A 57,419-nucleotide genomic window follows, 5' to 3' on the forward strand; every position below is an offset into this window, starting at 1 on the left:
GGAGTCGACGCGGAGCGTCGGCGACCGACGAGAACGCGGCAGATGTGCGTGCCAGGCCCCGCGTCTGCGGCGTGATCCAAACGACAGGCCCTAGTCCGGGGGTCAGCCGCGCGTCGTACCGTCCGGCCGCGCGCGTACGTCGTCCAGCGCCTGCGACCGATGGACCTGCTGCTCCCGTACGCCGCCTCCGTCGCCGCCGAGTCCCCGCGCCGGACCCTGACAGCCCTGCACCAGGGCGATGCCGATCGCCACCAGCAGCGTGACCACGACGAACACGAACAGCCGCTGCCGCAGCAACCGTGGATTGGCGGGCCGCAGCCCGGTCCCCGTCCTGGACGGCCGCCCGGTACCACTGTGCGGGGCGGGGCGGTTGCCGCTGCCCGACCGGGTCCCGTTGCGCCCGGTGGGTGTCGGCCGCGCCCCGGACCGCGCCGACGCGCCGCGTCCGCGCGCCGGAGTCCTGCCGCGGTTGGCGCCACCCGCCGACCGGTTCCCGCTCCCGTTGCCGGAGGGCCGGCCACCGCCCCGGGCGCCGGCTCCGCTCTGGGAAGCCGTACCGTCCGCGGACGGTACGCCGTCCCGGGAGGGGGCGGAACCCCGCGGTGGGGGAGTGCCCCGGCCCCGCTGCACGCCTGACGGGCCCGCGCCCTGCTGTCCTTGCGGACGCCGGGCCCGCTCGGGGTAGGTGTCGACGGGCCGGTCCGTCTCTGCGCCGCGCGGCGCGGGCGGCCGCACCCCGGCGAGGTCCTGCGCCTCCCGGGCCGCGATCTCCTTGAGCCGCAGCGACAGTTGGAGCGTGCTCGGCCGCTCCTCGGGGTCCTTCGCCAGGCACGCCCGGACGAGCGGAGCCAGCGCGTCGGGCACGCCGTGCAGCTGCGCCTCCTCGTGCACGACGCGGTACAGCATCACCTCGGAACTGCCGTGCCCGAACGGCGAGTCGCCCATCGAGGAGTACGCGAGCGTGGCCCCCAGCGAGAAAACGTCCGTGGCCGGGGTGACGGCTGCCCCGCGCACCTGCTCAGGGGCGAGGAAGCCCGGCGAGCCGACCGCGGTGCCGACGTGGGTGAGCGTCGAGGCGCCGGTGGCCCAGGCGATGCCGAAGTCGATGATCCGCGGCCCCTTCGGGGACAGCAGGATGTTGGACGGCTTCAGGTCCCGGTGCACGACCCCCGCCTCGTGGACGGCGACCAGGCCCTCGGACAGAGCCGCCCCGACGGCCGCGACGTCGGCGGCGCCGAGCGGTCCCTCGGCGGCGATCTTGTCGTGCAGGGAGGGTCCCGGTACGTACTGTGTGGCGAACCAGGGCCGGTCCGCTTCCAGGTCCGCGGCCACGAGCCGGGCCGTGCAGCCGCCGCGGATCCGCCGGGCCGCCGAGACCTCACGCGCGAAGCGTGAGCGGAACTCCTGATCCTCCGCCAGGTCGGGCCGGATGACCTTGAGCGCGACCCGTTGCCCCTTCTTGTCGGAGCCCAGGTAGACCACGCCCATCCCGCCCGCGCCGAGCCGTCTGTGAAGCCTGAACGAGCCGACGACGCGCGGGTCCTCGCGCCTCAGGCGCATCATCGCCATGTTCATCCCCGCTGCCCGGTCCTGTGACGAGCCACAGCTTACGTTTCCACGGCCGCCCACGCGCAGAGGCCGCGCCCTCTCGGGCCGATGGATTGTCAGTGGTGGGTGGGAGACTTGAAGTGTGGTCAGGGGGCGTGCGGACAGGCCGTGTTCGCGCGGGGGTCGAGCCCAACCACCTGCCACGGAAGGGGGATTGGACCCGTGAAGGGTGACCGTGTGGAAATAGTCGTGGACGCCGGTGACACGACACGCACATACGAGGTGGTGGCGAGCAGGGCGGGCCGCAAGGTGGAGACGGCGGTACGTCGAGGTGTCGTGGAAGTGAGCGAAGTCACCCGAAGTGGGGCAGTGGTGCGTACGGCCCGCTTCATGGCGAACCGGGTGCTGGCGCTGGTGGAACAGCCGGTTCCGCGGGAGGAAAGCTCGGACAAAGCGGTGTGAGCCGGGCATCCCTTCGGGGAAGACCCTGAGAGCCGGCTCTCCGTCTCCACCCAGGGGAGTACATCGCAGGTAGCGGCTCATCCTCCGGGAGGCCCGGCAATCGGTACGAGGGCATGACGCCCGGGGAGGGCCGGACGCCTAGATTTGAGGTCAAGCGGCGGGTGCAGCACTCGTCCCCCGAGGTCAGACGCCCGCCGCTGCCAACGACAACTGAGAACGGTCAGGAGAGGGACCATGGCCCACACGGCACCGCGGACGCTGGTCCGCACGCGGGAGCGCGGTACGGGCCGCCGCCACCCCTTGGTGGCGACGGTGATGGCCCTTCCCCTGGCGGTCCTGCTCCTCCTCGTCTTCGACGGGTGGGAGACAGTGGCCACACAGGCGTCGTCCGTGGGAGAGATGCTGGGGCGCTGAGCGGCGACCCCAGGCCCGGAAGAGCGGTCCGGGCGGGGACATCCACCCATGAAACCCCGTGGGGACGGGGGTACGGCGGACGGCAAAAAATGCCGGCGCAGCTGGGGAGCTGCGCCGGCATTGCTCTTTCTCAGGCTCAGCTGCGGGCATGCGTGCCGCCCGAGCTGCGGGCATGCGTGCCGCTGGGGGCGGCACGGGTGGGCGGTGGGGGTCCCCCCCCGCTCGAGCGAAGCCGAGAGTGGGGGAGGCACCCCGCTCCGCCGGGCTGCGGACCCACCCGCCCCGGGCACCAACGCCGAGCACCTGAAGCCGACAGCCCTCTACGGCCCTGCCCCCACCTGCCCGTACCCTCACCCCGTGACCCCCGCCCCCCTGCTGGCCGACCTCACCGCCAAGGCCCGAGCGACCGCCCACGCCCGCTCGTCGTCCTGCCCCTGCGGAACCGCCACCCTTGCGGACCGCCCCGACGCGACGGTCGTCCGCCACGCCGGCCTCGTCGCGAAGGCCCACCCCCCGGAGTCCGACCCCACCGAACTGACCAGCCGCCTCACGGTGGCCACCCGCCACCCCGAGATCCTCCTGGCACCGCTCACTCCCACACCGGCCGACCTGCACGGCAGACTCGTGACGTGCTGGCCGTACGGAACCCCGGTGGATCCGGACGACCCGGACGCCGCGCCCTGGGAAGCGGCCGCCACCCTCCTCGCCCGCCTCCACCGCACCCCCGCCCCCGACGCCCTCCCCGCCATGCGGGGCCCCGCCAAGGCGGCCCGGGCCATCGAGAAGCTCCGGAACGCCACCCCGCATCCCGCCGCCGCTCCTGTCCTGCGGGCCTGGGACACCCTTCCCGCGTGGGCCCGTGCCGAGGCGCCGATGCCGCACACTCGCACCCTCTGCCACGGCGACCTCCACCTCGGTCAGCTCATACGCCACCCCGCCCCCGAAGGCCCCTGGCTGCTGATAGACGTCGACGACCTCGGTGTCGGCGTCCCGGCCTGGGATCTCGCCCGCCCTGCGGCCTGGTACGCCTGCGGGCTGCTACTGCCTGATGAGTGGGGCCGCTTCCTCGCCGCCTACCGGGAGGCCGGCGGCCCGGCCGTACCCGCCGACGGCGACCCCTGGCCCGCTCTCGACGTCCCCGCCCGCGCCCTCACCGTGCAGACCGCGGCCAGGGTCGTCGCCAAGGCGGCCGCCGCCGGCCGTGACCCGGACGAGGTCGAGCAGTTGGTCGTGGACGCCTGTGACCGAATGGCTGCCCTCCCGCCGCAGTTGGCGCAGGAGCACGCGAAGTAGGGTGCAACCGACCACAGCGGGACAGAGTCTGTCCTGGCGAGACACGAAGCAGGATCGACCGGCGAGGAGTTGAACCACCATGCAGTGTCCGAAGTGCCGTGCGCCCATGCACACGTACAACCGCAACGGTGTCCAGATCGAGCAGTGCAGCGGCTGCCGCGGGATCTTTCTCGACTACGGCGAGCTGGAGTCGCTGACCCGCCTGGAGTCCCAGTGGTCCCAGGGCGCGCCGCCGCCCCCGCCCGCTCCGCAGGCCTACCCCGCCCCTCCGGCTCCCGCCTGGGGCGCCCCGCACGGCGGCCACGGTCATCACGGCGGCCACGGCCACCACGGTCACCACCGCAACAAGGGCTTCGGGCACATGCTGTTCTCGTCGTGACGCGACACGACAAGAGCCCCCGGCCGCGAACGGCCGGGGGCTCCGGTGTGGTGTGGACGATACTGGGATTGAACCAGTGACCTCTTCCGTGTCAGGGAAGCGCTCTCCCGCTGAGCTAATCGTCCTCGGGGCCATGGCCACTCCGTGGAGCGGATCATGGGCACTGCGTGCGCGATACTGGGATTGAACCAGTGACCTCTTCCGTGTCAGGGAAGCGCTCTCCCGCTGAGCTAATCGCGCGGGTTCGGATCTTGGAGCAGATCCAGTGGACGATACTGGGATTGAACCAGTGACCTCTTCCGTGTCAGGGAAGCGCTCTCCCGCTGAGCTAATCGTCCTTGGAGGTGGAGACGGGATTTGAACCCGTGTAGACGGCTTTGCAGGCCGTTGCCTCGCCTCTCGGCCACTCCACCAGGAGTGTAGGGGACCGGGAGCCCCCTGTTCCTGCGAGCGGACGACCAGGTTCGAACTGGCGACCTCAACCTTGGCAAGGTTGCGCTCTACCAACTGAGCTACGTCCGCTTGTCGTTTCCAACCCGCTCTCGCGGCCCGGCGACGTGTTGAACTCTAGCGGATTCCGGGGCCAGTACAAAAACGCGTTTGTGCAGCGTGCTGCGCTTACCCTGCTCAGGGAGGTCGCGGAACCCCCGGAAGGGACATCCTCCGGTCACTCTCAGGACACCGCCATAGACTCGACTGCGTGTCCGACCTCCCTCCTCTGGCCCGCTTCGGCGACCGCGTCGCCACCGGGCTCCTCGATGTCACCGACGATCCCGAAGCCCTGGAATCCAGCGGCTTCTGGGCCGTCTGCGCCGACTTCGAGGGCCGTCTGACCTGCGCCCGCTTCAGGGACGTGGGGGAGCAGCCCGTGCCCGCCCCGGTGCCCGGCGCGTGGCGGGCACCGGCGGCGGACGACTGGACGTCCTCGCTCGACCACGCCGCGTACACAGCGGCCGTCCGGCGGATCCGCGAGCACATCGCGGCGGGCGAGGTCTACCAGGCGAATCTGTGCCGGGTTCTGTCCGCGCCCGTCGCGCCGGGCGCGGACGTGGACGCCCTCACCGCGCTGCTGGCCCGCGGCAACCCGGCACCGTATGCGGGAACGATCCGCCTGCCCGGTCACGGTGTGGAGATCGCCACCGCGTCACCCGAACTGTTCCTGCGGCGTGACGGACGGGTCGTCGAGTCCGGGCCGATCAAGGGCACCGGCCGCACCGAGGCGGACCTGCTGGAGAAGGACTTCGCCGAGAACGTGATGATCGTGGACCTGGTCCGCAACGACATCGGACGGGTCTGTGCCACGGGCAGTGTGACGGTGCCCGATCTGTGTGCCGTCGAGAAGCACCCGGGGCTGGTCCATCTCGTGTCGACTGTCCGCGGTGAGCTGGGAACCGGGGCCGGCTGGGCCGGACTGCTCGGCGCCGCCTTTCCGCCCGGTTCGGTCACCGGCGCGCCCAAGTCGAGCGCCCTGCGGATCATCGAGGCGCTGGAGACGGCGCCCCGAGGGCCGTACTGCGGCGGGATCGGCTGGGTCGACGCCGACCGGCGTGTCGGTGAGCTGGCCGTCGGCATCCGTACGTTCTGGATCGACCGGGCCGACGGCGTGCTGCGTTTCGGTACCGGCGCGGGGATCACCTGGGGCTCGGATCCCGAGGGGGAGTGGCGGGAGACCGAGCTGAAGGCGTCCCGGCTGCTCGCGATAGCGTCGGGAGGGTACGAGGTGAGTGGAGAGGACCTGACGTGAAGATCTGGCTCGACGGCGGGCTGCAGGACAGCGAGTCCGCCCGCGTCTCCGTCTTCGATCACGGGCTGACCGTGGGCGACGGCATCTTCGAGACGGTGAAGGCCGTGGACGGCAGGCCGTTCGCGCTCACCCGGCACCTCGACCGGCTGACCCGGTCGGCGCGCGGCCTCGGTCTGCCCGACCCGGACCACGACGAGGTGCGCCGCGCCTGTGCCGCCGTCATCGAGGCCAACCCCGCGCCGCTCGGTCGCCTCCGGATCACCTACACCGGCGGACACGGCCCGCTCGGGTCCGACCGCGGCGAGCACGGCCCGACCCTCCTCGTCGCCCTCGGCGCGACCAGCCGCCGCCCCGACTCCACCGCCGTGATCACGGTCCCCTGGACTCGCAACGAGCGCGGCGCGCTCACCGGCCTGAAGACCACCTCGTACGCCGAGAACGTCGTGGCCCTCGCCCGTGCCCGCGAACAGGGCGCGTCCGAGGCCCTGTTCGGCAACACGGCGGGACAGCTCTGCGAGGGCACCGGGTCCAACGTCTTCGTCGTCCTCGACGGCGAGATCCACACTCCGCCGCTCGCTTCGGGCTGCCTCGCGGGCATCACGCGCGCTTTGGCGATCGCATGGACCGGTGCCCGGGAGACCGATCTGCCGCTGGACGCGCTGGAGCGGGCCGACGAGGTCTTCCTGACGTCCACGCTGCGGGACGTGCAGGCCGTGCACCGCGTCGACGACCGTGAGCTGCCGGGCGCGCCGGGCCCGGTGACCGCCAAGGCCATGCGGATCTTCGACGAGCGCTCCGGGCACGACCTCGATCCCTGACAGCCCCCCATATTCGGCTGCCCCGGGGTCCGGTTGCGGGTAGAACACCCCTGATGACCACGACCCTGCGGCCGACCGAGCCGCTTCAGCAGAACGCCGACGGGACGCGCTCACGCCGATTCCAGGTGTGTGTGAACAGCCGTCCCGTAGGGGCGATACACCTCGGCACACATCCCGTGTTCGGCCGCGCGGTGGCCCGGATCACGGAGCTGCGCATCGAGGAACCGGACCGCGGACGCGGCCGGGGCACGGTGGCCGCGCTCGCCGCCGAGGAGGTGGCGCGCGGCTGGGGGTGCCGGCGCATCGAGGCGGCGGTGCCCGCCGACGCCGGGCCCGCGTTCCGGCTCGCCACCGCGCTCGGCTACGTCGTGCGCAACCGCGGAATGGAGAAGTCGCTCGGTGACACCCCGCCGCAACTGCCGCAGGGCAGTCGTGCCCGGCCCATGACCGAGGCGGAGTTCGGCCCCTGGCTGGAGAAGGGCCACGAGGACTACGCGCAGAGCTGGATCGCGCGGGGCGTGCCGGAGGCCGAGGCCCGGGCCAAGTCGGAGCGGGACCACGCCGCCCTGCTGCCCGAGGGCCTGGCCACACCGGGCACGTTCATCAGCGTCGTCGAACACGAGGGGACACCGGTGGGCGATCTGTGGCTCGCGGTGCGTCAGGACGATGCCTTCGTCTTCGTCGTCGAGACCCACGCCGCCCACCGGGGCCGGGGACACGGCCGCACCCTCATGCTGCTGGCCGAGGCCCAAACGATCGCCGAGGGCAGGCGGACCATCGGCCTCAACGTCTTCGCCGGCAACGACCCGGCCGAACGGCTCTATGAGTCACTCGGCTACGAGACGAAGCTGTACGTCATGTACAAGCCACTGTTGTAAGGGTCCGGCGGGGCCGGGTCAGCCCTGCTCCTGCTCCGCCAGCAGCCGGTCCGCGATCTCCTCGATCCGCTCGCGCAGCCCCTCCTGGCTCTTGCCGCCGTCGAGCCGCTCGCCGTCGATGACGTAGGTCGGGGTGCCGGTCACGCCGATCGCCTTGCCCTCGGCCTGGTCGGCGTCCACGATCAGGATGTGCCGGCCGTCGATCAGCGCGGTGTCGAACTCCTCGGCGTCCAGGCCCAGTTCGCCGGCCACCTCGACCAGGAAGGGTTCTCCCTTACGGGACAGCTCCTCCACCCGTCCCAGCAGGGCCTCGGCGTACGGCCATCCCCGGCCCTGCTCCCACGCCTCCTCCGCGGCCTGGGCGGCGGCGAAGGCGTGCTTGTTCTTCTCCAGGGGGAAGTGCCGCAGCCGCAGCTCCAGACGCTCGCCGTAGCGGGCGCGCAGCGATCGGAGGTCGTCCAGCGCGGTGCGGCAGTCCGGGCACTGGAGGTCGCACCAGATCTCGAGGACGGGGGCGGTGGACGGGGCAGGGGAGGAGTCGCTCATGCCGACAGTCTTCCAGCCCGTGCACCCGCACCGGCACCCGCGGAGGAGGCGACCCGGAGATCTCCCTGATGGACCCGGAGATCTCCCTGATGTAGGGGCGAGGCATGGCCCGCCGGGGTGCGGCGGGTGCAGGATGGAAGGGACGAAGTGCCCCTGCCCGACCGTGCCACGCCTGGAGGACCGGATGATTGCCGAGACCGTCTGTTCCGCCGTGTCCGCGGCAGGCCTGGGCATCGCGGCCATCACGGCGTACCGCAAGCGTTTCCTCGCCGCGGCCCGTATCACGGCGTACTCGCTCGTGCCGATCGGCCTGGTGATGACGGGAGTCGTCGAATGGCTGGCCGACACGGCGTTCAGCCCGACCGCCTGGGCCGGTTTCGGGGTGCTCGGGCTCGCGTGGGCGCTGTTCGCGACCACCCGCGTCGTGGAGCGCCGCCGCGGCGGCACCCGCAAGGAGCGCAGGGCGGCCCGGACGGCGGGGCGGCCCGAGGCGGTGGCCCCGGCGGCCTCGGCGCCCTCCCTGGGGCAGGGCGGGCAGGGCTCCCGCTCCGCCTCCCGGCCCGCGGCGGCGTCCCGCGGAGAGGACGATTTCAGCGACATCGAGGCCATCCTCAAGAAGCACGGCATATGACGGCCATGCCGCGCGCCGGACTGAATCGTCACAGTGGGTCCGAGGACGCGCCAAAGTGATCACAACCTGAACCGGACCTCACGCAATCGGCGCACCCCCGGACGGAAGTAGGGCGCTGATCGCGCCTGGCGGGGCGGCTGCGCCATCATCACCGCGAGATGCTGGACACGACGAGACAGAGCGACCCCGCGCCGCCGCAGGACGAGCCACGTGGTTGTCTCTTCGCCCTTTCCCAGCCACCGCTGATGATCTTCCTTGCGGTGATCGGGTGTCTGCTGCTCATGGCCTCGTTGCACGATCTGCTGTGGCTGTGAGCCGTACCCGCGGTACCCGGCGCCACCCGCCGGGGCCGCGTCGGCATCGATGGCCTTCTGAGCCTCGGGTCCTCCGAAGGCGGCTGTCAGCCCGCCGCCTCCCTGCGGCGCGCCCGGTACGCGGCCACGTGCAGGCGATTGCCGCAGGTGCGGCTGTCGCAGTACCGCCGGGAGCGGTTCCGAGAGAGATCGACGAAGGCGCGGCGGCAGTCGGGCGCCTCGCAGCGCCGCAGCCGCTCCTGCTCTCCGGCGACCACGAAGAACGCCAGTGCCATCCCGCAGTCCGCCGCCAGGTGGTCGGCGACGGAGGCACCCGGTGCGAAGTAGTGCACATGCCAGTCGTAGCCGTCGTGGTCCGTGAGCCGGGGTGTGGTGCCGGCGGCCGCGACCAGCTCGTTGATCAGTCCGGCGGCGGCCCGGGCGTCGGGGGCGGCGAAGACCGCGGCGAACCGCCCCCGGATCTTCCGCACCGCGGAGAGGTCGAACTCCGAGAGCGCTCCGACGTCGCTGATCTCGTGGTTGCTCACGAAGTCCGTGAGCGTCGCCACGTCCGGCAGCCCGTCCGCTGCCGTGTCGTCCTCCGGTGCGGTGTTCACCAGATCGACCACGGTGTCGAGGGCGCACCGGGTGTCGTGGGTGATCAGCACGATTCGCTCCCTGGCCTGGGGGTCGGGCAGGTGCCCGCCGATGCTGGCCGATGGTAATGGCTCCGGACCCACCGGACGGCCCTCATGCCCGCACATGGCTTCGAATAGAACGCCGCCGGGCCCGCCATGGTTCCCGCCTACCGACAGTGACGACGATCGTTCCCGTTCTCTCCCGTTGTCCCCGGGTCTCCCCGTCGGCGCACGCGAACCGGCGCCGGCTCCGCGTGATCCGCGGTGTCGGCGCCGGTGTATCCCGTATGCGGTTGTCCGAGCCCGAGCCGTCTCCCCGAGTCGACGGCGCCGGGCGGCTTTGTGAGGGCCTCGCCCTAGCTTTCCGCCAGGATGTGCGAGAGCTCCTGATCGAGGTCGAAGTGCCGGTGCTCCGTGCCGGGCGGCACGGCGGCGTCGGTCCGCTTCAGGAAGGACTCCAGGGCCCGTGCCGGGGCCTCGAGCAGGGCCTCGCCCTCCGGTGAGCTCAGGGCGATGCACACGACGCCCTGGCCGTGACTGCGCGACGGCCAGACGCGGACGTCGCCGGTGCCGGTAGGGCGGTGAAGTCCCTCGGCGAGGAGGTCGCGGGCGAACACCCACTCGACGGTCTCCTCGGCTCCGGTGTGGAAGGTGGCGTGCACGGCGTAGGGGTCGGCCGTGTCGTACCGCAGGCCTGCGGGGACAGGCAGGGAGGACTCGCTCGACACAACGAGGCGCAGGTGCAGCTCGCAGCTGACCGTGGTGTTCATAAGCGCCAGGGCCTTTCGCTCAGTGTGCGCTCGGGGATTCGCACGTCGGCGAAATCGACATGCCACCTACGGTGCCGTTGTAAACCCCTCTGAGTGTTTTGCGTGCCTTTACGTAACTCTTCCGGCCCTAAGATCGTTCGCGCCGTGCGTCCATTCCGGTGACTGGTTTCGCTCGGGTAGTGTTTGGCCGTATGAATACGGGGAGTAACGAGCCGGGCGAGGTGGCCGTGGCATCGGACGAGACGGGGACGGACGAGGTGCGCAGCGAGCAAGAGCGGGGGCTTGGCTCGCGAGCACCGGAATTCATCAAAGCGCGCCGGGTGCTGCATGTGAGCTGGCAGGTCGGTGTCTTCATCATCGGGCTCGCGGTCGTCGTGGCCGGCATCATCATGCTGCCCCTTCCCGGGCCGGGATGGGTCGTTATTTTCGGCGGCATGGCGATCTGGGCGACCGAGTTCGTCTGGGCCCAGCTGGTGCTCCGCTGGACCAAGCGGAAGGTCACCGAGGCGGCGCAGCGTGCCCTTGACCCCAAGGTGCGGCGGCGGAACATCATCCTGACGACCATCGGGCTGGTGATCGTGGGCGTACTGGTCGGTTTCTACGTGTGGAAGTTCGGCATAGTCATGCCGTGGAAGATCAAGGACCAGTGAGCCGCGCCGGGGTGCCGGTGCAGGCCCCGCGCTGGTCACAGGCACTCCCTGACATGGGGTAATGTTCTTCCTGCGTCCGGGCGATTAGCTCAGTGGGAGAGCACTTCGTTCACACCGAAGGGGTCACTGGTTCGAACCCAGTATCGCCCACCTGGATCAGCGGCCCACCTGCGGAGAGCGGGTGGGCCGCTGTCGTGTCGCTCTCTTCGGGCGTGCGTTGCGCCTGACGCCGGGTGGTGGGTCGGGGCCGTGTCGGGGGGTGTCCGTCCTCGGAACGTCGCGATGGGGTCGGATACCGACTCGCTGTTCGTTGACGCGACAACCGCTGCGGGCGGACACCCCCCGACACGGCCCCTTGCGTAGTCCGGCGGGTGCGGGCTCCCCCCGCTGCGGGCATGCGTGCCGCTAAGGGCGGCACGGGTGGGCGGTGGGGGTCCCCCCGCTCCGCCGGGCTGCGCACCACCCGCCCCCAGCGCCCACGCCGAGTACTCCGCATCCGGCTCAGACCCCTCGCCCCGGCCACCTCATGGCCGGATCCAGCCCCTGCTCTTCTCTCCGCCCCACCGTCGGCTTTCGGTCGCCCCCGAAACCCGCACGACCGGCCCACCCTCGTTCGCCCCCTCGGTCGCACGCGCCTCACCAGCAACGTCCTCCTGTCCGGCCCTCGACCCCGCCTCCCGGCCCCGCTCCGCCCCCGACCCGCTCGGTAAGAAATTCTTGTCCGAATCATTGACGCACCTTCAGCCCCTCCGTACCTTGTGCCAGCAAGCGCTTACTTGAAACGATTCATGCGAGCGGGACGATGCGCGGGGAGGTCCAACCGTGGTGAACGGCAGGAATGTTGAGAGACGTACGGTCCTGAAGGCGGCCGGGGCCACGGCGGCCACGCTGGGGCTGGCCGCGACGACCGGCTGCGGTGGTGACGGAGGGACCTCCGCCGACGGGACGGTGACGATTCGTTATGCGTGGTGGGGAGCGGAGGACCGCGCCCAGAGAATCAACAAGACCATCGCGCTCTTCGAGAAGAAGTACCCGAAGATCAAGGTCAAGACGGACTTCCAGCCCTATCTCGACTTCTGGAAGAAGTTCAACACCCAGGCCTCCGGTGGAAATCCGCCGGACGTCTTCCAGAATGCCATCGGCTTCCTCCGCAAATACGACGCGAAGAACGTGCTGCTCGATCTCAGCGAGCAGGCCAAGGCGGGCAACCTCCGGATGGAGGGATTCCGGGCCGGTCTGGAGAAGTTCGGCGAGATCGACGGCAAGCTCCTGGGCGTTCCGGTCGGTTCCAACTCGATGTCTCTGGTCATAGACAAGCCCGTCTACACCCGGGCCGGCGTCAAGCCCGAGCAGGGCTGGACCTGGGACGAATTCGACGCGGCGATGAAGAAGATCCGCGACAAGACGGGCCGCGCCGGGGACAGCGGCTTGTACGGCGTCATGTACCTCTACGACCTGTACCTGCGTCAGAACGGCAAGGCGTTCTTCACCGAGGACGGACTCGGCTTCACCGAGGCGGACCTGACGGACTGGTGGACGAAGGCCAAGAAGGGCGTGGAGGAGGGCATCTACGCCGATGCCAAGAAGGTCGTCCAGAACAAGCCCAAGTCGGCGGTCGCCGCCGAGCTGGCCGGAGGCGAGTTCACCTGGGACAACTTCACCGTCCGCTACACCAGCGAGGGCAAGAGCGAGTACGGCCTGGCTCCCATCCCGACCACGGACGGCAAGAAGACCGGCCAGTACCTCGGCTCGCTCATGCTGAGCGCCTCCAAGCGCACCCAGCACCCCAAGGAGGTCGCGCAGTTCATCGACTTCATGGTGCACGACCCCGAGGTCGCCAAGATCATGGGCTACGACCGCGGTGTGCCGGCGACGCAGACGCAGTACGACGCCTACAAGCCGACCGACGAGGTCAACAAGGCGATCGCCGCCTACGAGGAGTCCCTCGTCGAGGCCGGTGTGCTGGAGCCCATCACCCCGCACCCGAACGGCGCGGACATCTGCGAGTCCGCGTTCCTGCGCATCGCCGAGGAACTCGCCCTGGGCAAGAGGTCGGTGGACGAGGCCGTCAAGCAGTTCTTCACCGAGTCGAAGACGGCTCTCGGCACCTGATGGGAACCACCGTGACACACGCCCCTGCGATGGAGGGCCTGTCCCAGGACTCCGAGCCGCGGCACGGTCCGGTGAAGCCCGAGCGCCCCGCCGCCCTCAAGCGGCGGCGGCGTCGGGAGAACCTGGCCGGCTATCTCTTCATGTCCCCGTGGATCGCCGGGTTCCTGCTGCTCACCGCGGGCCCGATGGTCGCCTCGCTCTACTTCGCGTTCACCGACTACAACCTGTTCGACGCGCCCAAGTGGATCGGCCTCGACAACTTCTCCGAGATGTTCGGCGACCCGCGCTGGCGCCACTCGGTGCAGGTCACGCTCTGGTACGTCGTCGTCGGCACGCCGCTCAAGCTGATCGCGGCCCTCGGGGTGGCGCTGCTCCTCGCCCAGAGCCGGCGCGGGCAGGCCTTCTACCGGGCCGCCTTCTACGCGCCGTCGCTGATCGGGGCGAGCGTCTCCATCGCGATCGTCTGGAAGGCCATCTTCTCGGACGACGCGATCGTCGACCGTACGCAGAAGATCTTCGGCGTGGATGTCGGCGGCTGGACCGGCGACCCCGACATGATCATCTACAGTCTGGTGGCGCTCACCGTCTGGCAGTTCGGTGCCCCCATGGTCATCTTCCTGGCCGGCCTCAAGCAGGTCCCGCGTGAGCTGTACGAGGCGGCCGAGGTCGACGGGGCAGGGAAGATGCGGCGGTTCTGGAACATCACCCTGCCGATGATCTCCCCGGTGCTCTTCTTCAACGTCCTGCTGGAGACGATCCACTCGTTCCAGATCTTCAGCTCGGCGTACATCGTCGGCGGCGGCGCCGGCGGCAACGCCTGCGGACCGGCCGACGGCTCGATGGTCTACACCTGCTACCTCTATGTCCAGGGCTTCGAGAACAGCCGGATGGGTCTGGCCTCCGCCATGGCCTGGATGCTGCTCGTCGCGGTCGCCCTGGTGACGGCGGTGCTGTTCTGGTCCCAGAAGCGCTGGGTGCACTACGAGGAGGGCGCGTGATGAGCTCCGCCGGTCTCTCGACTTCGCGTCACAAACTGCCCGGTTCCGCCGCCTGGCACATCGCGTCCCTGCTGATCCTCGCGGTGATCCTCTACCCGGTGATCTGGGTCATCGGCGGGTCGTTCAAGAAGAGCGAGGACGTCGTCGGCAGCCTGGACCTCTTCCCGGGCGATCCGATCACCTCGAACTACACGCGGCTCAGCGAGGGCATCGCGGACATCTCCATCTCCACGTTCTTCCTCAACTCGCTCATGCTCGCGCTGGGTTCCGTGGTCGGGATCCTGCTGTCCTGCTCGCTGACGGCGTACGCCTTCGCGAAGATCAGGTTCGCGGGCCGCAACCTGCTGTTCACGCTGATGATCGGCACGCTCCTGCTGCCCTATCACGTGCTGCTCATCCCGCAGTACGTGCTGTTCCGCAACATGGAGATGATCAATACCTACACCCCGCTGCTGCTGGGGAAGTACCTGGCGACGGAGGCGTTCTTCGTCTTCCTGATGATGCAGTTCATGCGGAACCTGCCCAGGGAGCTGGACGAGGCCGCCCGGCTCGACGGGTGCGGGCACCTGCGGATCTACTGGTCGATTGTGCTGCCGCTGTGCCGGCCCGCTCTGATCACCAGTGCCATCTTCACGTTCATCAACGCCTGGAACGATTTCATGGGGCCGCTGATCTACCTCAACGAGCCCGACAAGTACACGGTCTCGCTGGGGCTGAAGATGTTCGTGGACCAGGAGGGCGTGGCCGACTACGGCGGCATGATCGCCATGTCGCTCGTCGCGCTGCTGCCGGTCCTCGCCTTCTTCCTGGCCTTCCAGCGGTATCTGATCGACGGCATGGCCACGTCGGGTCTGAAGGGCTGAGGCGGGCATGGCCGGGACCCGAGTGAAGGCACGGGGCGAGTCGGTGCTCGCCGAGCGGTTCGCCGTGTTCGCCGAGTGTCTGCTGACCGGGGTGTGGATCGCGGTGGCCTCGCTGGGCGTCGTGACGTATCCGGCCGCGTTCGCCGCGGGTGCGCGGCATCTGCGGCGTCGTACCGCGCACGAGGGCGGTGGCTGGCGGGAGTTCGCAGGGGACTTCCGTAAGGCGGTGCGCGGCGGGTGGCTCGCCGGGCTCGCCGGATGGGCCGCGGTGGCCGCGGTCTGGGTGGACGTCCAGGCCTCCCGGGCGGGGATTCCCGGCGGGCCGCTCGTCGGGGCCGTCGGGGTCGTCGCGCTGATCGCCTTCGTCGTGGCGGGGCTGCGGGCGGCGGCGGTCTGGGAGCCGGACGCCCGGTGGCGGACTCTGTTCGCGCAGGCCTGGCGCCGGACGGTTCTCGACCCTGCCGGGTCCTTCCTGATCATCGCCGGGCTGGCCGTGGTGGCCCTGTCCGCCTGGTTCGTCGCGCCGCTGGCGGTCCCGGTCCTCGGGGCCGTCGCGGCGGCGGCCGTCGCCGTGGAGGAGCGGTACCGGCACCGCTGACCGGCGGTGTCCGTCCCCCTCCGCTCGGCCGGCGCCCCGGGCGCCGCGCCGCATCTCGCACTGTCATGCCCCTGACCGGCTCAGCGCACGGATTTGCTTCCCCGCACGGACAAGGAAAGGCAGCATCTCTATGTCTCCCATCCCCCGCAGGTCCCTCCTCAAGGCGGCCGCCGTCGCCGGAGCCGCCGCCCAGTTCAGCTGGGCCTTGGGGGCGCAGAACGCGCAGGCCGCCCCCGGAGCCGAGCCCGCCGACGCCGACCCGGTCACGCTCGACTGGCTGGAGGACGGCGGCCTCGGCGCGGCCCCCGGCTCCACCGTCGGCGTCCCGTGGCCAAAGGGCGCCTACGAGAAGGACCAGACCTTCGCGCTCACGGACGCGGACGGCAAGGCCGTTCCCGTGCAGTCCTGGCCGATCGCCTACTGGCCCGACGGCTCCCTCAAGTGGACCGCGCACGCGGTCGGTTCGGGCAACGGCAAGCTCACTCTCGCCGCCGGCACCCCCGCCGCCCCCGAGAAGAAGGTCATCGTCGACAAGAGCGGCGGCACCATCGACATCTCGACCGGTGTCATCACCGCGAAGATCGGCAAGTCCGGGTCCACGATCGTCAAGTCGGTCACGCGGGGCTCGACGGAGATCGCGAAGAACGGCCGGCTCGTGCTGATCCGCCAGCCCGAGATCGAGGACGAGGACCAGGGAGCGGTCAGGACCGAGCGCTTCGACGGCGCCATTTCCAAGGTCGAGGTCGAGCAGTCTGGTCCGGTCCGCGCCGTCGTCCGGATCGACGGCAAGCACCGCAAGGGCGGCCGCAGCTGGCTGCCGTTCTCGATCCGTCTCTACTTCTACGCGGGTGCCGACTCCTTCCGCATGGTCCACACCCTCACCTTCGACGGCACGCAGGAGCCCGCGAAGGCGAGCGGCGACTTCATCCGCGGACTCGGCGTGCGCTTCCAGGTGCCGATGCGGGACAAGGCGTACGACCGTCACATCCGCATCGGCGGCGACGGCACCGGCCTGCTGCGCGAGGCCGTCAAGGGCATCACCGGACTGCGCCGCGACCCGGGGGCAGCGGTGCGTACGGCCCAGTTCGAGGGCAAGAAGCTGCCCGACCCGGCCACCTGGGACCAGCGGGTCACCACCCGTCTCCAGTACATCCCCGAGTGGGGCGACTACACCCTCTCCCAGCTCTCCGCCGACGGCTTCACAGTCCGGAAGCGGACGAAGAAGGGCCACGGCTGGATCGGGGCGGGCGGCGGCAGGCGCGCCAGCGGCTTCGGGTACGTCGGCGGCGCGAGCGGCGGATTCGCCTTCGGTCTGCGGGACTTCTGGGAGAAGTTCCCCGCCCAGCTCGACATCCGCGACGCCCAGACCGACACGGCCGAAGTCACCCTCTGGCTCTGGTCGCCCGAGGCGCAGCCCATGGACCTGCGCTTCTACCACGACGGCATGGGCCAGGACACCTACCCCGAGCAGCTCGAAGGCCTCAACATCACCTACGAGGACTACGAGCCCGGGTTCGGCACCCCCTACGGCATCGCCCGCACCAGCGAACTCCTCTTCTGGGCCCATGACTCCACGCCGAACGCCGAGGCCATGGCCCGGCAGGTGGAGGCCGTACGCACGCCGCCGCAGCTCGCCGCCCCGCCCCAGCAGCTCATCAAGGCCGGCGTCTTCGGCAAGCTGTTCTCCGCCCCGGACCGCTCCACCGCCGCCAAGGCGAAGATCGAGGACCATCTCGACTTCCTCTTCACCTACTACAAGGACCAGGTGGAGCAGCGCCGCTGGTACGGCTTCTGGGACTACGGCGACATCATGCACAGCTACGACCCGAGCCGTCACCAGTGGTGCTACGACGTCGGCGGCTACGCCTGGGACAACTCCGAGCTCTCGCCCGACCTGTGGCTCTGGTTCGCCTACATGCGCTCGGGCCGCGCCGACATCTTCCGCTTCGCCGAGGCCATGACCCGGCACACCGGCGAGGTCGACGTCTACCACCTCGGCAAGTGGGCGGGCCTCGGCACCCGGCACGGTGTCCAGCACTACGCCGACAGCGCCAAGCAGCAGCGCATCGCCAACACCACCTATCGCCGCTACTACTACTTCCTCACGGCGGACGAACGCGTCGGCGACCTCATGCACGCCAACGTCGACTCCGACGAGACCTTCCTCGTCCTCGACCCCATCCGCAAGATCCGCACCGAGCCGTACACCCCCGACCGCAACGCCCTGTCCATCGGCTTCGGCACCGACTGGAGCGGCCTGGTCTCGGCCTGGCTCACCGAGTGGGAGCGGCGCGGCCCCAAGTGGGAGAAGGCCAAGGCCAGGGTCCTGTCCACGATGGAGACCATCGCCGCCCAGCCCAACGGCTTCGTCCAGGGCAACGCGCTGTACGACCTGGACACCGGGAAGTTCGCCGTGGCCGAGGAGGCCAAGGTCGGCGTCTCGCACCTGTCGGCCATGTTCGGCCTGGTCGAGCTGTGCGCCGAGCTGATCGACCAGATCGACATGCCGAAGTTCAAGGAGGCGTGGCTCGACTACTGCCGCTACTTCAACGCCACCAAGGCCGAGCAGAAGGCCCGCTACGGCTCCGACTTCGGTTCCCTGCTGCTCTTCCAGGGCCACTCCCGGCAGGACGCCTACGCCGCCGTCCAGGCGGGCGACGACAAGCTGGCCGCCCGGGCGTGGCGGCAGTTCTACAACAGCGCCGACACCTGGGACTACAAGGAGTCCACCGACTGGTCCACGAAGAAGATCGAGGGCCCGGCCGGCCTCGTCCCCGGCAGCGAGGCGGCCTGGGTGTCCACCAACGCCACGGCGCTGTACGGCCTGGCGGCGATCCAGAACCTGGCCCTGGTGGGCGACAAGATGCCTTAGCCGGGGGCTAGTTCATCCTGCCCAGAACCTCCCGCACCCGCCGGACGTCCCTGATCCGCTGCTCGTACGTCGCCCCGAGCGCGAGCAGCAGGAGTCCGGCGAGGGCGGGAGGCGCCCAGCGGGGGAGTGCGCCCGTCACCTGGACGACGTACGGGGCGAGTTCGTGCAGTGTGACCAGGGCCAGCACCGAGCCACCGAGCACCAGCGGCGCCTGGAGGTGGTGCCGGGCTCCCAGCAGGGTGACCAGCAGTGCCGCCGTGCCCAGCAGCAGCGGCCGCGTCCAGTGCGGGTCGCCCCAGGCCGCGACGAGGCTCGGCAGGAGGGTGGCGGCGAGTCCGGGGCCGTACGCCGTCCAGGAGGACGCTCCCGGATCGCGGCGCCGGCGCAGGCCGCCGACGAGCAGTGCGGGCACGGTCACGGGGAGCGTGTAGGCCTCGGGTGTGCCGACGTCCCAGGCGGCGAGGCGTACCCAGGCGGACAGCACGAACAGGGCCGTGGCCGCGTAGCCGACGGGACGGCGGCCGGGACGCAGCGCGGTGCCCGCGGCGATCACTCCGCACAGAGCCAGTACCAGGGCGAGCAGCGGCGGATCGGTGACGGCGAGACCGACGGCGAGCAGGCCGGTGGCGGCTCCCGCGATCTCGACCGGCGGAGTCGCCCGGTGCTCACCGAGACGCGCCGCGAGCAGCGCCGCGGCCACGGGGACGGCCAGGACCAACAGGGCGGTTCCAGCGGCCGGCCAGTCCGCGGCGGCACCGGTGGCCGAGGCCAGGGCGGCGGCGTATCCGAGGGCGGCCGGAGCCGTGACGGGGGCGACGCTCGTCTGCCATGAGGCCGCGGCGAACAGCGCCACCAGCACGGACAGCACGACGAGGGTCGCGGTCTGGGAGGCGAGAGCGGTCAGGGCGAGACTGGCGGAGGTGACCAGGGCGAGCACGAGAGCCGTGAGCCGCGCGGCCGGCACCGCGTCCCGGCGCACGTACAGCGTGGCCGCCGTCATGACCCCGAGGGCCGACATGCCCGCGAGGTACGGAATCCCGAGCACCGGCGGAAGAGTCAGCGCCGTCGCCCAGAGCAGGCCCAGTGCGCCGAGCCGCGCCCGCGCACGCCAGGGCTCCGTGCGGATCGCCAGGGCGAGAACGGCCGCGACGGCGACCAGCACGACGGGCGCCGCCGCTGAGTCCGGAGGCCAGGGCGCCTCGACGGTCACCGCGGTACGGGCGTCCGAAGGAGCGCCGCTCCACACCCGGCCCGCCCAGCCGGCCGGTCCCAGCAGCGCCACGGTGACGACGGGCAGGGTCCACAGCAGAGCCAGCGCCTGTACGGCACCGGAGGCCCAGGCGAACCCGTGCCGTATCGAGTCGGGCAGCCGCCCGGCCCACACCGCCGCCAACAGGGCGATCCCGCACACCAGCTGGGCCGGAACCGCCCACATGTCCGGCAGTACGGAGCGGGCCACTCCGCCCGGAGCGCCGACAGTGAGCAGCCCCGAGGCGATCGCGAGACCGAGAGAGTGCCGTGGGCCCGGTCCCCGCCAGGCCGCGACCAGCGCGATGGCCGCCGCGAGCAGGAGAAGCCCCCCGGCTCGGGCGGCGGCGCCCGGATCGTCCGCCGCCAGCCACAGCCAGCTGGCGGCCAGGACGCCCCAGCCGCCCATGCCGTACGCACCGACGACAGCGGCGATCCGAACGGAACCGGTCGCCACCCGCAGCGCCACCACCACATCGAGCGAGGCGGTCACCAGCAGCGCGGCCGTGATCAGGTACGGACCCGCGTCGGCGGCCAGGGCCCACAGCAGCAGTGGGAACTGGGCCGCTGTCAGGGCGGAGGGCAGGGACAGCCGCAGTGCGGCCGTCGCCGGCAGCAGGCCGTACGCCGCCCAGATCGCCGCGAGCACCGCCGACGCGGCCGCCGCGTACCCGGTCCCGTCAGTCCCGGTGAGGGCGGCCTCGTGCAGCGCGTACGCGTCCAGGACGGTCAGGGCGAGCCCGAGTCCCGCCACGGACTCGGCCGTCGACCGGAGCCCCCGCTTCAGCAGGAGCGCGGGCCCGGCGAGCGCGGCCAGCGTCACCGCGCCGAGCACCAGCGCCCGCCCGGAGATTCCCATATGACCCCAGCTGACCAGCGTGAACACCGCGGCCGCGAGCGTGAGCAGCACACCGCCGAGAACCAGGAGGACGTTCTGCACGCTGGGCGCGGCGGTCTCCGGGCGGGGCGGTGCCGTGGGTGCCCAGGCCACCGGCAGCGGCTGTTGGGCCCGTTGCAGGACCGAGACCAGCCAGGCGCGACGGGTCAGCAACTGGGCCCTGCGGGCGTCCAGTTGCCGGAGTTCGGCATCGAGGAGCCGCAACTCCTCGGCCGGGGGCGGAAGGTGCGTCATGCCTGGGAGTGTGGTCCGCGTCACCTCGCACGGCATGAGTGCGGATACTCAGGCGCGTACTCAGACAAGCCCCCACCAGGAGTGGGCACACTGCGGTCATGGACTGGAACCACTACCGCTTCCGCAGTCTGTGGCCCCTGACCGCGCCGCCCGACGCCGTCTACGAGGCGCTCGGCCGAGCCGAGGACTACCCCCGCTGGTGGCGCCAGGTCCGGCAGGTGACCCGGCTCGACGAGACCACCGGCGTGATCCGGATCCGCTCCGTCCTGCCGTACGACATGACCCTCACGGCACGGGAGGTGCGGCGCGACCCCGCGGCCGGCGTGCTGACGACCGCCCTGTCCGGGGACGTCGAGGGCTGGGCGCGCTGGACGGTCACACCGCTCGGGCCGGGCAGTCTCGCGCGGTACGACCAGGTCGTGAGCGTGACCAAGCCGCTGCTGAGAAGGCTCGCCGTACCGGGACGCCCCGTCTTCCGCGCCAACCACGCGCTGATGATGCGGTCCGGGCGGCGCGGACTCGTCAGGCACCTCGAAGCGGTTTGAAGGAAACGTGCCGGGGCCTGTATTGTTCAGTGCGTTCCCGGGCGATTAGCTCAGTGGGAGAGCACTTCGTTCACACCGAAGGGGTCACTGGTTCGAACCCAGTATCGCCCACCGGAAACAGCCGGTCCGTCTCAGACGGACCGGTTTTTTCATGCCCGGACGCCCCGGGCCAGGTGCTCAGGCCGCCGCCGGCAGTTCCGGACGCAGGGGCCAGGCCGGGTCGACCGACTCCTCGACACCGCTGCGCGCGAACCACGCCTGGAGGCCCCGGGCCTGGGCCGCGTGCCACACCGCCTGCAGCGTGTGCAGCTCACCGGGGGCGAGCCGCTCCAGCCGGGACGCGAACCGGTGGCCAACCGCCCGGGTGACCTCCAGTGCCGCCACGGCGTCGGCCGCCGCATCGTGCGCGCCCTCCAGCGTGACGCCGTAGTGCGCGCACAGGTCGGTCAGTGTGCGGCGGCCCTTGCGGTAGCGGTCCAGGTGCTTGTCCAGGACCCTCGGGTCGAGCACGAGCAGCGGCGCCGGCTCGAACCAGCGGTCCAGGGCGGAGGCGCGATGGCGGCGCAACTCCCGGTCCAGCAAGGTCAGATCGAACGGCGCGTTCATCACCACGACCGGGCGGCCGGCGTGCGCCTGCTCGGCCAGCAGCTCCGCTATCTCGTACATCACCGGCGCCGGCCACCTGCCGTTGCGCTGCAGGTGTTCCTCCGTCAGCCCGTGCACCGCCGTCGCCTCGGCGGGCACCGGAACCCCCGGGTTCACCAGCCAGCGGCTGACCCGCGGCCGGACGCCCGGGGCGTCCTGGACGACGACGGCGGCCGACACGATCCGGTCGGTCTCGACGTCCACGCCCGTCGTCTCCGTGTCGAAGGCGGCCAGCGCCCCCTCGTACCAGCACGTCGTCATAGCCACACAACCCCTCGTTCACCTTCGGCAGTTGACGCACCGTCCGCTGCCCGATCCGGTGATACCCGGGCTGTTTGCGTACTACGCCGGAAGGAGACAACAGGAGTACGGGTTGTTGCAGTTCAGCGGCCCGCCACGGGGACTCACTTGTTCTGGAAGGCTGTTGGCCATGGCCATTGCGCAGCCCGAACGGGGCGGGCTGCTGCCCGAGCGCACGGCTCCCTCCCGCGGCACCCTCGCCACCACCGCCTGCATGGAGACACTGCAGGTCGGCTATCTGCACGCCGTCGCGGCGGCCGCCGGCTGCTCGCTGTCCCAGCCGTTTCCGGACAACGGCATCGACTGGCACGTCAGCCACAGCGCCCCCGGGCACACGGTCGACGACGAGGTCACCATCAAGGTGCAGCTCAAGGCCACCTACCAGGTGCCGCCCGACCCGCCGGGCCGCACCTTCTCCTTCACGCTCGACAACGCCCACCTGGCGAAACTCGCCCGCACACCCGTGTCGGTGCACAAGATCCTGGTGGTGATGCTGGTGCCGCGCTCCCAGGACGACTGGCTGCGCGCCGGCCACGACCGGCTCGACCTCAGGCACTGCTGCTACTGGACGAACCTGGCCGGCCAGCCCATCACCGGCCGCACCCGCACCACTGTGCGCATACCGACCGCACGCATCTTCGACGACCGGGCCCTGTGCGAGATCATGACGCGGGTCGGGACGGGAGGGAAACCGTGACGCACCGCCCGACCGAGGAGCCACTGAGGGCCGTGCGGCCCCACCCCGTCGACTCCTGGAGCGGCCCCCCGCCCGCGCCGAGCGACGTCGACCCGGCCGTGCTGAGCGCCCTGCTGCGCCGGCACGGCTGGCTGCGGCGCGGCGGCGCCCCCGGACGCTACGGCCGCTGGACCCCGCCCGGCCCCGGCACCAGCGGCACGAGCCTGTTGGTGCCGGAGACCCGCGCCTTCCCCGACAGCGACGACCTGCTCGGCGAGGCCCTGCTCGCCCTGTCCCGCAGCGGCTCGCCCTCCGCCCGCGAGGTCCTCGTCTCCCTCGCCGTGCCCAGTGACGAGGTCCGCTGGTGGCACGACGTCCCCGCCGGGCCCGCCGGTGCGGCGTCCTGGATCGTCGAGGACCGGCTGCGCACCGCGGCCCGCCGGATGCTGCTCGCGGCGGCACTCGCCGCACGCGCGCGTGCCGGCTATCACGGCGCCCGCCACCGCCGCTCCGCCGCCGCGTCCCTGGAGAACGTCCTCGTCGGCTCCGCCGCCGACGGCCGGCTCACCGCCTTCGTGCCCGTCGCCGGGGGCCGGCCCGTGGCCGTACGCCTCCACCAGGCGCTGTACGCCGCCCGCGAGGCCATCGACTACCAGCGCGCCACGGGCGGCATGGACGCCTTCGACGCCGCGGTCGAGGCAGGAGTGAGCCATGAGCTCACCGAGGCCCTCGTCGCGCTGGTCCGGGGCACGGAGGGCGCCCGGATCGCCGTCGCGTGGGCCCCGGCGGCCGGGGTGCCCGAGGGCTGCGCGTCCGCCGCCGAGCCCGTCGAGTTCTCGCCCGGCGACCTGCCGGTCCTGCGCGAGGCGGGCGCCCGCTATCTGCGCGAGGAACCCGCCGTGCCGGTGCGCATCACCGGAGCCGTGGTGCGGCTGCGCAGGTCCGGGCCGCGTGGCGAGGGCAGCGTACGGCTGCGGGTCCTGGCCGGGGCCGAGATCCCGAACGTCCGGATCACCCTCGACGAGGAGGGCTACCGGATCGCCGGGCACGCCCACCTCGTCGGACTGCCGGTGCGGGTGCAGGGACGGCTGGAGAGCCGGGGCGGCTTCCGGCGCCTCACCGGCGCCCACGGCGTCGTCCCGGTGCAGGTCGACGACGCCGAACGGGACCAGCTGATGAAGGCGCTGCAGGAGAACGCCGGGATGGCGGCCTTCTTCGAGGAGGCCTGTGGAGGGGAGCGAGAGGACTGCGGGGACTGATTTCGCGGTCGGCGGCCCGGGGTCGGTACGATCCATACTCGTGCGCGCTCCCGTATGGCGCCGCAGCCCCACCTTCAGTCAGGAGAGACCGGTGTCAGACGTCCGTGTGATCATCCAGCGCGATTCCGAGCGGGAAGAACGCGTGGTGACGACGGGCGCTACGGCCGCCGAGCTCTTCGCCGGCGAGCGCTCGATCATCGCCGCGCGCGTGGCCGGCGAGCTCAGGGACCTGTCGTACGCCCTGTCCGAGGGCGACGAGGTCGAGGGCGTCGAGATCTCCTCCGAGGACGGCCTGAACATCCTGCGCCACTCCGCCGCGCACGTCATGGCGCAGGCCGTGCAGGAGCTCTTCCCCGAGGCCAAGCTCGGCATCGGCCCGCCCGTCAAGGACGGCTTCTACTACGACTTCGACGTCGAGAAGCCGTTCACGCCCGAGGATCTCAAGGCCATCGAGAAGAAGATGCAGGAGATCCAGAAGCGGGGGCAGCGCTTCTCCCGTCGCGTGGTGACCGACGAGGCCGCCCGCGAGGAGCTGGCCGACGAGCCGTACAAGCTGGAGCTGATCGGCCTCAAGGGCTCCGCCTCCTCCGACGACGGCGCGGACGTCGAGGTCGGCGCAGGCGAGCTGACGATCTACGACAACCTGGACGCCAAGACCGGTGACCTGTGCTGGAAGGACCTCTGCCGAGGCCCCCACCTGCCCACCACCCGCAACATCCCGGCGTTCAAGCTGATGCGCAACGCGGCCGCCTACTGGCGCGGCAGCGAGAAGAACCCCATGCTCCAGCGCATCTACGGCACCGCCTGGCCCACCAAGGACGAGCTGAAGGCGCACCTGGAGTTCCTCGCCGAGGCCGAGAAGCGCGACCACCGCAAGCTCGGCAGCGAGCTGGACCTGTTCTCCGTCCCGGAGCAGATCGGCTCCGGCCTCGCCGTCTTCCACCCCAAGGGCGGCATCATCCGCCGGGTCATGGAGGACTACTCGCGGCGCCGCCACGAGGAAGAGGGCTACGAGTTCGTCTACACCCCGCACGCCACCAAGGGGAAGCTCTTCGAGACCTCGGGCCACCTGGACTGGTACGCCGACGGCATGTACCCGCCCATGCAGCTCGACGAGGGCGTGGACTACTACCTCAAGCCCATGAACTGCCCGATGCACAACCTGATCTTCGACGCGCGCGGTCGCTCGTACCGTGAACTGCCGCTGCGCCTCTTCGAGTTCGGGACCGTGTACCGCTACGAGAAGTCGGGCGTCGTGCACGGCCTGACCCGGGCCCGCGGCTTCACCCAGGACGACGCGCACATCTACTGCACCCGCGAGCAGATGTCGGAGGAGCTCGACAAGACGCTCACCTTCGTCCTCGGCCTGCTGCGCGACTACGGCCTGACCGACTTCTACCTGGAGCTCTCCACCAAGGACCCGGAGAAGTTCGTCGGCTCCGACGAGGCCTGGGAGGAGGCCACGGAGACGCTGCGCCAGGTCGCCGAGAAGCAGGGCCTGCCCCTCGTGCCCGACCCGGGCGGCGCCGCCTTCTACGGCCCGAAGATCTCCGTCCAGACCAAGGACGCCATCGGCCGCACCTGGCAGATGTCGACGATCCAGCTCGACTTCAACCTGCCGGAGCGCTTCGACCTGGAGTACACCGGCGCGGACGGCGCCAAGCAGCGCCCCGTCATGATCCACCGCGCGCTGTTCGGCTCCATCGAGCGCTTCTTCGCGGTGCTCCTGGAGCACTACGCGGGCGCCTTCCCGGCGTGGCTGGCCCCGGTCCAGGCGGTCGGCATCCCGATCGGCGACGCGCACGTCGAGTACCTGGAGAAGTTCGCGGCGGCGGCCAAGAGGAAGGGCCTGCGCGTCGAGGTCGACTCCTCCTCCGACCGGATGCAGAAGAAGATCCGCAACGCCCAGAAGCAGAAGGTGCCCTTCATGGTCATCGCGGGCGACGAGGACATGTCCCACGAGTCCGTGTCCTTCCGCTACCGCGACGGCTCGCAGGAGAACGGCATCCCCTTCGACGAGGCCATCGCCAAGATCCAGAAGGTCGTCGAGGAGCGGGCGCAGGTCTGATCACACGGCGTACGGGCCCCCGGTGAGATCCCGGGGGCCTTTGCCGTCCCCCCAGCTCGACGCCATATGCTGCACTGCATGACGAGTGAGCCGGAGCAGCAGCTGGGAGTGGGGACGCAGGACGCGTTCCAGCGTCTGTGGACGCCCCATCGGATGGCCTACATCCAGGGCGAGAACAAGCCGACCGGCCCGGGCTCGGGCGACGGCTGCCCCTTCTGCTCGATCCCGGCCAAGTCCGACGAGGACGGCCTGGTCGTCATGCGCGGCGAGCAGGTCTACGCGGTGCTCAACCTGTACCCGTACAACGGCGGGCACCTGATGACGGTGCCCTACCGGCACGTCGCCGACTACACGGACCTCACAGCGGGGGAGACCGCCGAACTCGGCGAACTCACCAAGCAGGCGATGACGGCCCTGCGCACGGCCTCCGGCGCGCACGGCTTCAACATCGGCATGAACCAGGGCACGGTGGCGGGCGCGGGCATCGCGGCGCACCTCCACCAGCACATCGTGCCCCGCTGGGGCGGGGACACGAACTTCATGCCGGTGGTGGGACATACAAGGGTGCTGCCGCAGCTGCTGGCGGACACGAGGAAGATGCTGGCGGAGGCTTGGCCGACGAGCTGAGTCCGGCGGGGGCCGGCACTTCCCAGCCCGTCCGGCGATTGAGCACGAGGCCGTTCAGGCCGACGGGGGTCTGGGGGCGCAGCCCCAGGGGACACCAGCCCCACCCGCCCGCGGGTGAACGGCACGACCGCCGGAGGCCTACGCGTCGTAAACGTCGGCCTTCTTCGGCGAAGCCTCCTGCACAGCCCCACTCAGCGCCGCCGACCTCGACCCGAACTTCTCCACATCCACCCCGTTCTCCCGCAGCACCTTCAGTGCCGCCGCATGCACCACACGCAGCACAGGCGTAGCCGCCCGCAACGCGTCGTCGGCCATGAAGCGGTGCCGCCACGGCTGGTCGGCCCACGCATGCCGCAGACCGAACGGCTCCGGAAGCGTCAGACTGCCGCCGAGCCAGTTCAGCAGCGGCGGGTACCACGTCAGCGGGGCGCGCGCGGCCAGCCGTACCACTTCGTCGGCGTCGATCAGGGGGAGCTTCACGGTGCGGGTCTCCCAGAATCGGAGAGCCTTCTGCACCGCCTTCTCCTTGGCCGCCGGCTTCTCGTTGAACAGGGGGTTGACCGGCCCCAGGGCGTGACCCGTGACCTCGATGCGCAGGGTGTCGTGCAGCACGGTCACCGTGATCAGCATCGTGATCACCAAGTGGCCGTCCCAGAGGGTCCACTGCACGCCGAGATAGTGCCGGTCGCCGCTGCCGAACTGCTGCTTGTTGCAGATGTCCTGTATCGCGTGCGTCCGGACCGTGTACGCGTCGACGTCCGTGCCGCTCGGCCGGGACACCTCCGTCGCCTTCTCGCCGATCGGCGTGACGATCCAGTGCGTGATGGACGGCTTGGGGAAGCCGCCGGTGTTGATGGACGTGCGCTCCAGCATGCCCAGGCCGCCCTGGATCGCCACGATGACGTCCCAGCTGCGGAAGGGGTGGAACTCCTTGTCCGGGTCGGCGGAGACCAGCTCCTCGGCCAGCTGCCAGCTACCCCACCGCGTGCCCATGCCGAGTATGCCCTTGGGGCCCGCGTAGAAGACCGAGTTGGACCGCTGCTCGGCGCCGAGGCGGGCCAGCTCCTTGCGCACCTGCTCGGCCGCGTCGCCCGGGTTGCCCGGGACGGCTTCGGGGATCTTGGCGCCCACGCCGCCGCCCGACAACAGACTCGACCAGCGCTCCCGCAGGTCACGGGCGGTCCGCTCGCAGATCTGCTTGGCCCAGAACCAGCCGACGACGGGCATGATGATCGCCGCGCGCCCGTACAGGGCCCAGAATCCCGTGAAGGGCATCTTGATCAGGAACAGCACGGCCAGCGCGCCCACCGCGACCAGCAGGGTCGTGGCGAGGGCACCGGCGCGCTTGTCCTCGCGCTTGGCCATGGTGGTGCGCAGCGTGAACACCAGCAGCCACACGAGGAAGCCCGGCAGGAAGAGCACCCCGCACAGGACCGTGACCGCCGAGAGCCAGTTGTCGCGGTCGCGGCGGATGCGGTGGGCCGCCAGACAGTGCTCCACGACGACCTGGGGTTCGATGCCGAAGGACTGGATGACCGGCGCGCGCCCGGCACCCAGCATCCGGTCGATGATGGCGCGGGAGAAGGCCTCGCCGAACCTGGGACGGAAGATCTTCGCCCAGGGACGCGGCGGTTTCACCTTCGACTGGTGCCACTCGTTGTCGGCCTTCAGGATCTTGGCGACCTCGTCGTCCCGGTACGCCGCCGCGGCCAGTGCGTAGGTCGCCGCAGTCTGCCCAGCCGAACCCGCCAGAGGCACCTGGGCCCCCGGGCTGAAGTCGAATCCGTCTGTCACTGCCGCCCCCATCGCTGCCGCATCCGCATCTGCGGCCTTCCCGACTTCCGCGCTCCGCACACCTGTTGATCAGGTCATCAGCGTATCCGCACGCACCGACATCCGTCGGCGGGCGGCTGTCAAGCCGCCCGCCGGTGCGGAGGGAAGCCCTCACGAGGGCCACTTGGTGGCGCCGGGCGCGAACTACGAGGCCTTGCGCTCCTCTTCGCGCACCCGGTCCGCGACCTGCTGCGGCATCGGCTCGTGCCGCGCGTACCGACGGCTGAACCCCGCTGTGCCGTGTGCCATCGACCGCAGGTCGATCGCGTACCGGCCGATCTCGATCTCGGGCACCTCCGCCCGGATCAGGGTGCGCCCGCCGGGTGTCTGCTCGGTGCCGAGCACCCGGCCGCGCCGCCCCGACAGGTCGCTCATCACGGCGCCCACGAAGTCGTCGCCGACCAGCACCGACACCTCGGCCACCGGCTCCAGCAGATGGATCTTCGCGTCGGCCGCGGCCTCCCGCAGCGCGAGCGCCCCGGCCGTCTGGAAGGCGGCGTCGGAGGAGTCCACCGAGTGCGCCTTGCCGTCCAGGAGGGTCACCCGTACGTCGATGAGCGGGTATCCGGCCGCTACTCCCTTGGCCGCCTGGGCCCGTACGCCCTTCTCCACCGACGGGATGAACTGCCGTGGCACCGCGCCGCCGACGACCTTGTCCACGAACTCGATGCCGGAGCCGCCCGGCAGCGGCTCGACCTCGATCTCGCAGATGGCGAACTGCCCGTGCCCGCCGGACTGCTTGACGTGCCGGCCGCGTCCGCCCGACGGGGCCGCGAAGGTCTCACGCAGGGACACCTTGTGCGGCACCACGTCGACCTGGACGCCGTACCGGCTGCGCAGCCGCTCCAGGGCCACGTCGGCGTGCGCCTCGCCCAGGCACCACAGGACCACCTGGTGGGTGTCCTGGTTCTGTTCGAGCCGCATCGTCGGGTCCTCGGCCACCAGCCGGGCCAGGCCCTGCGAGAGCTTGTCCTCGTCCGGCTTGCTGTGTGCCTGGATGGCCAGCGGCAGCAGCGGGTCGGGCATCTGCCACGGCTCCATGAGCAGCGGGTCGTCCTTGGCGGACAGGGTGTCGCCGGTCTCGGCGCGGCTCAGCTTGGCCACGCACGCCAGGTCGCCCGCGATGACGTGCGACACCGGGCGCTGCTGCTTGCCGAACGGCGTGGACAGGGCGCCGATCCGCTCGTCGACGTCGTGGTCCTCGTGCCCGCGGTCGGACAGACCGTGCCCGGAGACGTGGACCGTCTGGTCGGCGCGCAGGGTGCCGGAGAACAGGCGGATCAGTGACAGCCGGCCGACGTACGGGTCGGAGGAGGTCTTCACGACCTCCGCGACCAGCGGCGCGTCCGGGTCGCAGGGCTTGAGCTCGCGCGGCTTGCCGTCGATCGTGGTCACCCGCACCGTCTCGTGCTCCAGCGGCGTCGGGAAGCCCCGCGTGATCAGCTCCAGCACCTCCACCGTGCCGAGCCCCTGCCGACCGCCGTCGGACGCCGGGGCGGCGGCCAGTACGGGGAAGAAGACCCCGCGCGCGACGGCCCGCTCCAGGTCCTCGATCAGCGTCCCGACGTCGACCTGTTCCCCGCCGAGGTAGCGGTCCATGAGGGTCTCGTCCTCGCTCTCCGAGATGATCCCCTCGATCAGCCGGTTGCGGGCCTCCTCGATCAGCGGCAGCTCGTTTTCGCCCGGCTCCGACTCCTTGCGCTCCCCGGTCGAGTAGTCGAACAGTTTCTGCGACAGCAGCCCGATCAGGCCGGTCACGGGCGCGTGCCCGTCGGGCGCCTGCGGGCCGTGCAGCGGCAGGTAGAGCGGCAGGACAGCGTCGGGGTCGTCCGCGCCGAAGGCCTCCGCGCAGCTCCGCGTCATCTCCTCGAAGTCTGCGCGCGCCGCCTCCAGGTGCGTGACGACGATGGCCCGGGGCATGCCCACGGCCGCGCACTCCTCCCACACCATGCGGGTCGAGCCGTCCACGCCGTCCGAGGCCGAGACGACGAAGAGGGCCGCGTCCGCCGCTCGCAGACCGGCCCTGAGCTCACCGACGAAGTCGGCGTATCCGGGGGTGTCGAGAACGTTGACCTTGATGCCGTCCCACTCGACGGGCACCAGGGAGAGCTGTACCGAGCGCTGCTGCCGGTGCTCGATCTCGTCGTAGTCGGAGACGGTGCCGCCGTCCTCCACACGGCCCGCCCGGTTCACCGCCCCCGCTGTGAGCGCGAGGGCTTCCACCAAGGTGGTCTTGCCCGATCCGGAGTGGCCGACCAGCACCACATTCCGTACGGACTGAGGGTGGTCGGCCGCTCGTGCCCTGCCGGCGGCCCCAGGGTGTGTCTGTCCTTTGTCGCCCATGATCCTGCCTCCCGTGCACGGTGAGGTCACTGTGGGCGCGGACACGCGGGATCCGCGTGCACGGCGGCTCCGGCGACGCCCGCGGTTATTCGAGCTTTCCACTCCCGTCACGGTGCGTCCATACGAGGGACGCGATCGCGCCGCCCACCAGCGGCGCTCCGGATCCACCGAAGGGGTCCGGGTGCCCGCCCCTCGGCCACGCGCGCGCGTGGCTACGATGGGCCAGCCGGTGGCCAGCAGGGGCCATGCGGCGACACCGACCCTCGGGAAGGCCATGCTGAACAAGTACGCGCGTGCATTCTTCACGCGTGTCCTCACACCGTTCGCCGCGTTTCTCATCCGGCTGGGCGTCAGCCCCGACGCCGTCACGCTGATCGGCACCGCCGGTGTGGTCGCGGGCGCGCTGGTCTTCTACCCCATGGGCGAGCTCTTCTGGGGCACGGTCGTGATCACACTCTTCGTGTTCTCCGACCTCGTCGACGGCAACATGGCCCGCCAGCTCGGCCGCTCCAGCCGCTGGGGCGCCTTCCTGGACTCCACGCTCGACCGGGTCGCCGACGCCGCGATCTTCGGAGGCTTCATCCTCTGGTACGCCGGGGGCGGCGACGACCTCGTCCTGTGCGCCGTCTCGATCTTCTGTCTGGCCAGCGGTCAGGTGGTGTCGTACACCAAGGCCCGTGGGGAGTCGATCGGTCTGCCGGTCGCCGTCAACGGGCTCGTCGAGCGGGCCGAGCGGCTGGTGATCTCGCTGGTCGCCGCCGGGCTCGCGGGCCTGCACGCGTTCGGTGTGCCCGGCATCCAGTACCTGCTGCCCGTCGCCCTGTGGATCGTCGCCGTGGGCAGTCTCGTCACGCTGATCCAGCGGGTCGTCACGGTCCGCCGGGAGTCCGCCGAGGCCGAGGCGGAGGCGCGGGACAATGAGGGCGAGCAGCACAACGCCTCTCACGGGAGCGAGGCGGCCACGTGAGCGCACAGGACCGGGTGACGGACGCGCTGTACGGCCTCGGCTGGAGCACCGTCAGGAAGCTCCCCGAGCCGGTCGCCGTACGGCTCGGACAGACCATCGCCGACCTCGCGTGGAAGCAGCGCGGCAAGGGCGTCCAGCGCCTGGAGAGCAACTACGCGCGCGTGGTGCCCGATGCCGGCCCCGAGCGGCTGGCCGAGCTCTCCCGCGCGGGCATGCGCTCCTACCTGCGCTACTGGATGGAGTCCTTCCGGCTCCCCGCCTGGAGCAAGGAGCGGATCAAGGGCGGTTTCGACCCCAAGGACATCCACTACCTCACCGAGGGCATGGCGGCCGGCAAGGGCGTGATACTCGCCCTGCCGCACCTGGGCAACTGGGACCTCGCCGGCGCCTGGGTCACCACCGAGCTGGGCATCCCGTTCACGACCGTCGCCGAGCGCCTGAAGCCGGAGACGCTGTACGACCGTTTCGTCGCCTATCGCGAGAGCCTCGGCATGGAGGTCCTGCCGCACAGCGGCGGCACCGCATTCGGCACCCTGGCCCGGCGGCTGCGCGACGGCGGCCTGGTCTGCCTGGTCGCCGACCGCGACCTCTCCGCCTCCGGTGTCGAGGTCGACTTCTTCGGCGACACCGCCCGGATGCCGGCCGGACCGGCCCTGCTCGCCCAGCAGACGGGCGCGCTGCTGCTCCCCGTCACCCTCTGGTACGACGACTCGCCCGTGATGCGGGGCCGCGTCCACCCGCCCGTCGAGGTGCCCGAGTCAGGCACGCGCGCCGAGAGGACGTCCGTGATGACACAGGCGCTGGCCGACGCCTTCGCCTCGGGGATCGCCGACCATCCGGAGGACTGGCACATGCTGCAGCGCCTGTGGCTCGCGGACCTCGATCCAGTGAAGGGATCCACGTGAGGATCGGCATCGTCTGCCCGTACTCCTGGGACGTACCGGGCGGCGTCCAGTTCCATATCCGCGACCTGGCCGAATACTTCATCCGCCTCGGCCACGAGGTGTCCGTCCTCGCCCCGGCGGACGACGACACCCCGCTGCCGCCGTACGTCGTCTCCGCCGGGCGCGCTGTGCCGGTGCCGTACAACGGCTCGGTGGCCCGGCTGAACTTCGGCTTCCTCTCGGCGGCCCGGGTCCGCCGGTGGCTGCACGACGGCGCGTTCGACGTGATCCACATCCACGAGCCGACCTCGCCCTCGCTGGGCCTGCTGACCTGCTGGGCGGCGCAGGGCCCGATCGTCGCCACGTTCCACACGTCCAACCCGCGCTCCCGGGCCATGATCGCCGCTTACTCGATCCTCCAGGCCGCCCTGGAGAAGATCAGCGCCCGGATCGCGGTGAGCGAGTACGCCCGGCGCACGCTGGTGGAGCATCTCGGCGGCGACGCGGTCGTGATCCCCAACGGCGTCGACGTCGACTTCTTCGCCGAGGCCGAGCCCAAGGCCGAGTGGCAGGGCGACACCATCGGCTTCATCGGACGCATCGACGAGCCCCGCAAGGGCTTGCCGGTCCTCATGAAGGCCCTGCCGAAGATCCTGGCCGCCCGTCCGCAGACCCGGCTCCTGGTCGCGGGGCGCGGCGACGAGGTGGAGGCGGTGGAGACCCTCCCGGCCGAGCTGCGCTCCCGCGTCGAGTTTCTCGGCATGGTCAGCGACGAGGACAAGGCGCGCTTCCTGCGCAGCGTCGACCTGTACGTCGCGCCCAACACCGGCGGCGAGAGCTTCGGCATCATCCTGGTCGAGGCCATGTCCGCCGGCGCCCCCGTCCTCGCCTCCGACCTGGACGCCTTCGCGCAGGTCCTGGACCGGGGAGCGGTCGGGGAGCTGTTCCCGAACGAGGACGCCGACGCCCTCGCCGACGCGGCCGTCCGGCTGCTGGACGACCCGGACCGGCTCGCGGAGCTGCGCGAGCGGGGCAGCGCCCATGTGCGGCGCTTCGACTGGTCGACCGTCGGCGCGGACATCCTGTCCGTCTACGAGACGGTGACGGCGGGTGCGGCGGCGGTGGCGGAGGACGACAGGGTGACGGGGTTTCGGGCCAGGCTGGGGTTTGCCCGGGACTGAGGCGCGGGTGCGGGTGCGTTTCGAGTCAATTCGAACAAGGGCTCGGGTGGTCGTGCGTCGGCGCAGGGCAGGGAGGAGTGCACGGTCGGACCGGCCCTGGCGCTAGCCTTGTCGCCCGTGACCACCGCTCTCATTTGGATCGCCGTGGCCCTGGTGGCGATCGGGCTCTACCTGAGCTGGACCGCCGGGCGCCTCGACCGCCTCCACGCCCGGATCGACGCCGCCCGGGCCGCCCTGGACGCGCAACTGCTGCGCCGGGCCTCGGTGGCGCAGGAACTGGCGACGTCCGGGGTCCTGGATCCGGCCGCCTCGATCGTGCTCTACGAGGCCGCCCATGCGGCCCGGCAGGCCGAGGAGGAGCAGCGGGAGGTCGCCGAGAGCGAGCTGAGCCAGGCACTGCGCGCCGTGTTCGCCGAATCCGCGCAGGTGGAGGCGGTACGTGAGGCGCCAGGGGGAGAGGAGGCGGCCCGGGAACTCACCGAGGCCGTCCGCCGGGTCCCGATGGCCCGGCGTTTCCACAACGACGCCGTACGGGCGGCCCGGGCCCTGCGCCGGCACCGCAAGGTGCGCTGGTTCCGCCTCGCCGGCCACGCCCCGTTCCCTCTGGCCTTTGAAATGGACGACGAGCCTCCGGCGGCGCTTGTGGACCGGGCTGCCTAGAATTTCTGCTTGTCTACAGGGTGAATACAGCGGCTTGTTTCTGCTCCTTACCGGACCGCCCTCATTGAGCGGCACGAAAATCCTTGCGTGGCTCAGTGAGTGTGGGTTAACGTTTCGGCGGCCAGCCTGACCAGCATGGCCGGGCAGCGTGCCGGAGGGGACCATCGAGGCAGTGATGCTTCGAAGGACTCGGGCGCTCCCCAATACTCTGATGCGTGGGGGAAATCAAATTGCGGACGTCTGTACTGCTGCGCTACCGAGTGCGTCTTCGCCCCATGGCCCGGTAGGCGCGCGCCTTTCTCCGTGACGCTTGAGCGTTTCTCGGACTGGCCATTTTCTTACTTCTTCGCATTCGCGGTTCTCCAAGCCACAAGCCTGATTCACGGCTTCGCGCCTGCGTTCCGCCGATCGGCGGCTTGACGGTGCGGGTGCAGCGACGACCGGTGACGCACCCCGTCCCCCCTGGCGTGCTTCGCCGTGACTGCCGCACGCCCGCCGAAAGTCGGCAGCCGCTCCCCCTTTTCCCCTGCTCATGTGTCTCCCTGCTCATGTGACGAGCTGCCCATGCGTGGCGGCAGAAAGGTTCCTTTTCATCTATGAACAGCAAGTACATCGCTTCCGCACGTGTGGGACGGATCGCGACGGGCGGCCTCGTGACCGCAACCGCCCTCGCGGCCGTCGCCGGCGCCGTCGCGCCGGCAGCGGTCGCCGACAGCTCTCCGGACATCGCGGCATCGAACGTCGTGGCCAGTGCGGCGAGCATAGGAACGACCGATGCCCAGCGCGTCGAAGCCGCAGCAGTGGTCCGCCTCGACCCGACTGCCGAAGTCCTCCTGCTCAGCGACTACGACTTCATCCACGCGTTATGGCAGAAGGCCAGTGACGCGGGCGAGAAGCTGGACGCGGTGCGCACCGCCGCCGAGCAGGCGATGTCCAGCACGGTCGCCGAGGACCATGTGCGCTTCATCGTGACCGGCGTTCACGAGGCGTACCGGCTCGACCAGCAGCGGGAGCGGGAGAAGGCTGAGGCCGAGCGGGCGGCTCGGTTGGCCAAGTCCCAGGTCCTGCTCACCATCGGCATTCCCAGCACCCCCGAACTGCTGGCCCTCGGCGACGACAACTTCATCCGGGCCGTCGCCAAGCACGAGGCGTCCGGTCCCGAGGTGCGGGCCGCGGCGCTGCAGGCGCTGGTCGGCGAGCCGGCGGACTGGCGGGAGTTCATCGTCAACGGCGCCCGCGAGGCGCACAAGCGGGACGTGGCGAAGGAACTCGAGGACCTGGCCGAGAAGGACCGCTTGGAGGCCGAGCGCCGCAAGGAACTCGCCGCGCGCAAGAACGCCGCGGCCCTGTTCCGTATCACTCCCTCCGAGGCCATGCTCGGGCTGAGCGACGACAACTTCATCCGCGAGCTGCTGCGCCTGGCCGCCGCCGACCTGCACGGCACCGAGCTGTACGCCGAGGGGCAGCGCGCCACCCGCAGCTCCGACCCGGCCGTGTGGAAGGCGTACATCCACACCGGTGCCGACGCCGCGTACAAGCGCGACGACGAGAACCGCCGCAAGAAGCTCGCCGAGGCGAACCGCAAGCTCGCCCTCCAGATCCAGGCCGCCGCCGAGAACGGCCGGGTCAACCCCAACCTGGTCGCCGCGGCCAAGAAGGCCCTGGCCGGCAGCGACGAAGACGTCGCCGTCTTCCTGAAGGCGGACACCCAGTACCGGCTCAAGCGCCAGTCTCTCAAGGTGTGGAGAGGCGGTGAGTACGCGCGCCAGTCCAGCGCGGACCGCGGCAAGGTCGTCCTCAACGACACGCTCAAGAGCAGCAGTGCATTGGCCGACCGCGAGGACGCCACCTGGGTCATCGTGCCGTCCCTCGCCAGCCAGCCCGGCTGCTACTCCTTCGAGTCCGTGCGCAAGCCCGGCTACTACATCAGGAGCGGCAAGGCCGAGCAGGACGGACTGCGCGTGGAGGTCGCCGCGGACGACCGGAGCGCAGCGTTTCGGAAGAGCGCCACGTGGTGCACCCGGCCGACCGATGGGCTGCCCACGACTCTGTCATTCACGCAGGCCGCCGGTAGTGAGGTGAACTGGCTTGGGCCCACGACGACGGAGGTGTACGCCCGCTCTTCCCGCGCGTTCATTCCGCCCGGTCCTTGGGACCCTATGAAGACACGCACGGCTGATTGGCAAGTCACCGCTCCGTTGGCGCCCTGACGAGGCGCCAACGTGAATGCCGCCGGCGTGCGCCCACGCCGGCATCGCGCGCGAACCGACCCACAACGACGAACGACCGTGCACGTACCCGCCAAGGGGAGAGGGCAGCAGTGGTGGCACATTCCGCCGGTCACGGCGTCAGACGTCAGAGATGGGCCGTGTCCGCGCTGGCGGTCGTGGTGCTGGCCGGTGGCGGCGCACTGGTGCACGCGGCGCCCGCCGGGGCTTACACCCCGGCGGTGGCCGCCGACCCGGCCGACCCGTCGTCGCTGGTGGCCGCCGCGGCGGACGAGGCGCGGGCACGCGTACTGCGGCTGGCCAAGTCGGGTCTGCCCGCGGAGATCCGTACGTCTGCGTGGAACGCGCTGCGCAGTACGCGGGGAGATGCGGCGATCGCGGACTGGCTGGCCCCCGGGGGCGGTTACGACGCGGCGAAGCAGCGCCTGCGTGACGCGCGCTCACGCAACCGGGCGTTCTGCGAGCGGGTGGTGAGCACGCATCCGGTGGCCTTCTCCCCGGAGGTGCGGTCGGCCGCCGAGCGGGCGCTGAAGGGCACCGACGCCGACCGGGCCGCGTTCGTGAAGACCGGTTACGCCGAGGCGGAGCAGCGTGACCGCGTGATGCGGGAGGCTGATGCGCAGCGCCGTCTTGAGGTGGCCGAGAAGGACCGTGCGTTCGTGCGGTCGGTCGCGGAGGGCGATCCGGGCGAACAGGTTCGGGTGGCGGCGCGGTGGGCGCTGCGGCCCGGCTCCACGGACGCGGACGTCGCGGAGTTCTTCGGCTACGGCTGGGCTACGGGCGCGGCGCTGGACGTGGAGGCGTACCGGCTCCGGGTGGCGGACGGGGAGGTGCGGCGCCAGCACGCGCTGTCGTTGCTGGTCGCGCATGCGGTGGCCGCCGAGGAGGCGTTGAAGTCCTCGGCCGACGCGGCCAAGTCGCGCGCCGAGGCCGAGCTGGCCTGGCGTGCGGTCGCCGATCACGCGGACGGCGCGGAGAAGGCCTGGCTGGCCGAGCAGGAGGCGGCCAGGGCGCAGGCCGAGAGCTGGCAGAACATCGCCCGGCTGTCCAGGGAGAGCGCGGACGCCATCTGGGAGAAGATCACCGCGCCGGCCGAGGCCCGGCGGAGCGACTGGGCCTCGGAGCGGGAGGAGGCCGCCCTGACGGCCGCCTTCTGGAAGGACATGGCAGACCGGGCCCGGGACAGCGAGAACCGCGTCCAGGGCTGACGCCGTCGGCCCGGCGCACACCGCGCCGGGCCGGTCCACCGGGCCGACGGCCGCACGGCGGCTCCGTACCGCTGCCGGGCTTCGCGGCCGAGGCCCCGCTCACCCCTGCCCGTGTATTGAGGGCGGGGATTTTTTTTGCCGAATTCCTTTGGCCTGTCGACCTATTGAAGGAGTTCCCGTGAAGGGAAGATTACGGCCGAGATCCGGAAAGTTACGCAGACGCGGGCCTGCCCTGGTGGGCAGAGCGGTGTCGATCGTCATGGCCCTGGCCGTCCTCTCCGGTGTGACCGGAGAAGCCAGTGCGGGCACAACGGAGAGGCCGGGCGGCAAGATCGAGCTGACTCGGATCCTGGCCGAGTTACCGAAGCCGGCGACCGACCCGGCCCCGGCGCGTTCCGCTCTGGACGAGGCCACCGAGGACCGCGATCGGCAATTGGTGGAGGACTTCGCGGAATTCGACGAGGAGGAGGAAGTCCGCGAGGCCGCCAGGAAGGCGTTGGAGAGCACGGATCCGAACGCGATCCGGGACTTCCTGGAGCGGGGAGAAGCCGAGGCGCGGCAGCGCGCCAAGGACAAGAGGGACACTGCGGACGTCGCCAACCGTCGCCAGATCGAGGCGATGCGCGGCACGGAGGGCCCGTTCTTCAACGCGGAGGTCGAGCGGGTCCTCAAGGGCACGGCCCGCGACCGCGCCGACTTCCTGGCCTTCGGCGCCGAGATCGCGCGGCAGCGGGACAAGGCGACGGAGCAGAACGACAAGGAACGCGCGGCGGAGAACCGCAAGCGGGTCGAAATGCTCGTCGCGGTCGGCGGTCCGGAGGTGAAGCGGGCCGCACAGGCCGCCTTGGCCACGGATGACGACAAGGCGATCGCAGAGTTCCTGGACAAGGGCTATCTGGTCGCCGCGCAGAAGGACGCGGACGACCGGGCCGCGCACGAGAAGGCGCAGAAGGAGGCGCTCGAGGCGTCGGAGCGGCTGCGCGAGCTGGCCGAGAGAACGGCCACGGCCGCCGAAGCCCGCACCAAGCTGATCGCCGCCCACGGCAACGCGGTCAAGGCGCTCAAGACCGCGTCGAACGCGATGAGCTCGGCGGCCTCGCAGTCCCGCGAGGCCGACCGGATGCTCGCCGCCGACCGGGCCGGCAAGCGCCTGTCCGACTACGGGCCGGTCAAGACCGAGATCGCCCGGCAGGTCGGCATCGCCGAGGACGCGGCCAAGCAGGCGCAGGTGGCGGCCGGTCAGGCCAAGGTACAGGCCGGGGTTCTGGTCGAGACGGGGCTCACCCACGGCGTCCAGTGGTCGGAGGTCGCCTCCGGTATCGAGGCCGCGGCGGACGCGGCGGCCAAGGCGACGGCCACCGCGCAGCAAGCGGTGGACGCGACGGCCGCCGACGCCGCCGGGCTGAACTCCAAGAACCAGGCCGAGCTACACGCTCGGCAGGCCGCCAAGTGGCGGGAGAACGCCGAGGAGCACGCGAAGGCGGCGGCCCGGCTCGCCGCGGCGGCGGCCAAGCAGGCGAAGATCGCGGCGGACGCGGCGGCCAAGTCCCGCCAGGCCAGGATCGAGGCCGAGCAGGCCGAGAAGCAAGCGTGGGACCACGCCCGGAAGACGCGGGCGGCGCGGGTAGAGGCGCAGCGCCAGGCCAAGATCGCATCCGAGCAACGGGCGATCGCCGAACGCGAGCGCGATCTGGCGGCGGCAGCACGGGCGCGGGCCGAACGAGAACGCGATGTGGCCGCTCAGGCACGCGCGCGTGCCGAGGCCGAAGCACGGACTGCCTCGGCCGAGCGGGCCGACGCGCAGGCCGCCGCGGCCGTGGCGGCCCAGAAGCGGGCCACCGCGCAGACCCAGGAGGGCATCGCCGCCAAGGCCGACCAGCTGGCCGGGGGCGAGGAGAGCAAGGCCCGCAACGCCCGGAACAAGGCGGTGGAGGCCGAACGCGCCCACAGGGCGGAAGAGGCCCGGGCCAGGGCGACCGAAGCGCTGGCCGCAAAGGCGAAGGGAACCGAGCACGCCGAGACCGCGCGCACGGCGGCCACCGAGGCACGATCTGCCGCGAACGCGGCAGGTACGGCTGCCGGTTCGGCCCGTGGCGCGGCCGATCAGGCGTCCGCGGCGGCGGTGCGTTCGCGTTCGGCAGCCATCGAAGCCGCCGGTGCGGCCGCGCGGGCGCGGGCGGCGGCCGGCGAAGCCACCGCGCACGCCGCACGGGCCAACGCCGCGGCCAACAAGGCCGAAGCCGCCGCGTTCGCGGCGAACGCGGCGGCGAGCAAGGCGGAATCCGAGGCCGCGGCCACGCGCGCCGCGGCGCAGCGGGCCAATGCCAAGGCGGCCGAGGCCACCGCGCAGGAGGCCCGGGCCGGCATCGCCGCCCACGAGGCCTCGCGGCTCGCCGGGCTGGCCGCCATCCACGCCAACCAGTCCCTCCAGGCGGCCAACCGCACTCGGGAGGAAGCCGACGGCGCCACCAGGGAAGCGGCGATGGCCCGCCTGCAGTCCACCATCGCCGTCCAGGCAGCCACCTCCGCCCGTACCACCGCCTCCGGTATCGCGGACCCCGCCAACACGGCCATCCAGCTCACCGCGCCGTTCATCGGCACGGACGTGGACGCCGACTTCGCCGCAGAGGTCGCCCGGGCCGCCCAGTCGATGGGCCAGGCGGAGGTGACCAAGGCCGAGGCCAGAGCGGCGGAGGCGGTCAAGGCCGCCGAAGCGGCCGAAGCCGCCGCCGCACGTGCCAACGCCGAGGTGGGCCCCGCTTTCAAGGCGGCGGCAGCAGCGGCGCGTTCCTCCGCGGACGCGGCACGTTCCTCCGTGGCCGCGATGAAGTCCGCGGCCCAGGCCGCCGAGGACGGAGCCAAGGCCCGGGCCGCGGCGGCACGGGCCAACGAGGCCGACGCCCAGGCGCAGGCCGACGCGAAACTCGCCCGTTCGGCCGCCAACCAGGCGTTCGCGGACGCGGCAGCGGCCCGCAACGCCGCCACCCAGGCCGAGGCCGAGGCCGCACGCGCCCGTGGAGCCGCCACCGACGCGGAGAACCAGGCCGCGGCCGCCGGCAGCGCCGCCTCCTTGGCCGAGAAGGAGGCGAGCGTCGCCCAGAGCGCGGCCACCCAGGCGGAGAAGGACGCCGCCGACGCCGCCAAGCTCGCCACCTCCGCCGAGGAACACGCCAAGTCGGCGGAGACCGCCGCCAAGAACGCCGGCACCTACGCCAAGGAGGCCGACGAGGCGGCCAAGAAGGCCGAGGAGTACCAGCGCGAACTGGAGCGCAAGGAACGCGGGGAGGCCGCCCGGAGCAAGGAGAAGGGCGACGCATACTCCCTGGAGGAAGGCGAGCGCAAGGCGCTCGAAGCCGCCGGCATCAGCGAGGCGGAGTACGAGGCGGCCCGAGCTCTCGCCCAGAAAGACCTGCTGGACTATCTGAAAGAGAACGGCGCCGAACTCCTCGTCGAACTCGCCGCCGAGGAGATCAAGGAGTGCTGGGACGACCCCGACATCCCGACCTGCCTGTGGGCGGTCGTCACCAACCTGCCCTGGGCCAAGGCCGCCAAGCTCGTCGGCAAGCTCCCGAAGATCGGCAAGGTCATCTGGGGCATCAACGACTTCCTCGATAAGTCAGCCAAGGCGAAGAAGCTGGTCGACAAGAGCGAGGAGATCCTCGACGACGCCTGGAAAAAGCTTCCGGCCTGTGTGACCGGCAAGAAGAAGAACGGTGCCAGGGCGGAGGGGTCCTCGCAGTCGGTCTACGGTGCGCAGCGCTCGTTCGTGGTGATGGGCAGCAGCGGCGCAGAAGATCTGGGCCTCGCGCGTGAGGAGTACATCGCTAAGCTCGTCGGCGGAAAGGTGGCCAAGGGCGAAAATGGGCAGGACATCAAGATCGTCATGCCCGACGTGGGATCGAGTGGCCTCGATGTCATCGGACCGAACGGCGAATACATCTTTGTCGGCGGTGGCGCCAAGGCTAGTAAGCCATCCAAGTTCGGCACCGCCCTCAAAATCAACAAGTACGCAGCCGACCAGGCCGGCGTGAAGGCGATCTACTACTTGGCCGACAACACGCCGCAAACGGCTATAGATCAGGCCAAAAAGGTGTTTGGAGAAGAGAATGTGCACATCTTCACGCTGCCGGACTGCTAGCCATGGCTGACGGGTTCATCCGCTGGTACAGGGAGTCGGGAGCCACGTCAGTCTTCGGAGAACAGGTGAAGATCTTCGAGGCACACGGCATCGAGCTCGTGCACCCGGCCAAGGGCGCAGCCGTGGTCATCGACATCGAGGGAGAACATGTCCTCATGCGCCCGGAGGAGCTCGGCCGTCTTCTGGACCTGCGCTTCGCATCTATCACGATGGACTGGTGGTTCTCCGCGGACACCAACGTGATCGACGAGTACGCGTACCAACCCTTCGGTTGCGAGATCCAGACGCTCTGGCTGGACGGCCTCACCTTGGAGGAGGCCGACACGGTCGAGGCAGCAGTCGTCGCGGCGGTGACGGGACTTCCGACGCCGACCCGCGCCGCGATCGTCGATCGGCGGGGGAAAGGGGACCCCGACGACTGGGACTCGGCTGTGCTCTCCGGGGGAGAGAGGCTGCCGACCTTTCCGGACCGGGTGCTCGCGCGCGAACCGCTCACGGAAAGGCTCCTGAGGTCGTCGCAGGAGCTGAGGAGTGAGGAGATCGGGGCCGGCCTGACCCTGCTCTCTCCCGTCCGTCCATACTGACACCCGGCCGTTCCCTGTCGTGGTGACCGCCCAGGGGGAGGCCCCGCTGGACTGACAACGTCCGGCGGCGCCTTCCGCGCACCGACCCGAAGGTCGTCACGCCGAGGCGACCGGCCCTTGGCGTGGCGACCGCATGCGCCGGCAGGCCACCACAGACCCACTGGCCCTGCGGACGATCCACAGCCGCCGCTCTGCCCCTGGTCACCGTCGATCTCGCGCCCGTGGGACCGAAAAAAATCCACCGGCTTCCCATTGGCCCTTGCTGTGGCCTGGTTCCCTCACGTTTCCTCGGTGCTGCACAAACCCCTCTTTCCCAGCAGCGAGGTCACCCGTGTCCAACTCCGAAAACCAGGCTCCCGAGACCGGCACCGCCCGTGTGAAGCGCGGCATGGCCGAGCAGCTCAAGGGCGGCGTCATCATGGACGTCGTCACGCCGGAGCAGGCGAAGATCGCCGAGGACGCGGGCGCCGTCGCCGTCATGGCACTGGAGCGGGTCCCGGCCGACATCCGCAAGGACGGCGGCGTGGCCCGCATGTCCGACCCGGACATGATCGAGGGCATCATCGACGCCGTCTCCATCCCGGTCATGGCCAAGTCCCGCATCGGCCACTTCGTCGAGGCCCAGGTCCTGCAGTCCCTCGGCGTCGACTACATCGACGAGTCCGAGGTCCTCACCCCGGCCGACGAGGTCAACCACAGCGACAAGTTCGCCTTCACCACCCCCTTCGTCTGCGGTGCCACCAACCTGGGCGAGGCCCTGCGCCGCATCGCCGAGGGCGCCGCGATGATCCGCTCCAAGGGTGAGGCCGGCACCGGCAATGTCGTCGAGGCCGTCCGCCACCTGCGCCAGATCAAGAACGAGATCGCCCGCCTGCGCGGCTACGACAACAACGAGCTGTACGCCGCCGCCAAGGACCTGCGCGCCCCGTACGAGCTGGTCAAGGAGGTCTCCGAGCTGGGCAAGCTGCCGGTCGTGCTGTTCTCCGCCGGCGGAGTCGCCACCCCGGCCGACGCGGCCCTGATGCGCCAGCTGGGTGCCGAGGGCGTCTTCGTCGGCTCCGGCATCTTCAAGTCCGGCGACCCGGCCAAGCGCGCCGCCGCCATCGTGAAGGCCACCACCTTCTACGACGACCCGAAGATCGTCGCCGACGCGTCCCGCAACCTCGGCGAGGCCATGGTCGGCATCAACTGCGACACCCTCCCCGAGACCGAGCGCTACGCCAACCGCGGCTGGTAAGGCACAGGAACCCATGAGCGACACCCCCGTCATAGGCGTCCTGGCCCTCCAGGGCGACGTACGGGAGCACCTCGTCGCCCTGGCCGCGGCCGATGCCGTGGCCAGGCCGGTGCGGCGCCCCGAAGAGCTCGCCGAGGTGGACGGCCTCGTCATCCCCGGCGGTGAGTCCACCACCATCTCGAAGCTGGCCGTCCTGTTCGGCCTGATGGAACCGCTCCGCGCGCGCGTGCGGGACGGCCTGCCCGTCTACGGCACCTGCGCCGGCATGATCATGCTCGCCGACAAGATCCTCGACCCGCGTTCGGGCCAGGAGACCATCGGCGGCATCGACATGATCGTGCGCCGCAACGCCTTCGGCCGGCAGAACGAGTCCTTCGAGGCGGCCGTCGATGTCGAGGGCGTCGAGGGCGCCCCGGTGGAGGGCGTCTTCATCCGCGCCCCCTGGGTGGAGTCCGTCGGCGCCGAGGCCGAGGTGCTCGCCGAGCACGACGGCCATATCGTCGCGGTCCGCCAGGGCGTGGCTCTGGCCACGTCGTTCCACCCGGAACTGACCGGCGACCACCGTGTGCACGGCCTGTTCGTGGACATGGTGCGCGCGAACCGTACAGCCGAGTCCTTGTAGGATTCCTGCGTTCGTTGCTGAGATGGGTTACGCGAAGGAGACAGGCAGATGTCCGGCCACTCTAAATGGGCCACGACCAAGCACAAGAAGGCCGTCATCGATGCCAAGCGTGGCAAGCTCTTCGCGAAGCTGATCAAGAACATCGAGGTCGCGGCGCGCATGGGCGGCGTCGACCTCGAAGGAAACCCGACCCTCTACGACGCCGTCCAGAAGGCGAAGAAGCAGTCGGTTCCGAACAAGAACATCGACTCCGCGATCAAGCGCGGTGGCGGTCTCGAAGCCGGCGGCGCCGACTACGAGACGATCATGTACGAGGGCTACGGCCCGAACGGCGTCGCGGTGCTCATCGAGTGCCTCACCGACAACCGCAATCGCGCCGCCTCCGACGTCCGCGTCGCCATGACCCGCAACGGCGGCTCGATGGCCGACCCGGGCTCGGTGTCGTACATGTTCAGCCGCAAGGGCGTCGTCATCGTCCCCAAGGGCGAGCTGGGCGAGGACGACGTCCTCGGTGCCGTCCTGGACGCGGGCGCCGAGGAGGTCAACGACCTCGGCGAGTCCTTCGAGGTCATCAGCGAGGCCACCGACCTGGTCGCGGTCCGCACCGCCCTCCAGGAGGCCGGCATCGACTACGACTCCGCCGACTCCAGCTTCGTGCCGTCCGTCCAGGTCGAGTTGGACGAGGAAGGCGCCAAGAAGATCTTCAAGCTGATCGACGCGCTCGAGGACAGCGACGACGTGCAGAACGTCTTCGCCAACTTCGACGTCAGCGACGAGATCATGGAGAAGGTCGACGCGTAGCGCTGCCGCGGGCTGAACGGTTTCCGGCGGGCCGGTGGGACACGTCCCACCGGCCCGCCGCCGTTGTCGGTGGCAGCCGATAGCCTGGCGAGAAGTCAAAGATCACCAAGGGGAGGGGCGCGTGCGGGTACTCGGGGTGGACCCCGGACTGACACGTTGCGGCGTGGGCGTCGTCGAGGGGGTCGCGGGCCGGCCGCTCACGATGATCGGCGTCGGCGTCGTCCGCACACCGTCGGACGCCGACCTCGGCCACCGCCTCGTCGCCGTCGAGCAGGGCATCGAACAGTGGCTGGACGAGCACCGGCCGGAGTTCGTCGCCGTCGAGCGCGTCTTCAGCCAGCACAACGTCCGCACGGTGATGGGCACCGCCCAGGCCAGCGCCGTCGCCATTCTGTGCGCCTCGCGCCGCGGGATCCCCGTGGCACTGCACACCCCGAGCGAGGTCAAGGCCGCCGTCACCGGCAGCGGCCGGGCCGACAAGGCCCAGGTGGGCGCGATGGTGACCCGCCTGCTCCGGCTCAGCGCACCGCCCAAGCCCGCCGACGCGGCCGACGCCCTCGCCCTCGCCATCTGCCACATCTGGCGCGCCCCCGCGCAGAACCGACTCCAGCAGGCCGTCGCCCTGCACACAGCCAAGGCATCGAAAGGCCGTACGACATGATCGCCTTCGTCAGCGGCACGGTCGCCGCGCTCGCCCCCGATGCCGCGGTCGTCGAGGTCGGCGGCGTCGGCATGGCCGTGCAGTGCACGCCGAACACCCTGTCCACGCTCCGCTTGGGCCGGCCCGCCAAGCTGCACACCTCCCTTGTCGTACGGGAGGACTCGCTGACCCTGTACGGCTTCGCGGACGACGACGAACGGCAGACCTTCGAGCTGCTCCAGACGGCGAGCGGCGTGGGACCGAGACTGGCCCAGGCCATGCTGGCCGTCCACACCCCGGACGCCCTGCGCCGGGCGGTCGCCACCGCCGACGAGAAGGCGCTCACGGCCGTTACCGGCATCGGAAAGAAGGGCGCCCAGAAGCTGCTCCTGGAGCTCAAGGACCGGCTCGGCGAGCCGCTCGGCGCCCCGGCGGTCGGCGCGCCCGTCAGCACCGGCTGGCGCGACCAGCTGCACGCTGCCCTGATCGGCCTCGGGTACGCGACCCGGGAGGCCGACGAGGCCGTGACCGCCGTCGCTCCGCAGGCCGAGGCCGCCGAGGGCGCTCCGCAGGTCGGCCAGCTGCTGAAGGCCGCCCTCCAGACCCTGAACCGCGCCCGCTGAACCCCACACACCGAGGCACATCATGAACTGGGACGACACGACCGACACGACCGGCACCTCTGCTGCCGAGCGGCTCGTCGGCGCGTCCGCCGACCGTGAGGACCAGGCTGTCGAGGCCGCCCTGCGCCCGAAGGACCTGGGCGAGTTCATCGGCCAGGAGAAGGTCCGCGAGCAGCTCGACCTCGTCCTGCGCGCCGCACGCGCGCGTGGTGCCACCGCCGACCACGTGCTGCTCTCCGGCGCCCCCGGCCTGGGCAAGACCACCCTGTCGATGATCATCGCGGCCGAGATGGAAGCCCCCATCCGCATCACCTCGGGCCCCGCCATCCAGCACGCCGGCGACCTCGCGGCCATCCTCTCCTCCCTCCAGGAGGGCGAGGTCCTCTTCCTCGACGAGATCCACCGCATGTCCCGGCCCGCCGAGGAGATGCTGTACATGGCGATGGAGGACTTCCGCGTCGACGTCATCGTCGGCAAGGGCCCGGGCGCCACCGCCATCCCACTGGAGCTGCCCCCCTTCACCCTGGTCGGAGCCACCACGCGCGCGGGGCTGCTGCCGCCCCCGCTGCGCGACCGCTTCGGCTTCACCGCCCACATGGAGTTCTACGAACCGGCCGAACTGGAGCGGGTCATCCACCGCTCGGCGAGCCTCCTGGAGGTCGAAGTCGAGCCCGAGGGCGCCGCCGAGATCGCCGGCCGCTCCCGCGGCACCCCCCGCATCGCCAACCGCCTGCTGCGCCGCGTCCGGGACTACGCCCAGGTCAAGGCCGACGGGCTGATCACCCAGGACATCGCGGCGGCCGCCCTCGCCGTCTACGAGGTGGACGAGCGCGGCCTCGACCGCCTCGACCGAGGTGTCCTGGAAGCCCTGCTCAAGCTGTTCGGCGGCGGCCCCGTCGGCCTGTCCACGCTCGCTGTCGCGGTGGGGGAGGAGCGTGAGACGGTGGAGGAGGTCGCCGAGCCCTTCCTGGTACGGGAGGGCCTGCTGGCCCGCACCCCGCGCGGCCGGGTCGCCACGCCCGCCGCATGGGCACATCTCGGCCTCACCCCGCCCCGCTCCCAAACCGGTGGAAAGGGACAACAGGACTTGTTCGGGGCGTGACGGCGCCGTCACCGTTCCGGGACGGCGAGGCCAGTGGCCGCGGCAGGAACCCCGGTGCCATGCTGAGCGTTGTTCCATGCGCGCGGACTCGCTTAGACTCCGCCGATGCCGTCTTCGTCGGCGGCGTACATACCCCCAACCATCTGGCCGCTCACAGCGCGGTCGTGTGAAGGAAGTACCGACCCGTGAGTCTCCTGACCCTCCTCCCGTTCATCGTGCTGATCGGGGCCATGTTCCTCATGACCCGGTCGGCCAAGAAGAAGCAGCAGCAGGCCGTGGACATGCGGAACCAAATGCAGCCCGGCAGCGGTGTCCGCACCATCGGGGGCGTGTACGCCACGGTCAAGGAGGTGCACGAGGACACCGTCCTCGTCGACGCCGGTCCGGGTGTCGAGCTCCTCTTCGCCAAGAACGCCATCGGCGCCGTCCTCACGGACGACGAGTACAACCGCATCGTCCACGGCGTCGAGCACGACCTGAAGTCCGACGCCGACATCGTCCCGGACGACGCCTCCTCCCTCACCGAGACCGACGACTCCGCCGCCGACGCAGGCGCTGACGACAAGTCCGTCGACCTCGGCAAGAAGGACGCGGCCGACGAGCCGGCCGGTGACGACGCCCCGGCCGCTGACACCCCGGCCGCCGAGGCGAAGACGGACGCAGAGCCGAAGAAGACCGACGGCGGCTCCGAGGCGAAGTAGTCGTGGGCCCGGGGGGGGGGGGGGCCCCCCCCCCCCCCCCCCCCCCCCCCCCCCCCCCCCACGCCCCCCCCCCCCCCCCCCCGCCCGCGCCCCCCCCCCCCCCGCCCCCAACCCCCCCCCCGGGGGGGGGGGGGGGGGGGGGGGGGGGGGGGGGGGGGGCGCGCCCCCCCCCCCCCCCCCCGGGCACACGCCCAGCTCGCACGGAGTCCCGACACCATGTCATGGCCGCCCGTCCGCCGATCCGGAGCGAGGTGGCCCGAGAGGGAGTACGAGAAGGTGGCCACACCTAAAAAGGGCCGGAGCGCGAGCGCCAAGAGCAAGCCGGGGCGCTCGCTGGTCCTGATCCTGATCGCCATCGCGGCGCTCACCGGTGGGATGTTCGCCTCGGGGCACACGAAACCGCGTCTCGGTATCGACCTGGCGGGCGGTACGAGCATCACGCTCCGCGCGGTCCCCGAGGCCGGCAACGAGTCGGCGATCAATCAGACCAACATGAACACGGCGGTCTCCATCATGGAGCGCCGTGTCAATGGTCTGGGCGTCTCCGAGTCCGAGGTCCAGACGCAGGGCCGGGAAAACATCATCGTCAACATTCCCAAGGGCACCAACTCGGAACAGGCCCGCAAGCAGGTCGGCACCACCGCCAAGCTGTACTTCCGCCCGGTCCTCACCACCGAGGTCTCCGGCGGCGCCGGCAAGGCCAGCCCTTCGCCGAACCCCTCCGGAAGTCCGTCGGACAAGCCGTCCGGCAAGGCCACCGACAAGCCCGAGGCCACCGAGAAGAACTCCGCCTCCCCGTCGGCGAGCCCGACCACGCAGGGCCGCGCCGTCACCGACGCGCTGAAGGCCGACGCGACGCCGTCCGCCGGCGCCTCGGACAAGGCGAAGGCCAGCCCCTCCCCGTCCGCCACCGGCAAAACCTCCGGCGACGACCAGAGCAAGCTCCAGGCGCAGTACGCGGCACTCGACTGCACCAACGAGAAGACCCGCGCCACGGTCGGTGACGGCGTCAAGGCCTCCGAGATGACCCTGGCCTGCGGCCAGAACTCGGGGGGCCAGTGGCAGAAGTACATTCTCGGCCCCGCCGCGGTCGACGGCACCGACGTCGACAAGGCCCAGGCGACCCTGAACACCCAGACCGGCGCCGGCTGGACGGTCCAGATGGACTTCACCGACGCGGGCGCCAAGAAGTTCGGCGACATCACCGGCAAGCTGGCGCAGAACCAGCAGCCGCAGAACCAGTTCGCGATCGTCCTGGACGGCGAAGTGGTCTCCGACCCATCCGTCAGGCAGGCCCTGACCGGCGGCAACGCCGAGATCTCCGGCAACTTCACCCAGCAGTCCGCGCAGGACCTGTCCAACATGCTGAGCTACGGTGCGCTGCCACTGACCTTCAAGGTGGACAGCATGACGACCGTGACCGCCGCGCTGGGCGGTGACCAGTTGCAGGCCGGGCTGATCGCCGGCGCGATCGGTCTCGCGCTGGTCGTCATCTATCTGCTGGCCTACTACCGCGGTCTGTCGTTCATCGCGATCCTCTCGCTGCTGGTCTCCGCCGCCCTCACCTACACGCTCATGGCCCTGCTGGGCCCGGCCATCGGCTTCGCGCTGAACCTGCCGGCGGTGTGCGGCGCCATCGTCGCGATCGGCATCACAGCGGACTCGTTCATCGTGTACTTCGAACGTGTCCGCGACGAGATCCGGGAGGGCCGCAGCCTGCGCCCCGCCGTCGAGCGGGCCTGGCCGCGCGCCCGGCGCACCATCCTCGTCTCCGACTTCGTGTCGTTCCTCGCCGCCGCGGTGCTCTTCGCCGTCACTGTCGGCAAGGTCCAGGGCTTCGCGTTCACGCTCGGTCTGACGACCCTGCTCGACGTGGTCGTCGTGTTCCTCTTCACCAAGCCGCTGCTGACCCTGATGGCCCGCCGCCCGTTCTTCGCGAACGGCCACAAGTGGTCCGGTCTCGACCCCAAGAGCCTGGGCGCCCAGCCGCCGCTGCGCCGTACCCGCCGCCCCGCCGCCCCCGCCGACCCGAAGGAGGCCTGAGATGTCGAAACTCGGCAACCTCGGCGCCCGACTGCACCGCGGCGAGGTCGGCTACGACTTCGTCAAGAACCGCAAGATCTGGTACGGCGTCTCGATCCTGATCACCATTCTGGCCGTCGCGGGCCTGGCGGTGCGCGGCCTGAACATGGGCATCGAGTTCCAGGGTGGCGCGGTCTTCACCACGCCGAAGAACACCAGCGCCTCGGTGTCCCAGGCCGAGACGTACGCGGAGGAGGCCTCCGGCCACGACGCGATCGTCCAGAAGCTCGGCGACGGCACTCTTCGTATCCAGGTCGCCGGTATCGACACCGACGCCGCGAACAAGATCAAGAACACGCTCGCCGACGATTTCAAGATCGACACGGAGCAGATCAACGCCGAACTGGTCGGCCCCAGCTGGGGTGAGCAGATCGCCAACAAGGCCTGGCAGGGCCTCGGTATCTTCCTGGTCCTCGTGGTGATCTATCTGGCGATCGCCTTCGAGTGGCGCATGGCCATCGCGGCCTTCGTCGCACTGATCCACGACATCACCATCACGGTCGGCATCTACGCCCTGGTCGGCTTCGAGGTCACACCCGGCACGGTGATCGGTCTGCTCACGATCCTGGGCTACTCGCTCTACGACACGGTCGTGGTCTTCGACAGCCTCAAGGAACAGACCAGGGACATCACCAAGCAGACCCGCTGGACCTACAGCGACGTCGCCAACCGCTCGATCAACAGCACCCTGGTCCGCTCCATCAACACCACGGTGGTCGCGCTGCTGCCCGTCGCGGGCCTGCTGTTCATCGGTGGCGGTGTCCTCGGCGCCGGCATGCTGAACGACATCTCGCTGTCGCTGTTCGTCGGTCTCGCCGCCGGTGCGTACTCCTCGATCTTCATCGCCACGCCGCTCGTCGCCGACCTCAAGGAGCGCGAGCCGCAGATGAAGGCCCTGAAGAAGCGCGTCCTGGCCAAGCGGGCCAAGGGTGAGACGCCCGACGCGGAGACCGGGGACGAGGCCTACACCGACGAACCCGAGGACGTCGCTCCGGCTGTCGTCGGTCCGCGCAACCAGCCCGCGTCCCGCACGCGCGGCCGGGGCCGCCCCTCGGGGAAGCGCCGATGACCGACATCAAGGAACTGCTGCTCAGCCGTATCAGGGACGTGGCCGACTACCCGGAGCCGGGCGTGATGTTCAAGGACATCACCCCGCTCCTGGCGGACCCGGCGGCGTTCACCGCGCTCACCGACGCCGTCGCCGAGATCGCCGTAAGTGCCGGGGCCACCAAGATCGTCGGGCTTGAGGCCCGCGGCTTCATCCTCGGCGCCCCGGTCGCCGTCCGCGCCGGCCTCGGTTTCATCCCTGTACGCAAGGCGGGCAAGCTCCCCGGAGCCACCCTCGGCCAGGCCTACGACCTGGAGTACGGCTCGGCCGAGATCGAGGTGCACGCCGAGGACCTGGTCGCAGACGACCGCGTCCTGATCGTCGACGACGTCCTCGCCACCGGCGGCACCGCCGAGGCCTCGGTCCAGCTCATCCGCCGGGCCGGCGCCGAGGTAGCCGGTCTCGCCGTCCTCATGGAGCTCGGGTTCCTCAGCGGCCGGGCCCGGCTGGAGCCGGCTCTGCGCGGCGCCCCTCTGGAGGCGCTTCTCACGGTCTGACAAGCCCACCGCACCCCGGTGGACACCGGCACGTCACCGCGGAGGCGGGCCCGGAGGAATCCGGTGCCCGCCTCTCGCGTTCCCGGGGTAGACGGTCCTCACATTGGCCTGAAGGCGATCCTGGGGCACAGGATGGCTACCATGGGGTCTCCGGAGCCTGACCGGGGGACCCGGAACGCGCACGAGGAGCCCTCTTGTCAGACGAGGCCCAGCACCTGACCGCCGCCAAGCCCGAGTCCGCCTCGGCAGCGGCCAAGCCCGCGCCGAACGCGCCGCACGCGAAGAACGACACCCGCGGGCCGGTCGAGCACGTCCAGCCGGCGGCCGTCGACAAGCCCGCCGAGCAGTCGCGCCCCAAGCCGGCCCCTCCCGCGGTGCGCCAGGCCGGCGGCCAGCCCGCCCGCACCGGCTCCTCCAACCGCGTCCGCGCCCGCCTCGCCCGCCTCGGCGTCCAGCGCGCCAACCCGTACAACCCGGTGCTGGAGCCGCTGCTCCGGATAGTGCGCGGCAACGACCCGAAGATCGAGACCGCCACGCTCCGCCAGATCGAGAAGGCCTACCAGGTCGCCGAGCGCTGGCACCGCGGCCAGAAGCGCAAGAGCGGCGACCCGTACATCACGCACCCCCTCGCCGTGACCACCATCCTCGCCGAGCTGGGCATGGATCCGGCCACGCTGATGGCCGGCCTGCTGCACGACACGGTCGAGGACACCGAGTACGGCCTCGACGACCTGCGCCGCGACTTCGGCGACGTCGTCACCCTGCTCGTCGACGGCGTCACCAAGCTGGACAAGGTCAAGTTCGGCGAGGCGGCCCAGGCCGAGACCGTGCGCAAGATGGTCGTCGCCATGGCCAAGGACCCCCGCGTCCTGGTCATCAAGCTCGCCGACCGCCTGCACAACATGCGCACCATGCGCTACCTCAAGCGCGAGAAGCAGGAGAAGAAGGCGCGCGAGACCCTGGAGATCTACGCGCCGCTCGCCCATCGCCTCGGCATGAACACCATCAAGTGGGAGCTGGAGGACCTCGCCTTCGCGATCCTCTACCCCAAGATGTACGACGAGATCGTACGGCTGGTGGCCGAGCGGGCACCGAAGCGTGACGAGTACCTGGCCATCGTCACCGACGAGGTCCAGCAGGACCTGCGTGCGGCCCGTATCAAGGCGACCGTCACCGGCCGCCCCAAGCACTACTACAGCGTCTACCAGAAGATGATCGTCCGCGGCCGGGACTTCGCGGAGATCTACGACCTGGTGGGCATCCGCGTCCTCGTGGACACCGTCCGCGACTGCTACGCGGCCCTCGGCACGGTGCACGCGCGATGGAACCCGGTCCCCGGCCGGTTCAAGGACTACATCGCGATGCCCAAGTTCAACATGTACCAGTCGCTGCACACGACGGTGATCGGCCCCGGCGGCAAGCCCGTCGAACTGCAGATCCGCACCTTCGACATGCACCGCCGCGCCGAGTACGGCATCGCCGCGCACTGGAAGTACAAGCAGGAGGCCGTCGCCGGCGCCTCGAAGGTACGCACCGACGCCCCCAAGTCGTCCGGCAAGAGCAAGGACGACCACCTCAACGACATGGCCTGGCTGCGCCAGCTGCTGGACTGGCAGAAGGAGACCGAGGACCCGGGCGAGTTCCTCGAGTCCCTGCGCTTCGACCTCTCCCGCAACGAAGTCTTCGTGTTCACCCCCAAGGGCGACGTCATAGCGCTCCCCGCCAGTGCCACCCCGGTCGACTTCGCGTACGCCGTCCACACGGAGGTCGGGCACCGCACGATCGGCGCCCGCGTCAACGGCCGCCTGGTCCCGCTCGAATCCACCCTCGACAACGGCGACCTGGTCGAGGTCTTCACCTCCAAGGCGGCAGGCGCCGGCCCCTCCCGCGACTGGCTCGGCTTCGTCAAGTCACCGCGCGCCCGCAACAAGATCCGGGCCTGGTTCTCCAAGGAGCGCCGCGACGAGGCGATCGAGCAGGGCAAGGACGCCATCGTCCGCGCGATGCGCAAGCAGAACCTGCCGATCCAGCGCATCCTGACCGGCGACTCCCTGGTGACCCTCGCGCACGAGATGCGCTACGCGGACATCTCCGCGCTGTACGCGGCGATCGGCGAGGGCCATGTCTCCGCGCAGAACATCGTGCAGAAACTCGTCCAGGCCCTCGGCGGCGAGGAGGCCGCCACCGAGGAGATCGACGAGTCCGTCCCGCCGGCCCACGGACGCAGCCGCAAACGCCGCTCCAGCGCCGACCCTGGCGTCGTCGTCAAGGGCGTCGAGGACGTGTGGGTCAAGCTGGCCCGCTGCTGTACGCCGGTACCCGGCGACCCCATCATCGGCTTCGTCACCCGGGGCAGTGGCGTATCGGTTCACCGCAACGACTGCGTGAACGTGGAGTCACTCTCCCGCGAGCCCGAGCGCATCCTCGAGGTCGAGTGGGCGCCCACCCAGTCCTCGGTCTTCCTGGTCGCCATCCAGGTCGAGGCGCTGGACCGCTCCCGGCTGCTGTCGGACGTCACACGCGTGCTCTCCGATCAGCACGTCAACATCCTCTCCGCGGCCGTCCAGACCTCCCGCGACCGCGTCGCCACCTCCCGCTTCACCTTCGAGATGGGCGACCCGAAGCATCTCGGCCATGTGCTGAAGGCGGTCCGGGGCGTGGAGGGCGTCTATGACGTGTACCGGGTGACGTCGGCGCGCAGCAGGTCGTGACGACCACCCGAAAGATCACGTGAAAGAGGGCCCCGTACGGCACGTACGGGGCCCTCTTGGTCTCAGCCGATCAGCCGCCGAACTCCTGCAGGCCCTTCTGCGCCTGGTCCAGCAGCGCCTGACGGCCCTCGAGCTCGCGCTCCAGCTTGTCGGCCCTGGCGTTGTTGCCCTGCGCGCGGGCCTGCTCGATCTGGCCCCGCAGCTTGTCCACGGCGGACTGGAGCTGGCCGGTCAGGCCCTCGGCACGCGCGCGTGCCTCCGGGTTCGTCCGGCGCCACTCGGCCTCCTCGGACTCCTGGAGGGCCCGCTCGACGGCGTGCATCCGGCCCTCGACCTTGGGCCGCGCGTCGCGCGGCACATGGCCGATGGCCTCCCAGCGCTCGTTGACGGAACGGAACGCGGCCCGGGCCGCCTTCAGGTCCGTGACCGGCAGGAGCTTCTCGGCCTCCTCGGCCAGCTCCTCCTTGAGCTTCAGGTTCTCCGCCTGCTCGGCGTCCCGCTCGGCGAAGACCGAGCTGCGGGCCGCGAAGAAGACGTCCTGGGCGCCGCGGAAGCGGTTCCACAGGTCGTCCTCGTGCTCACGCTGAGCGCGGCCCGCGGCCTTCCACTCGGCCATCAGCTCGCGGTAGCGCGCTGCCGTCACACCCCAGTCCGTCGAGTTCGACAGCGCCTCGGCCTCGGAGACCAGCCGCTCCTTGGTCCGCCGGGCCTCCTCGCGCTGGGCGTCCAGCTGCGCGAAGTGCTGCTTGCGCCGCTTGGAGAACGCCGACCGCGCGTGCGAGAACCGGTGCCACAGGTCGTCGTCGGACTTGCGGTCCAGGCGGGGCAGGCCCTTCCAGGTGTCCACCAGGGCCCGCAGCCGCTCACCGGCCGCCCGCCACTGGTCGGACTGGGACAGCTCCTCCGCCTCGGCGACCAGCGCCTCCTTGGACTTGCGCGCCTCGTCGGACTGCTTCGCCCGCTGCGCCTTGCGCTCCTCGCGGCGCGCCTCCACCTGCTCCACGAGCTTGTCCAGCCGGACCCGCAGGGCGTCCAGGTCGCCCACCACGTGGTGCGCGTCGACCTGCTCCCGGATGTGGTCGATGGCGACCTGGGCGTCCTTCGCCGACAGGTCGGTGGTCTTCACTCGCTTCTCGAGGAGGCCGATCTCGACAACCAGGCCCTCGTACTTGCGCTCGAAATAGGCCAGCGCCTCTTCGGGAGTGCCTGCCTGCCAAGAGCCGACAACCTGCTCGCCGTCGGCCGTACGCACGTACACGGTCCCCGTCTCGTCGACGCGGCCCCACGGGTCGCTGCTCACAGCGCCTCCTCCACATGATGCCTGCGAGGGGCCTCAGCACCCCCGGGCATCGTCCACAGTTTCGTCACGGCCAACATAGGCGACCGGCGGGGGGCGTGTCCGCATCCCGCGCGACCGAAATTTCGCAGTTGAGGGTCAGGATTCGGTGATCGTGGCCTTGTTGATCACGACCGTCGCGTTGGGCGCCGTGTTGCCCGTCTGAGGGTCGGGAGCCTGCGCTCCGGCCTTGGCGATCTTCGCCAGGACCTTCATGCCCGCCTCGGACACCGTACCGAACGGTGTGTAGTCGGGCGGAAGCTGGCTGTCCTGGTAGACGAGGAAGAACTGGCTGCCGCCGCTGTCCCGCCCCTGCTTCGTCTGGGCGTTGTACTGGTTCGCCATCGCGACCGTGCCCGCCGGGTACACCCCGCCCTTGAGGCTCTTGTCCTTGAGGTTCTCGTCCGGGATCGTGTAGCCGGGTCCGCCCATGCCGGTGCCCTGCGGGTCACCGCACTGCAGGACGTAGATTTGCTGGCTGGTGAGCCGGTGGCACTTGCTGTGGTCCAAGTACCCCTTGCCGAGAAGGTAGTTGAACGAGTTGACGGTGTGCGGCGCCGCCGACGCCTTCAGCGCGACGTCTATCTCACCGCACGTGGTGTCCAGCTTCATCGTGTACTTCGCCGACTTGTCGATCGACATCGCAGGTTCCTTCTTCCAGGTCTGCGACTCGACCTTGCCCGCGGCGGGCTTCTCGCACGGGTCCGGGGCCTTGCTGGGAGTGGCGCTGGGCGTGACGTCCGCGTTCGCGTTCTCCGTCTTGCCGTCGTCCTCGAACGGCTTGGTCAGGAAGACCGTCACGGAGAGCACCACGACCACGCCGAGAACCGAGGCGATCACGGAGTTGCGGATACGGGCTTTGCGTCGAGCGTCCGTGCGTCGCTGCTGCTGCCGCAAGAACTTCTCCCGGGCGAGCTGACGCCGCC

The 57,419-nt window shown here is 70.7% G+C and carries 49 protein-coding genes and 7 tRNA genes (1 of these 56 running past the window's edge); 41 read left to right on the top strand and 15 right to left on the bottom strand.

Annotated features, from left to right (window positions below; translation table 11 throughout):
- Positions 1-102: 102 nt before the first annotated feature.
- Positions 103-1,575 (bottom strand): protein kinase, encoded by a 1,473-nt coding sequence (locus ACFZBT_RS35620; RefSeq protein WP_391112909.1) that lies wholly within the window; start codon positions 1,573-1,575, stop codon positions 103-105.
- Positions 1,576-1,770: 195 nt separating this feature from the next.
- On the opposite strand from ACFZBT_RS35620, the gene ACFZBT_RS35625 reads away from it, so the two are divergent.
- From ACFZBT_RS35625 to ACFZBT_RS35640, 4 genes are all read left to right on the top strand, one after another.
- Complete coding sequence (locus tag ACFZBT_RS35625) at positions 1,771-2,010, top strand: hypothetical protein (RefSeq protein ID WP_391112913.1); 240 nt, start codon at positions 1,771-1,773, stop codon at positions 2,008-2,010.
- A gap of 234 nt (positions 2,011-2,244) precedes the next feature.
- Positions 2,245-2,424, top strand: coding sequence for a hypothetical protein (locus ACFZBT_RS35630; RefSeq protein WP_391112915.1), 180 nt, complete (start codon positions 2,245-2,247; stop codon positions 2,422-2,424).
- 357 nt (positions 2,425-2,781) lie between these two features.
- Positions 2,782-3,717 carry a phosphotransferase gene (locus ACFZBT_RS35635; RefSeq protein WP_391112918.1) on the top strand — a complete coding sequence of 312 codons (936 nt, stop codon included), beginning with the start codon at positions 2,782-2,784 and terminating at the stop codon, positions 3,715-3,717.
- A 79-nt stretch (positions 3,718-3,796) separates the two neighbouring features.
- Positions 3,797-4,096: a zf-TFIIB domain-containing protein gene (locus tag ACFZBT_RS35640; RefSeq protein ID WP_193480248.1), complete on the top strand. Its 300-nt coding sequence runs from the start codon at positions 3,797-3,799 to the stop codon at positions 4,094-4,096.
- Positions 4,097-4,149: 53 nt separating this feature from the next.
- Here ACFZBT_RS35640 and ACFZBT_RS35645 read toward each other — a convergent pair.
- The 5 genes from ACFZBT_RS35645 to ACFZBT_RS35665 all read right to left on the bottom strand — a co-directional run bounded on the left by ACFZBT_RS35645 (position 4,150) and on the right by ACFZBT_RS35665 (position 4,618).
- Positions 4,150-4,221 (bottom strand) — tRNA-Val (locus ACFZBT_RS35645).
- A gap of 43 nt (positions 4,222-4,264) precedes the next feature.
- Positions 4,265-4,336, bottom strand: a tRNA-Val gene (locus ACFZBT_RS35650).
- 26 nt (positions 4,337-4,362) lie between these two features.
- Positions 4,363-4,434 (bottom strand) — tRNA-Val (locus ACFZBT_RS35655).
- A 1-nt stretch (position 4,435) separates the two neighbouring features.
- Positions 4,436-4,509: transfer RNA gene (locus ACFZBT_RS35660), tRNA-Cys, on the bottom strand.
- 36 nt (positions 4,510-4,545) lie between these two features.
- Positions 4,546-4,618 (bottom strand) — tRNA-Gly (locus tag ACFZBT_RS35665).
- A gap of 178 nt (positions 4,619-4,796) precedes the next feature.
- Here ACFZBT_RS35665 and ACFZBT_RS35670 point away from each other — a divergent pair.
- The 3 genes from ACFZBT_RS35670 to ACFZBT_RS35680 are packed head-to-tail and all read left to right on the top strand — an operon-like array spanning position 4,797 to position 7,536.
- Positions 4,797-5,840, top strand: coding sequence for a chorismate-binding protein (locus ACFZBT_RS35670; RefSeq protein WP_391112922.1), 1,044 nt, complete (start codon positions 4,797-4,799; stop codon positions 5,838-5,840).
- On the top strand, positions 5,837-6,658 hold the full coding sequence (locus tag ACFZBT_RS35675) for an aminotransferase class IV (RefSeq protein WP_391112925.1): 822 nt from the start codon (positions 5,837-5,839) through the stop codon (positions 6,656-6,658). The genes ACFZBT_RS35670 and ACFZBT_RS35675 overlap by 4 nt, the downstream gene beginning before the upstream one ends.
- 53 nt (positions 6,659-6,711) lie before the next feature.
- Complete coding sequence (locus tag ACFZBT_RS35680; protein WP_391112928.1) at positions 6,712-7,536, top strand: GNAT family N-acetyltransferase; 825 nt, start codon at positions 6,712-6,714, stop codon at positions 7,534-7,536.
- An 18-nt stretch (positions 7,537-7,554) separates the two neighbouring features.
- Here the strand turns inward: ACFZBT_RS35680 and ACFZBT_RS35685 are convergent, their stop codons facing one another.
- Positions 7,555-8,082, bottom strand: a complete 528-nt coding sequence (locus ACFZBT_RS35685) for a DsbA family protein (RefSeq protein ID WP_391112931.1) — start codon at positions 8,080-8,082, stop codon at positions 7,555-7,557.
- A 184-nt stretch (positions 8,083-8,266) separates the two neighbouring features.
- Here ACFZBT_RS35685 and ACFZBT_RS35690 point away from each other — a divergent pair, with 184 nt between their 5' ends.
- Positions 8,267-8,713, top strand: a complete 447-nt coding sequence (locus tag ACFZBT_RS35690; RefSeq protein ID WP_391112934.1) for a hypothetical protein — start codon at positions 8,267-8,269, stop codon at positions 8,711-8,713.
- 158 nt (positions 8,714-8,871) lie between these two features.
- Positions 8,872-9,027 carry a hypothetical protein gene (locus tag ACFZBT_RS35695; protein WP_382497674.1) on the top strand — a complete coding sequence of 52 codons (156 nt, stop codon included), beginning with the start codon at positions 8,872-8,874 and terminating at the stop codon, positions 9,025-9,027.
- An 86-nt stretch (positions 9,028-9,113) separates the two neighbouring features.
- Here ACFZBT_RS35695 and ACFZBT_RS35700 read toward each other — a convergent pair whose 3' ends face one another.
- Together ACFZBT_RS35700 and ACFZBT_RS35705 are read right to left on the bottom strand one after the other, a co-directional pair.
- Positions 9,114-9,674, bottom strand: coding sequence for a CGNR zinc finger domain-containing protein (locus ACFZBT_RS35700; RefSeq protein WP_391112938.1), 561 nt, complete (start codon positions 9,672-9,674; stop codon positions 9,114-9,116).
- Between the two features lie 326 nt (positions 9,675-10,000).
- On the bottom strand, positions 10,001-10,414 hold the full coding sequence (locus tag ACFZBT_RS35705) for an SsgA family sporulation/cell division regulator (RefSeq protein WP_004002642.1): 414 nt from the start codon (positions 10,412-10,414) through the stop codon (positions 10,001-10,003).
- A gap of 191 nt (positions 10,415-10,605) precedes the next feature.
- On the opposite strand from ACFZBT_RS35705, the gene ACFZBT_RS35710 reads away from it, so the two are divergent.
- The 7 genes from ACFZBT_RS35710 to ACFZBT_RS35740 all read left to right on the top strand — a co-directional run bounded on the left by ACFZBT_RS35710 (position 10,606) and on the right by ACFZBT_RS35740 (position 18,507).
- Positions 10,606-11,064: a TIGR02611 family protein gene (locus tag ACFZBT_RS35710; RefSeq protein ID WP_391112941.1), complete on the top strand. Its 459-nt coding sequence runs from the start codon at positions 10,606-10,608 to the stop codon at positions 11,062-11,064.
- Positions 11,065-11,142: 78 nt separating this feature from the next.
- A tRNA-Val gene (locus ACFZBT_RS35715) sits at positions 11,143-11,214 on the top strand.
- A gap of 672 nt (positions 11,215-11,886) precedes the next feature.
- Positions 11,887-13,176: an extracellular solute-binding protein gene (locus ACFZBT_RS35720; RefSeq protein ID WP_391112944.1), complete on the top strand. Its 1,290-nt coding sequence runs from the start codon at positions 11,887-11,889 to the stop codon at positions 13,174-13,176.
- Positions 13,176-14,174 carry an ABC transporter permease subunit gene (locus ACFZBT_RS35725; protein WP_391112947.1) on the top strand — a complete coding sequence of 333 codons (999 nt, stop codon included), beginning with the start codon at positions 13,176-13,178 and terminating at the stop codon, positions 14,172-14,174. Before ACFZBT_RS35720 ends, ACFZBT_RS35725 begins: the two co-directional genes overlap by 1 nt.
- Positions 14,174-15,037 carry an ABC transporter permease subunit gene (locus ACFZBT_RS35730; RefSeq protein ID WP_391112950.1) on the top strand — a complete coding sequence of 288 codons (864 nt, stop codon included), beginning with the start codon at positions 14,174-14,176 and terminating at the stop codon, positions 15,035-15,037. Before ACFZBT_RS35725 ends, ACFZBT_RS35730 begins: the two co-directional genes overlap by 1 nt.
- 7 nt (positions 15,038-15,044) lie before the next feature.
- Positions 15,045-15,635, top strand: a complete 591-nt coding sequence (locus ACFZBT_RS35735; protein ID WP_391112953.1) for a hypothetical protein — start codon at positions 15,045-15,047, stop codon at positions 15,633-15,635.
- Positions 15,636-15,765: 130 nt separating this feature from the next.
- Positions 15,766-18,507, top strand: coding sequence for a Tat pathway signal sequence domain protein (locus ACFZBT_RS35740; RefSeq protein ID WP_391112956.1), 2,742 nt, complete (start codon positions 15,766-15,768; stop codon positions 18,505-18,507).
- Positions 18,508-18,514: 7 nt separating this feature from the next.
- Here ACFZBT_RS35740 and ACFZBT_RS35745 read toward each other — a convergent pair whose 3' ends face one another.
- On the bottom strand, positions 18,515-20,887 hold the full coding sequence (locus ACFZBT_RS35745; RefSeq protein WP_391112959.1) for an SCO7613 C-terminal domain-containing membrane protein: 2,373 nt from the start codon (positions 20,885-20,887) through the stop codon (positions 18,515-18,517).
- Between the two features lie 98 nt (positions 20,888-20,985).
- Between ACFZBT_RS35745 and ACFZBT_RS35750 the strand changes: the two genes are divergently transcribed.
- The gene (locus tag ACFZBT_RS35750) at positions 20,986-21,432 is read left to right on the top strand and encodes an SRPBCC family protein (protein ID WP_391112962.1); all 447 of its coding nucleotides are present in this window, start codon (positions 20,986-20,988) and stop codon (positions 21,430-21,432) included.
- Between the two features lie 39 nt (positions 21,433-21,471).
- Positions 21,472-21,543, top strand: a tRNA-Val gene (locus tag ACFZBT_RS35755).
- 66 nt (positions 21,544-21,609) lie between these two features.
- Here ACFZBT_RS35755 and ACFZBT_RS35760 read toward each other — a convergent pair.
- A complete protein-coding gene (locus ACFZBT_RS35760; RefSeq protein ID WP_391113096.1) occupies positions 21,610-22,338 on the bottom strand; it encodes an exonuclease domain-containing protein in 729 nt (242 codons plus the stop codon).
- A gap of 169 nt (positions 22,339-22,507) precedes the next feature.
- On the opposite strand from ACFZBT_RS35760, the gene ACFZBT_RS35765 reads away from it, so the two are divergent.
- From ACFZBT_RS35765 to ACFZBT_RS35780, 4 genes are all read left to right on the top strand, one after another.
- The gene (locus ACFZBT_RS35765; protein ID WP_391112966.1) at positions 22,508-23,074 is read left to right on the top strand and encodes a DUF4365 domain-containing protein; all 567 of its coding nucleotides are present in this window, start codon (positions 22,508-22,510) and stop codon (positions 23,072-23,074) included.
- Positions 23,071-24,312, top strand: coding sequence for a hypothetical protein (locus tag ACFZBT_RS35770; RefSeq protein ID WP_391112968.1), 1,242 nt, complete (start codon positions 23,071-23,073; stop codon positions 24,310-24,312). Before ACFZBT_RS35765 ends, ACFZBT_RS35770 begins: the two co-directional genes overlap by 4 nt.
- A 91-nt stretch (positions 24,313-24,403) precedes the next feature.
- Complete coding sequence (gene thrS / locus ACFZBT_RS35775; protein ID WP_391112971.1) at positions 24,404-26,380, top strand: threonine--tRNA ligase; 1,977 nt, start codon at positions 24,404-24,406, stop codon at positions 26,378-26,380.
- 66 nt (positions 26,381-26,446) lie between these two features.
- Positions 26,447-27,007 (top strand): HIT domain-containing protein, encoded by a 561-nt coding sequence (locus tag ACFZBT_RS35780; RefSeq protein WP_391112974.1) that lies wholly within the window; start codon positions 26,447-26,449, stop codon positions 27,005-27,007.
- Positions 27,008-27,145: 138 nt separating this feature from the next.
- Here ACFZBT_RS35780 and ACFZBT_RS35785 read toward each other — a convergent pair whose 3' ends face one another.
- Positions 27,146-28,813, bottom strand: coding sequence for a hypothetical protein (locus ACFZBT_RS35785; RefSeq protein ID WP_391112977.1), 1,668 nt, complete (start codon positions 28,811-28,813; stop codon positions 27,146-27,148).
- A 171-nt stretch (positions 28,814-28,984) separates the two neighbouring features.
- Positions 28,985-31,183 carry an elongation factor G-like protein EF-G2 gene (locus ACFZBT_RS35790; RefSeq protein WP_391112980.1) on the bottom strand — a complete coding sequence of 733 codons (2,199 nt, stop codon included), beginning with the start codon at positions 31,181-31,183 and terminating at the stop codon, positions 28,985-28,987.
- A 217-nt stretch (positions 31,184-31,400) separates the two neighbouring features.
- On the opposite strand from ACFZBT_RS35790, the gene pgsA reads away from it, so the two are divergent.
- From pgsA to relA, 19 genes are all read left to right on the top strand, one after another.
- Positions 31,401-32,150 (top strand): phosphatidylinositol phosphate synthase, encoded by a 750-nt coding sequence (gene pgsA / locus ACFZBT_RS35795; protein ID WP_391112983.1) that lies wholly within the window; start codon positions 31,401-31,403, stop codon positions 32,148-32,150.
- Complete coding sequence (locus ACFZBT_RS35800) at positions 32,147-33,055, top strand: phosphatidylinositol mannoside acyltransferase (protein WP_391112986.1); 909 nt, start codon at positions 32,147-32,149, stop codon at positions 33,053-33,055. Before pgsA ends, ACFZBT_RS35800 begins: the two co-directional genes overlap by 4 nt.
- Positions 33,052-34,215 carry a glycosyltransferase gene (locus tag ACFZBT_RS35805; RefSeq protein ID WP_391112989.1) on the top strand — a complete coding sequence of 388 codons (1,164 nt, stop codon included), beginning with the start codon at positions 33,052-33,054 and terminating at the stop codon, positions 34,213-34,215. Before ACFZBT_RS35800 ends, ACFZBT_RS35805 begins: the two co-directional genes overlap by 4 nt.
- 117 nt (positions 34,216-34,332) lie before the next feature.
- Positions 34,333-34,875, top strand: coding sequence for a hypothetical protein (locus tag ACFZBT_RS35810; protein WP_391112992.1), 543 nt, complete (start codon positions 34,333-34,335; stop codon positions 34,873-34,875).
- A 596-nt stretch (positions 34,876-35,471) separates the two neighbouring features.
- The gene (locus tag ACFZBT_RS35815) at positions 35,472-37,085 is read left to right on the top strand and encodes an AbfB domain-containing protein (RefSeq protein WP_391112995.1); all 1,614 of its coding nucleotides are present in this window, start codon (positions 35,472-35,474) and stop codon (positions 37,083-37,085) included.
- Between the two features lie 158 nt (positions 37,086-37,243).
- Positions 37,244-38,311: a hypothetical protein gene (locus ACFZBT_RS35820; RefSeq protein WP_391112998.1), complete on the top strand. Its 1,068-nt coding sequence runs from the start codon at positions 37,244-37,246 to the stop codon at positions 38,309-38,311.
- A gap of 235 nt (positions 38,312-38,546) precedes the next feature.
- Entirely contained in the window at positions 38,547-42,449 is a 3,903-nt protein-coding gene (locus ACFZBT_RS35825) for a hypothetical protein (protein WP_391113001.1), read from the top strand.
- A 2-nt stretch (positions 42,450-42,451) separates the two neighbouring features.
- Positions 42,452-43,033: a hypothetical protein gene (locus ACFZBT_RS35830; protein ID WP_391113004.1), complete on the top strand. Its 582-nt coding sequence runs from the start codon at positions 42,452-42,454 to the stop codon at positions 43,031-43,033.
- A gap of 331 nt (positions 43,034-43,364) precedes the next feature.
- The gene (gene pdxS, locus ACFZBT_RS35835; protein ID WP_391113007.1) at positions 43,365-44,270 is read left to right on the top strand and encodes a pyridoxal 5'-phosphate synthase lyase subunit PdxS; all 906 of its coding nucleotides are present in this window, start codon (positions 43,365-43,367) and stop codon (positions 44,268-44,270) included.
- 13 nt (positions 44,271-44,283) lie between these two features.
- Positions 44,284-44,892 carry a pyridoxal 5'-phosphate synthase glutaminase subunit PdxT gene (pdxT, locus tag ACFZBT_RS35840; RefSeq protein ID WP_391113011.1) on the top strand — a complete coding sequence of 203 codons (609 nt, stop codon included), beginning with the start codon at positions 44,284-44,286 and terminating at the stop codon, positions 44,890-44,892.
- A 48-nt stretch (positions 44,893-44,940) separates the two neighbouring features.
- Entirely contained in the window at positions 44,941-45,693 is a 753-nt protein-coding gene (locus ACFZBT_RS35845) for a YebC/PmpR family DNA-binding transcriptional regulator (RefSeq protein WP_215122609.1), read from the top strand.
- Between the two features lie 121 nt (positions 45,694-45,814).
- A complete protein-coding gene (gene ruvC / locus ACFZBT_RS35850; RefSeq protein WP_391113015.1) occupies positions 45,815-46,354 on the top strand; it encodes a crossover junction endodeoxyribonuclease RuvC in 540 nt (179 codons plus the stop codon).
- Positions 46,351-46,956, top strand: a complete 606-nt coding sequence (ruvA, locus tag ACFZBT_RS35855) for a Holliday junction branch migration protein RuvA (RefSeq protein ID WP_391113018.1) — start codon at positions 46,351-46,353, stop codon at positions 46,954-46,956. The genes ruvC and ruvA overlap by 4 nt, the downstream gene beginning before the upstream one ends.
- A gap of 22 nt (positions 46,957-46,978) precedes the next feature.
- The gene (ruvB, locus tag ACFZBT_RS35860; RefSeq protein WP_391113022.1) at positions 46,979-48,058 is read left to right on the top strand and encodes a Holliday junction branch migration DNA helicase RuvB; all 1,080 of its coding nucleotides are present in this window, start codon (positions 46,979-46,981) and stop codon (positions 48,056-48,058) included.
- Positions 48,059-48,243: 185 nt separating this feature from the next.
- Positions 48,244-48,759: a preprotein translocase subunit YajC gene (gene yajC, locus ACFZBT_RS35865; RefSeq protein WP_391113025.1), complete on the top strand. Its 516-nt coding sequence runs from the start codon at positions 48,244-48,246 to the stop codon at positions 48,757-48,759.
- A 276-nt stretch (positions 48,760-49,035) separates the two neighbouring features.
- Positions 49,036-50,802 (top strand): protein translocase subunit SecD, encoded by a 1,767-nt coding sequence (gene secD, locus ACFZBT_RS35870; RefSeq protein ID WP_391113028.1) that lies wholly within the window; start codon positions 49,036-49,038, stop codon positions 50,800-50,802.
- Between the two features lies 1 nt (position 50,803).
- Complete coding sequence (secF, locus tag ACFZBT_RS35875; RefSeq protein WP_391113031.1) at positions 50,804-51,910, top strand: protein translocase subunit SecF; 1,107 nt, start codon at positions 50,804-50,806, stop codon at positions 51,908-51,910.
- A complete protein-coding gene (locus tag ACFZBT_RS35880) occupies positions 51,907-52,446 on the top strand; it encodes an adenine phosphoribosyltransferase (RefSeq protein WP_391113035.1) in 540 nt (179 codons plus the stop codon). The genes secF and ACFZBT_RS35880 overlap by 4 nt, the downstream gene beginning before the upstream one ends.
- A gap of 194 nt (positions 52,447-52,640) precedes the next feature.
- A complete protein-coding gene (gene relA / locus ACFZBT_RS35885) occupies positions 52,641-55,157 on the top strand; it encodes a GTP pyrophosphokinase (protein WP_391113038.1) in 2,517 nt (838 codons plus the stop codon).
- Between the two features lie 70 nt (positions 55,158-55,227).
- Here relA and ACFZBT_RS35890 read toward each other — a convergent pair whose 3' ends face one another.
- Together ACFZBT_RS35890 and ACFZBT_RS35895 are read right to left on the bottom strand one after the other, a co-directional pair.
- Complete coding sequence (locus ACFZBT_RS35890; protein WP_391113041.1) at positions 55,228-56,457, bottom strand: DUF349 domain-containing protein; 1,230 nt, start codon at positions 56,455-56,457, stop codon at positions 55,228-55,230.
- A 135-nt stretch (positions 56,458-56,592) separates the two neighbouring features.
- On the bottom strand, positions 56,593-57,419 hold the 3' portion of the coding sequence (locus ACFZBT_RS35895) for a peptidylprolyl isomerase (RefSeq protein ID WP_391113044.1). It continues 19 nt past the right edge of the window; only the last 827 of its 846 coding nucleotides appear in the window; the start codon falls outside the window, past its right edge; its stop codon occupies positions 56,593-56,595.

The organism is Streptomyces sp. NPDC008137, from assembly GCF_042957035.1.
GTDB lineage: Bacteria > Actinomycetota > Actinomycetes > Streptomycetales > Streptomycetaceae > Streptomyces.

Bases quoted from the DNA above. Each gene is read 5' to 3' on its own strand.
- ACFZBT_RS35690 (WP_391112934.1), top strand. From the start codon at position 8,267: ATGATTGCCGAGACCGTCTGTTCCGCCGTGTCCGCGGCAGGCCTGGGC.
- ACFZBT_RS35710 (WP_391112941.1), top strand. From the start codon at position 10,606: ATGAATACGGGGAGTAACGAGCCGGGCGAGGTGGCCGTGGCATCGGAC.
- ACFZBT_RS35735 (WP_391112953.1), top strand. From the start codon at position 15,045: ATGGCCGGGACCCGAGTGAAGGCACGGGGCGAGTCGGTGCTCGCCGAG.
- ACFZBT_RS35845 (WP_215122609.1), top strand. From the start codon at position 44,941: ATGTCCGGCCACTCTAAATGGGCCACGACCAAGCACAAGAAGGCCGTC.
- ACFZBT_RS35680 (WP_391112928.1), top strand. From the start codon at position 6,712: ATGACCACGACCCTGCGGCCGACCGAGCCGCTTCAGCAGAACGCCGAC.
- pgsA (WP_391112983.1), top strand. From the start codon at position 31,401: ATGGGCCAGCCGGTGGCCAGCAGGGGCCATGCGGCGACACCGACCCTC.
- ACFZBT_RS35760 (WP_391113096.1), bottom strand. From the start codon at position 22,338: ATGACGACGTGCTGGTACGAGGGGGCGCTGGCCGCCTTCGACACGGAG.
- ACFZBT_RS35705 (WP_004002642.1), bottom strand. From the start codon at position 10,414: ATGAACACCACGGTCAGCTGCGAGCTGCACCTGCGCCTCGTTGTGTCG.
- secF (WP_391113031.1), top strand. From the start codon at position 50,804: ATGTCGAAACTCGGCAACCTCGGCGCCCGACTGCACCGCGGCGAGGTC.
- ACFZBT_RS35745 (WP_391112959.1), bottom strand. From the start codon at position 20,887: ATGACGCACCTTCCGCCCCCGGCCGAGGAGTTGCGGCTCCTCGATGCC.
- ruvA (WP_391113018.1), top strand. From the start codon at position 46,351: ATGATCGCCTTCGTCAGCGGCACGGTCGCCGCGCTCGCCCCCGATGCC.
- ACFZBT_RS35695 (WP_382497674.1), top strand. From the start codon at position 8,872: ATGCTGGACACGACGAGACAGAGCGACCCCGCGCCGCCGCAGGACGAG.
- ACFZBT_RS35765 (WP_391112966.1), top strand. From the start codon at position 22,508: ATGGCCATTGCGCAGCCCGAACGGGGCGGGCTGCTGCCCGAGCGCACG.
- ACFZBT_RS35640 (WP_193480248.1), top strand. From the start codon at position 3,797: ATGCAGTGTCCGAAGTGCCGTGCGCCCATGCACACGTACAACCGCAAC.
- ACFZBT_RS35730 (WP_391112950.1), top strand. From the start codon at position 14,174: ATGAGCTCCGCCGGTCTCTCGACTTCGCGTCACAAACTGCCCGGTTCC.
- ACFZBT_RS35750 (WP_391112962.1), top strand. From the start codon at position 20,986: ATGGACTGGAACCACTACCGCTTCCGCAGTCTGTGGCCCCTGACCGCG.
- ACFZBT_RS35725 (WP_391112947.1), top strand. From the start codon at position 13,176: ATGGGAACCACCGTGACACACGCCCCTGCGATGGAGGGCCTGTCCCAG.
- ACFZBT_RS35790 (WP_391112980.1), bottom strand. From the start codon at position 31,183: ATGGGCGACAAAGGACAGACACACCCTGGGGCCGCCGGCAGGGCACGA.
- ACFZBT_RS35620 (WP_391112909.1), bottom strand. From the start codon at position 1,575: ATGAACATGGCGATGATGCGCCTGAGGCGCGAGGACCCGCGCGTCGTC.
- pdxT (WP_391113011.1), top strand. From the start codon at position 44,284: ATGAGCGACACCCCCGTCATAGGCGTCCTGGCCCTCCAGGGCGACGTA.
- ACFZBT_RS35785 (WP_391112977.1), bottom strand. From the start codon at position 28,813: ATGGGGGCGGCAGTGACAGACGGATTCGACTTCAGCCCGGGGGCCCAG.
- ACFZBT_RS35630 (WP_391112915.1), top strand. From the start codon at position 2,245: ATGGCCCACACGGCACCGCGGACGCTGGTCCGCACGCGGGAGCGCGGT.
- ACFZBT_RS35815 (WP_391112995.1), top strand. From the start codon at position 35,472: ATGAACAGCAAGTACATCGCTTCCGCACGTGTGGGACGGATCGCGACG.
- ACFZBT_RS35880 (WP_391113035.1), top strand. From the start codon at position 51,907: ATGACCGACATCAAGGAACTGCTGCTCAGCCGTATCAGGGACGTGGCC.
- ACFZBT_RS35685 (WP_391112931.1), bottom strand. From the start codon at position 8,082: ATGAGCGACTCCTCCCCTGCCCCGTCCACCGCCCCCGTCCTCGAGATC.
- ruvB (WP_391113022.1), top strand. From the start codon at position 46,979: ATGAACTGGGACGACACGACCGACACGACCGGCACCTCTGCTGCCGAG.
- ACFZBT_RS35830 (WP_391113004.1), top strand. From the start codon at position 42,452: ATGGCTGACGGGTTCATCCGCTGGTACAGGGAGTCGGGAGCCACGTCA.
- ACFZBT_RS35780 (WP_391112974.1), top strand. From the start codon at position 26,447: ATGCTGCACTGCATGACGAGTGAGCCGGAGCAGCAGCTGGGAGTGGGG.
- ACFZBT_RS35740 (WP_391112956.1), top strand. From the start codon at position 15,766: ATGTCTCCCATCCCCCGCAGGTCCCTCCTCAAGGCGGCCGCCGTCGCC.